The sequence below is a fragment of the Microbacterium sp. Z6_144 genome (assembly GCF_057197625.1).
This window is the reverse complement of the sequence record NZ_JBXVPT010000001.1, coordinates 55,982-112,010: the sequence shown is the minus strand read 5'-3', so window position 1 is coordinate 112,010 and position 56,029 is coordinate 55,982. Positions and strand designations below refer to the sequence as shown.

Sequence of the window (56,029 nt, the reverse complement as noted above, 5' to 3'; positions counted from 1 at the left end):
CATCCCGACGCGGAACGCGGGATACATGAGGTCGCGCGCGCTCTGGCTGGTGGCCCCGACGAACCCGTGCGCCCCGATGCCGACGCGCAGCGAATCCGGGTCGTGACCGGCATCGGCGGCCGCTCGCCGGTAGATGTCGGCCATCGGAGCCAGGCTGTTGAGCGGTCCGAGGAGGAGGCCGAGCGCCATCGGAAGCCCCAACTGGCCGGCGCGCACCGCGGACGCGGCCGTGCCGCCCACACCCACCCAGATGGGCAGATCCCCGACCGGACGCGGAGCGATGTCGATGCCGCGGAGGTCGCGCGTGTGGAAGCTACCGGGCCATTCGGCCGGGTTCCCGGCGCGGATGGCGAGGAGGGCGTCGAGCTTCTCGCGGAACAGGTCGGCGTAGTCGGCGAGGTCGTAGCCGAAGAGCGGGAACGACTCGAGGAACGAGCCGCGACCGGCGATGATCTCGGCCCGCCCACCGGACAGCAGGTCGACGGTGGCGAAGTTCTGGAAGACCCGCACGGGGTCCTCCGAACTGAGCACGGTGACGCCGCTGGTCAGGCGGATGCGCTTCGTGCGCTGCGCGATAGCGGCCAGCACGACGGGGGGCGAGGCGATCACGAAGTCGGAGCGGTGGTGCTCCCCCACGCCGAACACATCGAGCCCGACCTGATCGGCCAGTTCGGCCTGCTCGAGCACCTCCTGCATGCGGGTGAGGGGTGACGGCGTCACTCCCGTGCGGGGATCGGGTGAGATCTCTCCGAACGTGAGGACACCGATCTCAAACGGATGGGTCATTTCACAGCCTTCCAAATAGGTGAAGTTTCATCTTCATCCAGTGTAGGTGAAGTTTCACCTAGGTGGGCCGCGGGCCTACAATCGTGGAGTGGCGAACGCGACGGGCCTGACGGAAGACGATTGGGCGCTGTGGCGCGCCTTCCTTGCGGCCAACGCCCGCCTGACCCTTCGGATCGACCGTCAGCTCCAGCAGGGAGCGGGCCTGGCGCAGGGCGAGTACGGCACCCTCGTCGCCATCCTGGACTCGCCCGATCGGGCACTGCGCATCGGCGAACTCGCCGCCCAGCTGGGGTGGGAGAAGAGCCGGGTGTCGCACCTGGTGACCCGGATGCAGCGGCGCGGGCTCATCGAACGAACACCCACGGCCGAGGACGGACGCGGAACCCGTATCACCGTCACGCCGGAGGGCAGGCGCGCCATGCTCGCTGCGGTCCGCGGTCATGCCGACGAGGTGCGGCGCGCCTTCCTGGAGAACATCGATCCCGACGAACGCGCCGTCCTCCAGCGTGTGCTGCAGCGCATCGGCGATGCCTGAGGCCTACCCGAAGTAGGAGTCGGCCTCCGCCTCGGTGATCGGGTAGATCGCCGTCTGGTCGCGCACGATGTGCCACCCCGATGCGTCCGTCCGGCGCCACACCTGCGAGTTGTAGCAGCGCACGCGGGTCACCGCACCCTCGGGAGAGACCAGCACGGCGATGAAGACCATGCGCGCTGCGGCGAGGTCACCGGAGACGAGCACCTCCGGTTCTTCAGCGATCGCGTGCCGGGCAGAGCGCAACGCCGAGAAGGTCGGCCAGAACGCGTCGGCGTAGTCCGCCACCCGGCGGTGCGTCCGAAGCTCGGGATCGGCGTCGTCGAAGAGGAGCACGTCCGCGTCGAAGTCGTAATACCGCCCGAAGACCTCCTCGAACCGGCGGGCGGGCGCGCCCTCGACGCGGTCCCATCCGAAAATCCACTCGCGCTGCAGGGCGCCGACATCCTGTGCGGCGCGCCGGTCGATCTCACTCGTGTCGTTGACCATGCGTCCTTTGTAGCGGCTGACGAGGCGCGCATCCAGGGTCCGGTGAGCCCAGGATGTGCGCGACGGGCCTCAGCCCTCCATCGTGCCGGTGGTCACGTCGCCCCCGGGGGCGTACCGCAGGAGCAGGGCGCCTCGTTCTCCGGCGCGCGGCGGCTCGAGCAGCGAAAGTCCGAACGCCGGGCCACTGTCGGGGAAGAGGCGCTTTCCACGACCCAGCACGATCGGATAGACCCACAGGTTCAGCACGTCGAAGAGCCGCTCGCGCACCAGCGTGCGGGCGAAGTCGACGCTGCCGATCACGTGGATCTCCCGGTGCCGCTGCCGCAGCTCGCCGACGGCGGCCACCGTGTCGCGCCCCAGCAGCTGCGACCCCTGCCAGTCGAGTTCCGGCGTGCCGCGAGAGGCCACGTACTTCGGGAGCGCGTCGAAGGTGCGCGCGATCTCGGCGGCCGGGCCCTCACCGTAGACCGGCCAGTAGGCCGCGAAGATGTCGTAGGTCTTTCGCCCGAGGAGGAGCGCATCCATGCTCCGGATGCCCGTCATCACGCGCTCGCCGACGGCGTCATCCTCGATCGGCGCCTGCCACCCGCCATAGGCGAATCCGCCTTCCGGATCCTCGTGGGGACTGCCGGGGGCCTGGGCGACGCCGTCGAGCGTGGTGAACAGATCGATGTGAATGAGACCGGTCACGGTGCTCTCCGCAGTAGTGCCCGTAGCTACATGACCCCACGGGGTCAGGCCCGGCCCTGCTCCGCGAGGTGGGCCTCGGGCCCGTTCTCGGCGGCCACGGGGTCCATGTAGAAGAAATCGAGCAGGTTGCCGTCGGGATCCTCGAGGCTGCGGCTGTACATGAACCCGTAGTCCTGCGGGGGGCGCGGTTCGCTCCCTCCGGCAGCCAGACCCGCGTCGAGGCTCTCGTCGACGGCGGCGCGGGACTCCCTGCTGAGTCCGATCAGCGCCTGCGCCGTCGTGGCCGTGTCGGCGATCTGCTTGTCGGTGAAGGTCGAGAAGAACTCCCGCATCAGCACCATGAAGTGGATGTTGTCGTCCCACACGATGCACGCGGCGTTCTCGTCGGTGAAGAGGGGATTGATCCCGGCGCCGAGCGACGTGTAGAACGCCTTCGCGCGCTCGAGGTCGTTGATGGGGATGTTGACGAAGATCCTGGTCATCGTGCTCTCCGATTCGTCGGGCGTCGCGTCGGTGCGCCGCGCGCCCATGCTTGCAAAACGCCAGCCGCGCCGCTACCGACTTCCGATCACCTGCGGGTGGGGGTGCCGACGACGTCACTCTCGCCCCATACGGCGGAGCGGCCGCGGCGTCGGGTGCACGTCCTGAGAACCGCACGTGCGCCGACGACGAGGAGCGTGGCAACGCTCACCGCCAGGATCACGATGGCGAATGCGGCGATCGCAGTGCTCAGGCCCGCAGCCTGGGCGAGCAGCCCTACCCCGAGTACTGGTAACGCATTCCCCGCGTAGCTGACGATGTAGAGCCGCCTCAACGAGAGGGAGCCGCGACCGCCACCCGCTGCAGAGCTGACACGCAGCGCGCCGGCGAAGGTGAGACCCTGACCCGCGCCCGCGAGCACTCCCGCGGCGACGAGCAACGTGGCTGATTCGAACTGCACTCCCGCAAGCGCGGATGCCATCGCCGCTCCGATCGCAGTCAGCCCGACAGAGCGCGCGGCCGTCGCGGTCATCCTGCCGCTGGACAGGTGAGCGACGGCGCAGATCACGAAGACGAGGGCGATGCAGGCTCCGACGAGCCCGCTGGCTCCCCCTCCGCTCAGCTCGGCGATGTACGACGGCGCGAGCGCTAGGACCAGACCGATGCAGGCCCAGCCGACGAACGCCGCGACGACGGTGACGAACAGCTGCACACGATCGAGTGCGCCGCCTTCAGGCGGAAGCGCCGGGGACGCAGGACTCGCCGAGGTGACCGGAAGCCTTCGGGCGGCCCAGATGGTGACCGCGACCAGTACCAGGCCGACGACGATGAAGCTCGTGATCGTGGGCGCGGGCAGGTACTGCGCCAAGATGCCGGCGATCAGCGGTCCGGCACCGATGCCGGCGACGTTGGCAATGCCGGCTGCTCTCACTGCTCGTCCCTTGTCGCCCCGTGGAGCGAGCTCGCTGATCGTCCCGGTCAGGATGCCCGATGCACTCCCGACGGCGAACCCCTGAACGATGCGGCCGAGCACCAGCGTCGCCGTTCCTGAGGCGGTGGTGATGATCGCCAGGCCCAGGATGGCCATGAGCATCGACGCGATCACCAGCGAGTGGCGCCCGATTCGCCGCTCGAGACTCGGCGCGACGATTAAAGCGGGCACCACCGCGAAGACATAGGTCGCGTAGACCACCGTGACCATCGCGTCCCCGAGACCCAGCTCGCGTTCGTAGATCGGGTAGAGAGGAGTGAGCAGGTTCGAACTCGCGAGCACCGTGAACAGTGAAGCGAGCGTCGCCCGGAATGCGCGCCTCGTGGCCCGCGGCGATCCCCCCGCGGTGTGGCGATCCGATTCCGCGACGATCAGGGGCGAGGCGTCACCATAATCATCGCCAGGCATCGAGTTCGGCCGCGCGTGGGGCGTCCTCCATTTCGGCTGACCCTCCGTAGATCCGGGTCGACTCGCGCGAGGCGCTGAATCCTGCCCACCCCGGCTCGCCGGTCGTGGCGAACCGTACCCATGCCGCGTGCATCTCGGCGGCCAGCTCAGCGGGCACCGGTCCGTCGCCCAGAAGGCCGGACCCTCCTGAGAGCTCGGGCAGGTGCACGGAATCGAACACGAACGGCAGCTCGACCACGTGCGCCGCCCCGAGAGTTCCACGGACGGCGGTCGACCGCCAGTCGAATCGGTACGCGAAAGTCGAGGCTCGAGCGTCCGCAGCGTGAACGAGCGCCAGCTCCCTGCTCCCGGTGACGAACAGGGCATCGCCGAGGATGAGTGCTCGAAGGTCGCCCGGACTGGCGGAGGGGTGCGCCATCCTGTACGTGCGCACGAGTGCCTCCGGTTTCGGATGCACTCGTGCCGCCAGGCGCAGGAGGTCGCCGGGCTGGGTGGCCTCGATGTCACCGCCCGGAGCCAGATACAGCCGACCCTCCTCGGCGTTCGTGCCGACCAGGAGGTCGACCGGACCCGCTGCCCCCCGGCGGATCGCTTCGATCGGCTGCTCGTCCATCACGATCGCGAACGGATTCAGGCCGACCATCGGGTCGCGCACGTCCCCGACGCCGAGGTCCGGGGCCGTCAGCGCCGGCAGCAGTTCCAGGAATCTCTCGTCGGGGATCTCGCCGAAGGATGTCGCGGCAGCGGGAATACCCAAATGGTCTGCCGCCGCTGTGGTGACCAGGCGCGCCTGCGCGGGGGTGAAGGCGCCCCGCGCGGTTCCGCTCTGGATGATGGCTCGGGTGATGAGCGTGCTGCCTTTCGGGTCGGCCGCGATTGCCGCCGTGAGGATCGCGCCGGCTGACTCGCCGAATAGCGTGACATTCGAGGGGTCGCCGCCGAAAGCGCGGATGTTGCGCCGCACCCATCCGAGCGCTTCGATCACGTCGAGCATCCCTCGGTTCTCTGGAGCGTCCGGTAGGTGGAGGAACCCCGGCACGCCAAGCCGGTGCTGCACGATCACCAGCACCACCCCGTCCCGTGCGAAGGAGCTGCCGTTGTATACGGAGGCTGCGGCCGAGCCGCCGATCAGGCCGCCACCAGGGACGAAGACCATGACAGGGGCATTGCTTGATTCGCTCGGAGACCAGATGCTCACCGTGAGGTAGTCGTCGCCCCTCGTCCATCCCGTGCCGAAGTAGGGGGTGAGGTTGAGCGGATCGGTCGGGCTCGCCATTGTCGGCTGAGGCGCGGTTGGCCCGAAGCGGGTCGCATCGAACACCTCCTCCGATCCGGTCGGCGCGGTCGGCGCCTCGAACCGGGCCCGACCGCGGGGGGCGGCGGCGTAGGGGATTCCGAAGTAGGTCCGGTGGGTGTCGTGGTCGACTCCCCGCACGCGCCCGTACTCGGTGTCGATCAGGGTGGGCGCGCTCGTCCGTTCGGTGGTCATGTCGTCTCGTCTCGATAGTCCGCCGATGAGCGGCGGCCGGATGCAGGGGAGATCGCGGAACTCCGCGATCAGAACTTTCCGTTGTCGTTTGCCCAGGTCGCGCGTGGGGGGATCGGCTCTACGACATCCCAGTGCTCGACGACGTGACCGGCCTCGAGCCGGAACAGGTCGTAGAACGCGGTGTGGTCGCCGTTCAGGAAGCCCTCGCTCATGGCCAGGCAGAAGTCGCCCTCCCCGAGCACCCTGTGGAGTCCTTCGTAGCGGATCGACTCAGGACGGGTGAGCGCAGCGCGCAGCTCACCGATGCCGTCTCCCCGGTTCGGGTTGTGTTCGATCAAGTGCTCGGCAACGAGGTCCGTGAGCAGGTCGTGATCGCCGGCGATGTAGACGTCTCTCACGAGTCGCTCGATCACCCGCTTGTTGTCGTCGGCGCTTCCGGGGTCGGATGCCTCGACACGCCCGTCGGTCATCGACCGTGAGCTCGGGTTCAGTCGGGGAGCGACCGGCTGCAGATTGTCCCAATGCTCGACGATGCGGCCGTTCTCCCAGCGATGCACCTCGAAACCGACCAGCTCACCCATCGGCTCGAGGGCGTATTCGAGGTGGGCGAAGCTGATGTCGTCGTCTTCGAATGCGCGCAGGGGCCGCACCCGGCTGGTGCCAGGCGGTAATGAGTCGAGGAACGCGAGCAGAGCAGCGAAGCCGTCGGGAAGAGCCAGGTTGTGCTGGATGTAGGTGCGGGTGTCGAAGTGCGCGAGCGGCCCGCGGGCGCCGGTCTCGATGCTCTTCTGGATCTCGACGGTCTTCTGCTTGATGGACATAGGGGTGCGCTCACTTCTGATAGGAGTCCGGGACCGACGAACTCCGCGGCAGTTCGTGATTCCCATTGAAACAGCGCACTCTCGTCCGGCGACCATTTTCGATAGAAAGTGGTACCCGGGCCCGTCACTCCGCTCGAAACACATGAGGGGAGGCACTCAGGCGCCAGAATATGTATGTGGACACCCTGAGTGAAGCAGACCTCGCCCTCATCGACGCCGTCCAGGTCGAACCCCGGGCCTCGTGGGCGACCATCGGCGCGACACTTGATCTGGCCGCGTCCACGGTGGCTCGCCGATGGAACGCGCTCGAGGAGTCGGGCATCGCATGGACGGGCGCGACGCTCGGCTCAGAAGTGTTCCGCGGAGCGATCATCGAGGCGAAATGCGCACCCGGCACACTCGACGACACAGTCGAACTCCTGAGCGGGCTTCCGGACGTCTACACGGTCGGGCGCACCACGGGCCCGACCGACCTCTACGCGCTGACGATCGGTATCACGATGAGGCAACTGCGGCGCACCTTCGACAGCGTCTCTCGGCTCCCGTTGCAGAGCCTCGGATTCCATGTCTACACGCGGGTATTCGCCGGCCCGCGGTGGAAACTCAGCGTGCTCAACCGGCAGCAGGCCCAAACAGTGCGGGAGCGCTTCGAGACCCCCGTGGGGGCCGCACGCGTCGACCTCCATGAGCCCCGCCTGTTCGATGCGCTTGCTCGCGATGCCCGCCGCTCGTTGACCGACCTCGGCGAGGAGCTCGCGCTTAGTCCGGCCGCGGCGGGTCGCCGCCTCGCGCAGGTGCGGCGACGAGGCACCCTCGACCTGCGAGCCGACGTCGCTCGTCCGCTCGCCGGCTGGCCGTGGGCCGCGGTGCTCTGGCTCTCGGTTCCGGATGCGGCGCTCGACCAGGTGGGTCGGGACATCGGCCAATGGCCGGAGGTGCGCTTTTGTGCCCCCGTCACGCGGTTGCCGAATCTGATGGTCATCGTCAACCTCCGTGCACCGGACGAACTCGATGCTCTCAGCGGCCGGGTGGCTGCACTTCATCCCGAGGCCCACATCGTCGACCGATGCCTCATCATCCAGATGCACAAGGTGCACGGCCATCTGCTGGACGAGGTAGGACGATCGATCGGGTTCATTCCGATGCGGCCATGGTCGTGAGCGCGAAGCCCGGAGGACCGAAACGGGTCCCCCGGGCTTCGCGGGCTTGTGGATGCCGGTCGTCAGGCGGCGAGGGCCTCGGCGCGCTCGGCCACGACATAGCGGGCGATCAGGTCGGTGAAGGCGTCGAGGTAGGCGCGCAGGAAGGTCGCCGTCGTGTCGTCGGTGATCTCCCCCTCCTCGGTGAACAGCCCGGGCTTGGACTGGATGAAGCCCTCGGGCTGGCCGAGGGTGGGCGCGTTGAAGTGGCTCAGGATGGTCTTGAGGTGCTGCTGTGCGGCGGCGGTGCTGATGGGGCTGCTGGACGTGCCGATGACGGCGACGGGCTTGCCGTTGAAGGACATGTCTCCGTACGGACGGGCTGCCCAGTCGAGGGCGTTCTTGAGGACGCCCGGGATCGAGCGGCTGTACTCCGGGGTGACGATGATGACGCCGTCGGCGTTCTCGATCCTGTTCTTGAACTCGCGCGCGGCCGCCGGGATGTCCGCGTCGTGGTCCGGCGAGTAGAAGGGGAGCTTCTCGATCGGGATCTCCGCGAGAGTCACGTTGTCGGGGGCCACCGACTCGAGCGCCTTGGCCAGGCGGCGGTTGATGGAGGTGCTCGAGATGCTGCCGACGATGTAACCGATCGTGTACGAGGTCACGACTGTCCTTCCGTTGATGCGAGCGGGGGCGTCCCCGCAGGTCTATTCACGTGCAAGTAGTTTCCCCTCGGATCCATTCCCTGCGGGCGGACGTCTCCCCCCGCAGACGGAGGTCTCGAGCCGCGTCCGCCCGTACCGTGGAGGGATGCCGCCGCCCACCGCCGCTCAGCAGCGCAACGACGTGATCCTCGCCGCCGTGTTGTTCGTCGGCGCCCTCCTCAGCGCGGTGCTGTCCTCGATCGCCGGCATCTACGGTCCGGACCAGGCCGAGATGTCCCTCGCCGTGGCCTATGCGTTCGTGCTGGCCGTGCCGCTGGCGGTGCGTCGCCGGTGGCCGGCCAGCGTGGCGGTCGTGGTCTCGGTCGCGTACTTCGCGGCGGTCACCCTGCGTGTGCCCGAGCTGTACGCCGGCAACATCGCGATGTTCATCGCCCTCTACACGGTCGGGGCGTGGTCGAGCGACCGGCGGCGGGCCACCGTCGTCCGCATCGCGATCATCGTCGGCATGTTCCTGTGGCTGACCGTCGTGACGTTCCAGGATGTGACGGCGCCCGCGAGCGACGAGGGCTTCTCCCGTGCCGGGGCGTTCTCCCCCTACATCGCGTACACGCTTCTCACCGTTCTGCTCAACGCGCTGTACTTCGGCGGCGCGTACTACTTCGGCGAGCGCGCGTACGCGCAGATGCGCGAACGGCACGCGTTGGAAGAGCGCACCCGCGAGCTTGAACGAGAGCGTGAAGTGACCGCCGCGCAGGCGGTGGCGCTGGACCGCGTGCGCATCGCACGGGAGCTGCACGACGTCGTGGCACACCACGTCTCCCTCATGGGGGTCCAAGCCGGCGTGGCGCGCACGGTGATGGAACGCGACCTGCCGCAGGCGCGCAGCATCCTCGAAGGGGTCGAGGGGTCGGCGCGCGAAGCCCTTCACGAGCTGCGACAGCTGCTGGAGACCCTGCGCACCCCCGGTGCCGGCTCCGAACCCGACGCCGGTGCGGTAACGCGCGGACTCGCCGGGCTGCCGGGGCTGGTCGAGGAGACCACCACCGCCGGGGTTCCGGCGACCTTCACCGTGATCGGACAGCCCGAGCCGGTGCCCGACCTGGTGCAGGTGAACCTGTACCGGATCGCGCAGGAGGCGCTCACCAACGCGCGGCGTCACGCCGGGCCGGATGCGACGGCCGACGTGCGCCTGCGCTATTCCCCGGACGCGATCGAGCTGGAGGTGGCCAACACCGGCCGGGTGGGCGCCTTCCGACCCGGGCTCGGGCAGGTCGGGATGCGCGAGCGCGCCGCGGCGTCGGGGGGCACCGTCGAGATGGGACCTCGGGCACGAGGCGGGTATCTCGTCCGTGTCGCCGTGCCGCTGTCGGAGCGGGCGGGCGCCGATGCCTGACATCCGCGTGCTCCTGGTCGATGACCACGCCATGATGCGGGCGGGCTTCCGCACCATCCTCTCGATCGAGGACGACATCGTCGTCGTAGGGGAAGCGGCCACCGGCGCCGAAGCGGTGACGGCCGCCTCCGCCCTCGACCCCGATGTGATCTGCATGGACGTGCAGATGCCCGACATGGACGGCCTGGAAGCGACCCGCGCCCTCACCGATGCAGGCGTTGATGCCGCGGTACTCATCGTCACGACCTTCGACCGCGACGACTACCTGTTCTCCGCACTCGCTGCCGGTGCCAGCGGATTCCTGCTCAAGAACGCCGGGCCCGAAGAGCTCGTCTCGGCGGTGCGGGTCGTCGCGGCCGGAGATGCGCTGCTGGCCCCCGAGGTCACGCGCCGCGTGATCGAACGCTTCGCACGGCCCCCCGAACCGTCCGATGACGCCGGTCACCTGCGCCTGGTGCTGGCCGAACCGCTCACCGAACGCGAAGGCGAAGTGCTCCGTCTCATGGCGGATGCGCTCAGCAACGCCGAGATCGCCGCGCGCCTGTTCATCGGCGAGGCGACGGTGAAGACGCATGTGTCCAACGTGCTGCAGAAGCTCGGCGCACGCGACCGCGTGCAGGCCGTCGTGCTCGCCCACCGCTCCGGCATCGCCTGACTCCCGCGCTTCCCGACGGTGCGGCAGCCGCGAGCGGAATGTCAAGGGTCCAGACACGTCCGAACGCGCGCATAACCTCGCAGTCATGAACTCCGACGACCGACACGAGTACACGACGGACACCGAGCTCTCCGAGAGCGATGCGGTGCGCAAGGACATGTCCTACAGCCCGTCGAGCGACACCGACACCCAGCACAAGCAGGAAGACCCGCTTCCCGACACGATCGACGACGACATCGACCCGGACGACGTGCGAGCCGTTCCCGGCACCGGCGGGCCGGACGACTTCGGCGACGTCGACGTCGACCCCGATGACCTGAACATGCCCTGGCGGGAGTAAACGCCGACCGCCGGCATCACGGCGGATCGTCCTCCCCCCTGCGGGGGAGGACGACGACCCTCCCCGGGGTGGATGCCCCGTCCCCGCCTCCTCCGTAGCGTGAGAGTCATGGTGCCGAACGGCGCCGGAGGAGGAGGAGACGTGCTCCAGCTCGAAGGCATCACCAAGAGCTACGGGGGACGCCGCGTGCTCGATGATGTGAGCTTCGCGATCACGCCGGGACGGCTGACGGGTTTCGTCGGCGGCAACGGCGCCGGCAAGACCACGACGATGCGCATCGCGCTCGGCGTGCTCGCCAAGGACGCGGGCGTCGTCCGGCTCGACGGGCGCGACGCCACGACGGCCGACCGGCGTCGCTTCGGGTACATGCCCGAAGAACGCGGCCTGTACCCGAAGATGAAAGTCGGCGAGCACATCGCCTACCTCGCCCGGCTGCACGGCTACAGCAAGACCGCGGCCACAGCCAACGCCGAGGCGCTCCTTGACCGCCTGGGGCTCAGCGAGCGGCTGGGCGACCTCGTCGAGACGCTGTCGCTGGGCAACCAGCAGCGTGCTCAGATCGCCGCTGCGCTCGTGCACGAACCGGAGGTGCTGATCCTCGACGAGCCGTTCTCGGGTCTTGACCCCCTCGCAGTGGACGTGGTCGCCGGGGTGCTGCAGGAGCGGGCCGCCGCGGGGGCGGCAGTGCTGTTCTCCTCGCATCAACTCGACGTCGTCGAACGCCTCTGCGACGACCTCGTCATCATCGCCGGCGGCACGATCCGCGCGGCCGGCTCCCGCGAGTCGCTGCGCGCACAGCACTCCGGCCGCCGGTTCGAGCTCGTCTCCGGCGGAGACGCCGGGTGGGTGCGCGAGCAGCCCGGAGTCTCGGTGCTCGACTTCGACGGCGGCTACGCCCTGTTCGAAGCCGACGACGAGGCGTCCGCGCAGAACATCCTGCGTCAGGCCGTCGCCCGCGGCGACGTCGCGAGTTTCGCGCCGCAGCGTCCCTCTCTCGCCGAGATCTTCAAGGAGGTCATCCAGTGAGCACCTCGCCCACCGCCCCGAACGAACTGCAGAGCATGTGGCTCGTCGCCGAACGGGAGATCGGCTCGAAGCTGCGCAGCAAGGCGTTCGTGATCTCCACCGCCATCCTGCTCCTGGTCGCCCTCGCCTCCGTGCTGTGGGGCGGCTTCGCCGCCAACAGCAGCGGCGACGACGGCATCCCCGTCGCCGTCACCAGCCAGACCGAAGCCGACGTGCAGGACATCGACGGCATCGATCCCACGGTGGCCGACGACGCGGATGCGGCAACCGCACTCGTGAAGGACGGCACGGTCGACGCCGCCCTCATCCCCGACACCTCGGGTGGCACGTTCGACTACAAGATCGTCGCCGACGACAGTGTGCCCAGCAGTCTCATGGCCCTCCTCAGCCAGTCGCCGACGGTCGAGCTGCTCGACCCCCAGGGGGCGACCGACGAGATTCTGCGGTACTTCGTCGCCCTCGGATTCGGCATCGTGTTCCTCATGGCCGCGTCGATCTTCGGCGGAACGATCGCCCAGAGCGTCGTGGAGGAGAAGCAGACCCGGGTCGTGGAGATCCTCATTTCCGCCATCCCCGTGCGGACGCTCCTGGCCGGCAAGGTCGTGGGGAACACCATCCTCGCGATGGCCCAGATCATCGCGCTCGCTGCGATCGCCGTGGTCGGCCTGTCGGTCACGGGACAATCCGAGGTGCTCGCCGGGCTCGGGGCGCCGCTGCTGTGGTTCGCGGTGTTCTTCTTCTTCGGCTTCGTGCTGCTGGCGTCGTTGTTCGCCGCCGCCGGTGCGATGGTGTCGCGCCAGGAGGACATCGGAGCGACCACCACCCCGCTGACCATGCTCATCATGGCGCCGTACTTCCTGGTGATCTTCTTCAACGACAACCCGGTGGTCCTGGCGGTCATGTCGTACGTTCCGTTCTCGGCGCCGGTCGGCATGCCGCTGCGGCTGTACCTGGGAACCGCCCAGTGGTGGGAGCCGGTGCTCTCCCTCGTGATCCTCGTCGCCACGTGCGCCGCGGCGATCTGGGTGGGGGCGCGTATCTACGAGAACTCGTTGCTGCGGATGGGCGCCCGGGTCAAGCTCGCCGAGGCACTGCGCGGCTGAGGGGACCCGATCGACGGGGAGGCGCAAGGGGTTCCGGCGCCTCCCCGTCGCGTGGTTAGGGTGAGCCGCATGGCGGACACGACGACCCTTCTCATCCTCGGAGCATCCGGCGACCTCACCTCGCGCCTGCTGCTGCCGGCTCTCGGACAGTTGCTCGCCCGGGAGCCGCACCGCTCCATCCGCCTGCGCGGTGCGGGGATGGAGGAGCTGGATGACGAGGCCTGGCGCGACATCGTCCGCTCGTCGTTCGCGGCCACCGACTCCTCCGCGGCGTTCGATGCCGTGGCGTCGACGACGTACACGAAGGCCGACATCACGGATGCCGGCGACCTGACGGCGCTGCTCGCCGGCAACGAGGGCCGGGTGGCGCTGTACTTCGCCGTTCCCCCGGCGGTGGCCGAGCGGGCGTGCGAGACCCTCACGGGCATCGAGGTGCCCGAGGGTCTCATCCTCGCCCTCGAGAAACCGTTCGGCAGCGACGAGGCCAGCGCCCACCGCCTCAACGAGACCCTGCAACGCATCGTGCCGGAGTCACAGGTGTTCCGCATCGACCACTTCCTCGGGCGATCCACGACCCTCAACCTCGTCGGGGTGCGCGTGGCGAACCGGCTCATCGAGCCGGTGTGGTCGGCCGAGCACATCGAGTCGGTGCACATCCGCTACGACGAGACGCTCGGTCTCGAAGGCCGGGCGGGTTACTACGACCGTGCCGGCGCGCTGGTCGACATGATCCAGAGCCATCTGCTCCAGGTCCTCGCGATCCTGGCGATGGAGCCGCCCGCCACCCTTGCCGAGGTGGATTTCCGCGACGCGACGGCGGCGGTGCTCCGCGCGACGCACGTGTGGAACGACGACCCCGCCGGGTCATCGCGCCGCGCCCGGTACGCCGCCGGTTCGGTCAAGGGCCGCGAGCTGCCCGCGTACGTCGACGAGCCGGGGGTCGATGCGCGGAACGAGACCGAGACGCTCGCCGAACTGGTGTGCGAGGTGCGCACCGAGCGCTGGCGGGGCGTGCCCATCACCCTGCGATCGGGCAAGGCCCTCGACGATGCCGACCGCGAGGTCATCGTGCGGTTCCGGCCGGTGCGCCACCTTCCCGACGGGCTGACCGGAAGCACCGCCCCCTCCGTCCTGCGCTTCTCGCTCGGTCCCGACCGGGTCGCGCTCGAGCTCAACCTCAACGGCGGCGACGATCCGTTCGAGCTCGAGCGGGCGTCGCTGCGCGCCGACCTCGGTCCGGGTGCCCTGAAGGCCTACGCCGAGGTGCTGTCGGGCATCCTGGACGGCGACGCCACCCTCGCCGTTCGCGGGGATGCAGCGGAGCAGTGCTGGCGGATCGTCCAGCCGGTGCTGGACGCGTGGCGGCGGGGGGACGTGCCGCTGGACGAGTACCCCGCCGGCACCGACCGCCCGGCGTCCTGGCCGAAGCATCCCGAGGGCGTCCTCGACGCCTCGTAGATCGGCATCCGTCCCGGGCTGGCCCCTGCGCGCGCTCAGACCGGCGCGGCCGGGGCGCTCTCGCGGACGAGGAGGCGGTGCGGGACGATGACCGTCCGGCCGTCGCCGACGGCGCCCGACATCTGCGCGATCAGCAGATCCAACGTGGCCGAGACGAGGGCGGGCGTGTCGGCGGCGACGCTGGTGAGGGACGGGATGGTGCTCGCGGAGACCTCGATCGCGTCCCATCCACACACCGCCACGTCCGTCGGCACGGCGTGACCGCGGCGCTGAAGGGCACGCAGCGCACCGATCGCGGCCAGGTCGTCGCGGCACAGCACAGCGTCCAGGTGGAGCCCGGCGTCCAGGGCGGCACCGAGCGCGAGCTCGCCGCCGAGCGCATCGCCCTGCGCGCTGGCCACCAGAAGGGCGTCGTCGAACCCGAGGCCCGCGGCCTCGAGCCCCCGCCGGTAGCCCTCGATGCGGAGGGCGGAGGTGCGCGAGACCGCCCCCGGCTCGTGCCCGAGGAAGCCGATCCGCGTCCGCCCCAGGGCGACCAGGTGCGCGACCGCCTCCTCTGCGGCGGTGACGTTGTCGATCACGACGTGGTCGGTGCCGCCGGACCCGGGCGTCTCGCCGAGGAAGACCAGCGGAGAATCCCGGCGCGACTGCTCCAGCTCGCTGACGGAGAGTGCGTACGGATAGATCACGACACCGTCGACCAGACCCGCCTCGCGGTCGCGGAGGACCGACCTCTCCCCCTCGGCGGTGCCGCCGGTCTCCTCCAGCAGAAGGCGGTATCCGCGGTCGGCGCTGATGCGCGCGAAGGCGTGGGCGAGTTCGGCGAAGTACGGCCGGCGAAGGTCGGGGATCGCCAGCGCGAGCATGCTCGACCTCCCGGTCGCAAGGCTCCGGCCGGTCAGGTTGGGACGGTAGCCGAGGTCGTCGATCGCGCGCTGGACGCGCTCGCGCATCGCGGGACTGACGTGCCGGTACCCGCGCACGACGTTGGACACCGTCTTCATCGACACGCCCGCGGATGCGGCCACATCCTGCAGCGTCGCCCTGCGGCTCTCCACCGGGCCAGGATAGTGCGTGGTCGGCACCTCTTGACCCTGGTTTACAGCGCTGTAAAATTGCGGGATGACCGCGCCTGAGCCGATCTCGAGCCTGTCCACCGCCGACGCGGGGCTGCCGCTGGCCTCGCAGCAGGACGGCTCCTACCCCCGCCCGCAACTTCTGCGCGCGCAGTGGCGCGATCTCGACGGGATGTGGGACTTCCGTCACGACGACGCCGATGCCGGGCGCCGGGACGGATGGCACGAGGGATTCGACGGCGCTCGGCAGATCCGCGTGCCGTTCCCGCCGGAGTCGGCGGCATCCGGCATCGCGGAGCCCGGCTTCCACCCCGTGGTCTGGTACTCGCGAGCGCTGACGGCCGACGACCTCGCCGCGGCGGGTCGGTCACCGCAGGCGCCACGGGTCCTGCTGCACTTCGGTGCGGTCGACTACCGCGCCGACGTGTGGATCGACGGACGGTACGCGGGCGGGCACGAGGGCGGGCACACGCCGTTCACCCTGGACGTGACCGAACTCGTGGCCGCCGGAGACGAGCACCGCCTCGTCGTGCGGGTCGAGGACGACCCGTTCGACCTGACCCAGCCCCGCGGCAAGCAGGACTGGCACGAAGACGCGCACGCCATCTGGTATCGCCGCACCACCGGCATCTGGCAGACGGTATGGCTCGAGGCCGTTCCCGACGCGAGCATCGACCACGTGACGTGGTCCCCCTCGGCTCCGGCGGCCGTCGACGTCGTCACCCGATTCCGCGGCACCGTCCCCCACGGATTGCGCCTGCGCATCGCTCTGCAGTTCTCCGAGCGCGGCGAAGACCTCGGATGGATCGAGGCGGATGTCCCCGCCGGCGTGCACGAGCTGCGGCTCACGGTGCCCGTGCACCGCCAGCGCAACGGGCAGGCCGAAGACGAGCTGACCTGGTCTCCGGAGCATCCTCGTCTCATCGACGCCGTCCTCTCCCTGTCGGATGCGGGCGGGGCGGTCGTGGACGCGATCAGCTCCTATCTCGGGATGCGCACGGTCGGGCTGGCCGGCGGGGCATTCCTGCTGAACGGGCACCCCTATGACGTCCGTTCGGTGCTCAACCAGGGCTACTGGCCCGACAGCCACCTCGCTGCGCCCTCGCGCGACGCCCTCCGCCGGGAGGTCGAGCTGATCAAGGAACTCGGCTTCACGGCCTGCCGCATCCACCAGAAGGTCGAAGACCCGCGGTTCCTGTTCTGGGCCGACCGCCTGGGCCTGCTCGTGTGGGGCGAGATCGCCGGCGCGTACGAGTTCTCGCCCGTCGCGGTGCAGCGCCTGACGCGCGAGTGGATGGAAGCGGTCGACCGCGACGCGGGGCATCCGTCGATCGTGACGTGGGTGCCGTTCAACGAGTCGTGGGGCATCCAGCACGTCGCCGATGACCCCGCCCAGCAGGCGTACTCCCGCGCCCTCGCCGACCTCACCCGCGCACTGGACCCGACGCGGCCGGTGGTCTCCAACGACGGGTGGGAGCAGGAGAACACCGACATCATCACCGTGCACGACTACGAGGGCGACGGGGATGCTCTGGCCGCGACGTACGCCGATGACGCAGCCCGCGAGCGGCTCGTGTCGCGCCTGGCTCCCTCAGGACGCCGGCAGTTCGTGGGCGGGGCGGCGGATGCGGGGCAGCCGGTGATGCTGACCGAGTTCGGCGGCGTGAACTACCAGCCCGGTGAGGAGCGGCCCGACGGCTGGGGATACACCAGCGCCGCCGACGCGGCGGATTGGATCGCGCGCATCACCGCGCTGTACGACGCGACCCGGGCGAGTCGCTTCCTCGCAGGCACCTGCTACACCCAGCTGACCGACACCATGCAGGAGACCAACGGCCTCCTGACCGCCGACCGGGTGCCCAAGGCACCGATCGAGGACATCCGGCGGGCCATCACCGGCGAAGGCTGAGCCCGGGGAGGGACGCCGCTACTGCTCGTCGGCCTGCAGCACGGATAGGACGTTGCCGGCGGGGTCGTGGAACCAGGCGATGGCGGGCCCGTCCCCCTCCCGCAGGATCCCTTTCGCGTCGGTGGGGAACTCGGCATCGTCGTAGATCTTCGTCACCACGCCGCGGGCGTTGAGATCGTCGACCGCCGACTCCACGTCGGAGACGGGGAAGTTCAGGATCGTGAAGCTCGCCGGCTCATGATTCGGCTTGGCGTAGACGAGGACGTGCGCGCCGGAGCCGAGGAGGAGCTCGAGGAAGCCCATGTCGTTGGCGACGACGTCGAGCCCGAGCGTGTCGCGGTAGAACGTGCGCGCGGCGTCGATGTCATCCACGGAGAATCCGCTGTAGGCGGAGGTCGGGTCGAACATGCTTCCTCCTTCGCGGCGCACTCGGCCGCCCCCTCGATGGTGCGCCCGTTCGGCGGTGCTGTCCAGCGTCGCCGCGACCGAGTCCGGGCGGCCCATGCCGAAGGCCCGCCCTCCGTTCAAAATTCAGGAGAAACCGTCGCTTTCGCGCCCGTGGGACGCTCCCCGGGTCGATTCCTCCTGAGTTTTGAACGCGCCGGGGGCGGGGGGAGCCTGGTGCGTCGCGCACGGCGGCGGGTAGCACGGGGTGGCGCGTCGCCACCAGCCCCGCCGCGCCCACAGCTACGGGTGCCTAGAGTGAATCATGACCGCCAGCATCTCCGGCCTCGGAACTGCTCTGCCTCCGACGCGTCTCGCACAGGATCAGGTGCGCGCGATCATGGCCGCGCAACCGGATCTCGACCGGCGGACGCGCCGCTGGATCGACGCCGCCTTCGCCGCATCGGCGATCCAGACGCGCCACACCGTCCTCGCCGAACTCGGCGGCACCGCCTCCGGTCTGCACATCCTGCACGAGGGCCGTCTGCTCTTCCCCTCGACCAAGGAGCGCAACGACGAGTTCCGCCGCGTGGCCCCTCCGCTGTTCGCCGAAGCCGCACGCGCTGCGCTGGAAGCCGCCGACACCGACCCGTCGGAGGTGACCCACGTCATCACGGTCTCGTGCACGGGCCTGTTCAGTCCCGGGCCGGACGCGCTGCTCGTCCACGATCTCGGCCTCAACCCCTCCGTCGAGCGCGACCACCTCGGCTTCATCGGCTGCGCCGCCGCGATCCCCGCGCTCCGCCTGGCGTCGCGGATCGTGGCCACCGACCCGGATGCGGTCGTCCTCATCTCCGCGGTCGAACTGTGCTCGCTGCACATCCGCAGTTCGAACGACCCCGAGCAGATCGTCTCGGCATCGTTGTTCGCCGACGGCGCGGCAGCCGCCGTGGTCTCCGGCGACCCGTCGCGCGGACGAGGGAGACGGCTCGACCTCCACGGTTTCGCCACCCGCCTCACCGGCGAAGGCGAGAAGGACATGACCTGGATCGTGGGTGACAACGGCTTCGAGATGACCCTCACCGCGCAGGTGCCGCGCATCATCGGCCGTGAGATCGGCGCCATCGTGGACGACGTCTTCGGCGGCTCGGACACCGTCGACACATGGGCGGTGCACCCCGGCGGGCGGAGCATCCTGGATCGGGTCGAAAGCGGGCTGGGGCTTGCCCCCGATGCGCTCAGCGCGTCGCGCGCGGTGCTGCGCGACTACGGCAACATGTCGAGCACGACGCTGCTGTTCATCCTGCGCGCGATGCTCGAAGACGATGCCCGGCCCGACGGCGAGCGCATCGGTGCACTCGCGTTCGGCCCGGGGCTCACGGTGGAATCGGCACGCCTGGTGGTCCGCGACAGCGCCGCCGCGGAGCATCCCCCGGCCGGCCTGCAGCCGGCGCTCGCCCGGCGATGACCATCCGCCACCGCGACCACGCGCTGACCGAACTCATGGACGACCCGGCGTGCGACCCCGGGCGCCTCGCCGCGACCTACCGGCGCTTCGGCGTGGTGAACCGGCTGGTCACGGGCTGGGGAGCGGTGTGGCGGAGCACCCTGCGGCCGTTCCTGTCCGACCTCGGCCGCCCCGCCCGCGTGCTCGACCTGGGTTCCGGCGGCGGGGACCTGGCCGAGCGGCTCGCGGGCCTGGCGCGGCGCGACGGCGTGCCGATCACCGTGACCGGCGCCGACCCCGACCCGCGCGCGCACGCGGCCGCCACGGCGCGCAAGGCGCCGGGAGTGCGATTCGTCTGCGCGGGCTCGGGGGAACTCTTAGCCGCCGGCGAGGAGTTCGACGCCGTCGTGTCCAACCACGTGCTGCACCACCTCGACGCGGCATCCCTCGACACGTTCGCCGCCGACTCGCGCGCCCTGTCTCGCGGCATCGTGCTGCACAGCGACATCGCGCGCGGGCGGCTCGCGTACGGGCTGTACGCCGTGGGGATCACCCCGCTCGCACCGGGGACGTTCCTGCGCACCGACGGGCTGCGCTCGATCCGCCGCAGCTACCGCGCGGAGGAACTGGCCCGCGCCCTGGGCGGCGGCTGGACGGTGACGCAGCCGGCGCCGTTCCGCGTGATGGCGGAGGCGCGGAGCGGTGCCTGACGTCATCGTCATCGGGGCGGGGCCCGTGGGCACGCTGCTCTCGGCGGAACTGGCCCGCCGCGGCGTGGACGTCACCGTCATCGAGCGCCGTTCGGACCCCTCCGCGGGCTCCCGCGCGATCGGCGTGCACGCGCCCGTGCTCGCTGCCCTCGAGGCGTCGGGTGCGACCGAACGCCTCCTGGCCGATGCCCGCCGGGTGTCGGCGGGCGAGGCTCGATCGGGAGGCCGGGTGATCGGAGTCGTGCGGTTCGACCGCCTGTCTCGGCGCTTCCCCTTCGTCGCGACCCTCCCGCAGCCGGCGACGCATCGGGCGCTGGCGGTGGATGCTCCGGCCCCGGTGGTGGGCGAGGTCACTGCCGTGCGGGACCGCGGCGGTCCGGCCGTGACCTACCGCTCGGGTGAGGACGAGGTGGTGCTGAGCGCGCGGCTCGTGGTGGTCGCGGGAGGGCCGCGGGCCCGGTGGCTGCTGTACCGGCGGGAGGCCGTGCGCGTGCAGGCCTACCCCGACCGCTTCGTGATGGCCGACCTGGCCGTCGACGGCCCCGAGCACGGCGTGGTGCACCTCGACCGCGTGGGCGTGCTGGAGTCCCTGCCGCTGCCTGGGGGCCTCCGCCGGTTCGTGGCGCCGGCGACGGGCGCGGATGATCCGGCGACCCGGGTGGCCGAGTTGCGTGCGGCGCTGCAGGCGCGGGGTGAGGACGAGGCGGCCGCGACCATCGAGAGCGCTGATGGGTTCGCCATCCGCCGCACCCTCGCACGACGGATGCGCCGCGGACCGCTCTTCGCGATCGGCGACGCCGCCCACGAGGTGAGCCCCATGGGCGGGCAGGGCATGAATCTGGGGCTGCTGGATGCTGCGACCCTCGCGCCTCTCCTGGCCGCGTGGGTGCGTTCGGGCGTGGCGCCCGAGGCAGAGTTGCGGCGGTGGGAGGCGAGGCGGCGCGCCTCGGCCCGGACGTCGGGGCTCATCGCGAGCATGAACACGGTCCTCGGCCGCCCGGCATCGGCCGGGGTGGACGCCGTGCGTCGCACCGCGATGCGCGCAGCCCTGGCCACTCCCGCGGGCGCGCTCCTGGCCCACGCCTACACGATGGGCTTCGACCGCGACGCCTGACGGGCGCGGAGCCGGTGCTAGGCGGTGGGCGCGGAGCCGGTGCTAGGCGGTGAGCGCGGAGCCGGTGGCCACGAGCTGGGCGGCCAGGAGGAGGGCGGCGAGCATCACGAGACGGAAGACGGTGCGGTCCGGCGGCCGGACGACCACGCGCACGAGTGTCGCCACCGCGACCCCCACGGCCGCGGCGAAGAACCCCCACCCGATCGCCGGCACGTCGGCCGGGTCGCCCCCGGATGACCCGAGGAGCACCGCCACGGCGCCGCCCACCACGCCGGCGGCGGCCAGGACGGCGCTCCACCGCGCACCCAGGCGGTGCGGCAGCCCCCGGATGCCGGTGGCGCGGTCATCGTCGAGGTCGGGCAGCACGTTCGTCAGATGCACCGCCCCTCCCAGCACCGCGCCGGCGATGGTGGCCCACACGGGCGCGACACCGCCCTCGGGGAGCGAGAGCGTCGCGAGCGAGGGGAACAGCCCGAAGCTCACGAGGAAGGGCAGGAGGGAGAACGCGGTCGCCTTCGCCCCCGCGTTGTACGCCCAGCCCGAGGCCAGGAGGACGGCGTGGGCGGCCAGCATCCCGGCGCCCAGCGGCACGGCCAGTGCCAGCGCGACGACGACCGCGCCGACCGCGACCGCGAGCGCACCCGTCGCCGAGACGACGCCGGCCGCGACCGGTTTGTCGGTGCGGCCCACGGCCTGGTCGCGGCCGGCGTCGATCGCGTCGTTGGAGAGTCCGATCGACACCTGCCCGCTGAACACCGAGACGGCCAGCAGCAGCAGCCGCCAGGGCTCCAGCCCGGCAGCGATGCCGAGGGCGAGCGACAGCGCCGTGACGACGAGCGTGGGGCCCGGATGCGTCGACCCCCACAGAGCCCGGATCACTCTCATGCGCCGCATCCCCCGACGCTACCCTGCGCGAGAAACGACGTTCCGGACGAGAAGTGACGCGGCGCGTGCTTTCTCGTCCGGAACGTTGTTTCTCGGCGCGTTGGGTCAGTCGTCCAGGACGGCCTCGATCACCTCGTCGTCGTCGGACATCTCCGGGGTGGGCGCGGCAGGACCGTCGCTGGTGAGCACGAGGCTCGAGCCGTCGGCGGCGACATCCACGCGCACCACGTCGCCGTCGTGCACACGGCCGCCGAGGATCGCCATCGCGAGGCGGTCCTGGATCTCCGACTGGATGAGGCGACGCAGGGGCCGCGCCCCGAACGCCGGGTCGTACCCCCGCTCGGCGAGCCACGCGCGGGCATCCGGGGTCACCGCGAGGGTGAGCCGGCGCTCGCGCAGGCGGCGCTGCAGGGCGTCCACGGCCAGCTCGACGATCTGCGCGAGGTCGTCTTCGCTGAGCACCTGGAAGATCACGATGTCGTCGAGCCGGTTGATGAACTCCGGCTTGAACGCCTGCCGCACCAGCGCCTGCACCTGCTCGCGCTTCTGCTCGATCGACAGGGTCGGATCGATGAGGATCGGCGAGCCCAGGTTCGAGGTGAGGATGAGAATGACGTTCGTGAAGTCGACCGTGCGACCCTGACCGTCGGTGAGGCGGCCGTCATCCATGACCTGCAGGAGGACGTCGAACACCTCCGGATGCGCCTTCTCGACCTCGTCCAGCAGCACGACGCTGTACGGACGCCGGCGCACGGCCTCGGTGAGCTGTCCGCCCTGCTCGTACCCGATGTACCCCGGAGGGGCACCGACCAGGCGCGACACCGAGTGCTTCTCGCCGTACTCCGACATGTCGATGCGCACCATCGCGTGCTCGTCGTCGAAGAGGAAGTCGGCGAGGGACTTCGCCAGCTCGGTCTTGCCGACACCGGTGGGGCCGAGGAAGAGGAACGAGCCCACGGGCCGGCCCGGATCGCTGATGCCCGCGCGTGAGCGGCGGATGGCGTCGGAGACCGACTTCACGGCCTCCTTCTGGCCGATCAGCCGCTTGCCGAGCTCGGACTCGAGGTGCAGCAGCTTCTCGGTCTCGCCCTGCAGGAGCTTGCCGACCGGGATGCCGGTCCAGGCCGCGATCACCGCGGCGATGTCTTCGTCGGTCACCTGGTCGTTGACCATCCGGTCGCCGCTGGTCTCTTCGCGTTCGGCGGTCATGAGTTCGCGTTCGAGGGCCGGGATCTCGGCGTACAGCAGGCGCGACGCCTTCTCGAGGTTGCCCTCGCGCTGTGCGCGCTCAGCCTCCACGCGTGCGGCGTCGAGCCGGGTCTTCAGGTCGCCGACGCGGTTCAGCGACGCCCGCTCCCGCTCCCACCGCGCCTGCAGCTCGTTCAGCCGCGTCTGCTCGGTGACCAGGGTCTCGCGCAGGGTGGCGAGGCGCTCCTTGGATGCGTCGTCCTTCTCCTTCTTCAGAGCGAGCTCCTCGAGCTTCAGGCGGTCGACGTGGCGGCGCAGCTCATCGATCTCCAGCGGGGCGGAGTCGATCTCCATCCGCAGGCGCGATGCGGCCTCGTCGATGAGGTCGATGGCCTTGTCGGGCAGTTGGCGCGACGGGATGTAGCGGTTGGACAGGGCCGCGGCGGCCACCAGCGCCGCGTCGGCGATGGCGACCTTGTGGTGTGCCTCGTAGCGCTCCTTCAGGCCGCGGAGGATCGCGACGGTGTCCTCCACCGTGGGCTCGCCGACGTACACCTGCTGGAATCGGCGCTCCAGCGCGGCATCCTTCTCGATGAACTCGCGGTACTCGTTGAGGGTGGTCGCACCGATCATGCGGAGCTCGCCGCGGGCGAGCATGGGCTTGAGCATGTTGGATGCGGCGACCGAGCCCTCGCCACCGCCGGCGCCCATGAGGACGTGCAGCTCGTCGATGAACGTGATGACGCGCCCGTCGGATTCGGTGATCTCCTTCAGCACGCTCTTGAGCCGCTCCTCGAACTGGCCGCGGTACATCGCGCCGGCCACGAGCGCGGAGATGTCGAGGGAGACCAGCTCCTTGTCCTTGAGGCTCTCGGCGACGTCGCCGGCGACGATGCGCTGCGCGAGGCCCTCCACGACCGCGGTCTTGCCGACGCCGGGTTCGCCGATGAGGACGGGGTTGTTCTTGGTGCGGCGGGTCAGCACCTGGCTGACGCGCCGGATCTCGGAGTCCCGTCCGATGACCGGGTCGAGCTTGCCCTGGCGGGCGCGGTCGGTGAGGTTGATCCCGAACTGCTCGAGGGCGCTCTGCGCCTCCTCCTGTCCGGGCTGCTGCGTGGCGTTCATGTGTCTCCTGAAACTTGTGGTGCTCATAAACTTGAGCGTTATTGACTCAAGTTTATCACCCGGGTCGGACCTCCGCCAGCCCGGCCGCACCGCGCCGCGTTCGGGGCGGCCCCGCCCGGCCCCGCCCGGAGAGACGAGACGAGCGGTCAAGCGACCGTCACGAGCTCGGCGTCGCGGGCATCGGCGGCGGATGCGGCGGGCCCCGCCGCCGGGAGGCAGCTGAACCGCCCACGGTAGGCGGTCGGCGTTACGCCCAGGGTGCGGGAGAAGTTCTGCCGCAGGACGGCGGCGGAACCGAAGCCGCTCTCATCCGCGACCCGATCGAGGCCGAGATCGGTGGTCTCGAGAAGCCGCTGGGCCTGGATGATGCGCTGGCGCGCGAGCCACGCGGCCGGGGTCGCACCGAACTCGGCCTTGAAGCGGCGCGCGAAGGTGCGCGGAGACATGTGCGCCTGGGCCGCGAGCTGCTCGACGGAGAGGTCGGCGCGCAGGTGCTCCAGCATCCAATCCGTCACCGGAGCCAACGACAGCGAGGCGGCGACCGGCATCGGCCGGTCGATGAACTGCGCCTGACCGCCGTCGCGCTGCGGGGGGACGACCATGCGACGGGCGATCTTGTTGGTCAGCTCGGCGCCGATCTCCAGGCGCAGGAGGTGCAGGCACGCGTCGAGCCCGGCGGCCGTTCCCGCGCTGGTGATGATGCGCCCGTCCTGCACGTACAGCACGTCGGGGTCGACCTCGATGTCGGGATACATCGCCGCCATGGTCTCCGCGTACATCCAGTGCGTGGTCGCCCGGCGACCGGCCAGCACCCCGGCGGCAGCGAGGATGAACGAGCCGCTGCAGACGCTCAGCAGCCACGCGCCGCGATCAGCCGCCTGGCGGACCACGTCGAGCACCCGCTCGTCGCTGTGCGCCCAGTATTCGCGAGGGATCGGGGAGACCACCACGAGGTCGGCCTCGTACGCGAACGACAGGTCGTTCTCGACGTTGATCGAGAAGCCGAGCTTGGACTTCACCGGGCCGACCACCGGCGTCACGACGCGGAAGTCGAAGGCGGGCACCCCGTCGTCCGAGCGGTCGAGCCCGAACGCTTCGCACGCGACACCGAACTCGAAGGGGGCGAATCCGTCCTGGACGATCACCGCGACGGTCTTCATGGCGCTCCCGAGTGCTTGGCAGAAATCCTCTGAGGTATGGCCATCCTGCCCGTGGTGGCAGGATAAGCGCAACCATAGCCTTTCTGCCATATTTCTCCTCATCGTTGTCACCGCTCTCGCCACCACAGCGATCGTCGCAACGATCGTCACCGTCTCCCACGACGGATACCGGGCTGCCCCCACCGATCCATCGCGAGCGTGACACCGCCGGTCGGGGCTTCGTAGAATCGGGGCTCCCGAGGAACGAGGAACCGTGACCACTCCCCCCGCTTCACCGCCGCCCCCCGGTCCGGTACCCCAGCACCCCGCCCCCGGATATGCCGGTCCTCCCGCGCCGCCTCCCGGCGCCCGCTCCCCGACCCCCGGGCAGCACCCCGCCGGCGCCCCCTACGCCTCCGCCGGACCCCCGCTGCCCGCACCGGATCGGCCGGGCAACCCGTTCGGCCTCGTCTCGATCCTCGCGGGCGGCTTCCTGATCCTCTCCACCATCGTGCAGGTGGCCGTGCAGGCGGCGGCGATCGGCCGCGAGGACTACCAGGCGCTCGAGATCGCGAGCGGCGTGAGCACGCTGATCGACGGCCTGATCGCCCTGGTCGCGATCGTCTTCGGCATCCTCGGGCTGGCCCAGCGGGGCCGCCCCCACGCTCTCGCCGGTATCGGCGCCGGCATCGGCGTCGCCACCCTCGTGTCGGCGATCGTGTGGGGCGTCATCTACCCCGCGGTGCTCAGCCTGATGTGACCGCCGCCGACCGCCGCCTCGCGACCCGCTCGTAGATCTCCACCATCGCCGCCGTCCGCGACGACTGGCGGAACAGCTCCGCGATACGCGGATCGGGCACCTCCGGCCTTCCCTCGACGATGTCACGGGACGCGCGGCGCAGCACGGCGGCGAGCGCCGCGGTCGATGCATCCGGCACCGACCAGATGCCCGATCCCAGCTCGCCCGCGATGTCGGGGTCGCACACGATGGCGGGAGTTCCCAGCGATGCAGCTTCGAACACGGTCATGCCCTGCGTCTCGAATCCGACGGAGGACTGCACCACCGCATCCGCTGCGGCGATCCGCTTCAGGGTGTCGGGGTACGACAGGCGCCCGGGAAAGGCGACGGATGCTGCCGGGCGGCGTCGGCGCACGAGCCGGCGGGCCGCGCGGGCCTGGCCGCCGCCACCGATGACCTCCACGTCGGCGACGATTCCCGACACGGCGAGCGCGTCGAGGAACGGCAGGAGGCGCTTCTCGGCGCTCATCCGCCCGACCCACACCAGCCGCGGGGGTCCTGGGATCCGTTCGGCGGGAGGGGTGGCGAGAGCGGCGTCGAGCACGTCATCGTCGATGCCGTTCCACACCACGTCGACGGACGGGTACACGTCGTGCGCCTCGAGCCTGCGGGCGAAATGCGCCGAGGGAGCCGTCACCGCATCCGAGGACGCTGCGAGGAGCCGCAGGTACGCCCACCCGTCCCGTCCGAAGCCGGTCGCGTGGGAGTTCACGCGCAGCATCCGCCGTGCCCAGCCGTTGAGCACCCGCAGCACCAGGGCGGGGGCCGGCGCGACCGCCGCGACGCCGACGTCGACGCGGTTGTGCATGGTGTGCACCACGGGGAGGGCGTGCCGGCGGGCGAAGCGGTGCCCGATCAGCGCGCCCCAGAAATCCGCCTGGACGTGCACCACATCCACGGGCGGCCGGGCCGCCAGCGCCGCATCCACGACCTGATCCGTCCGCGGGCCGGGCAGGCTCATCGAGTACTCCCTGTCCACCGTGACGGGCACCGAGGGGAGGTCGACGTAGGCGGGGTCGTGGTCGGAACCCGGCCGGCGCGCGTGCATCCGCGGGGCGACGATGGTCACGGTGTGGCCGGCGCGCTCCAGGTACCGGCGCTGCAGCCGCATCGACACCTGCGCGCCGCCGGATGACTCGACGTGCTGGTCGCCGAACATCACGACGTGCACGGGCTACTCCGGCAGTGGAGTGCCGCGGTACAGCGCCTCGAAGGTGTCGAGGGTGCGCTCGATGTCGTGCACGATGACGCCGTCGAGAGACGCCTGCTGCATCCGCAGGTGCTCCTCCGGCGTCGCGGTGAGCACGTCGGTGAGCCGCGCCGCCATCTCCTCGACGTTTCCCGGCTCGAAGAGATAGCCGTTCTCGCCGTCGTGCACGAGGTGCGGGAGCGCCACGGCGTTGGCCGCCACCACCGGCAGCCCCGACGCCATCGCCTCCATCGTCGCGATGGACTGCAGTTCGGCGATCGACGCGATCGCGAAGACCGTGGCCCGCGTGTAAAGGGCGCGGAGATCTTCGTCGGAGGCGTGTCCGTGGAAGGTGACGCGATCGGCGATCCCGAGCTGCTCGGCGAGCTGCTCGAGGTTCTTGCGCTGGTCGCCGCCGCCGACGATGTCGAGCGTGGCGGCCAGCGACGAATCGAGGCGCGCGAACGCCTTCAGCAGGACGTCGATGCCCTTCTCCGTCGTGAGCCGGCCCACGAACAGGACCCGATTCTCCTCGCGCGGCGTGAGGTCGGCGGTGTAGTTGCGCCGGTCGATGCCGCAGCTGACCGGGATGACGCCGGTGATGTCGATCGTCTTCTCGAGGAAGTCGGCGGCGTTGCGCGTGGGCGTGGTCACCGCCCGCGTGAGGTCGAACGTGCGCTTGGCGTCGGCCCACGCCAGCTTCACCACGACGTTGTTGAGCGCGTCGGGGAGCGTCGTGAAGTCGATGATGTTCTCGGCCATCACGTGGTTGGTGGCGACGATGGGGATGCCGCGCTTGCGGGCTTCGCGCGCGAGGCCCCGTCCGATGACGATGTGCGACTGGATGTGGACGACGTCGGGTTTGACGGTGTCCAGGACCTTTCGCGCATAGTGCTTGGTGCGCCACGGCCACACGAACCGCAGCCAGTCGTGGGGAGGCCATCGCACCGACGGCAGCCGGTGCAGCGTCATCGGCTGACCCTCGATCACCTCGGTCTGCGGCCGCGCCCTGCGGTAGGCGAGGTTCGGGGCCATGACGTGCACGTCGTGGCCGCGTTCGACGAGGCCGGCCGAGAGGCGCTCGGCGAAGCGGGCGGCGCCGTTGATGTCGGGCGAGAAGGTATCGCAGCCCACCACGATGGTGAGGGGGCGCGCGGCGTCGGAAATGTCAGGCGTCGCAGGGGTGGTCACGGCCGGTGGCTGCCAATCTGTGCGGCGGGGCGGGTCGCACTGTGCGGTGCATGCGCACAGCCACTGTACCCGAGGCCGTTTCTCCAGCCCGGAAAGCCCTCGGCGGCGTTGCGCCGCGGCATCCCCGGCCGTGCCGGCGGACACTCACGCCGAAATGCCCGGCGCGGCATAGCCTGGGGGCATGCCGCGATTGCAGGCCGACGCCGATCCCGCCCTGTGGGTGCCCGTGACCGGATCCCTCGGGTTTCGGGGGCGCCGGCATCGCAAGGCGGCCATCCGGATGCTCCTGAGCCAGGCCGGACGGGCGATCGGGGCGGGCGACCGGCCGGGGAGCGGATTCCTGGCGTGGGCCATGAGCCAGGCGGCGCCTCTCCTCCTCCGCCGCGCCGACGGGCGGGTGCTCGTGTGGGTGTGGAAGGAAGACCCTGAGCTGCTCGTGGCCATGGCGCAGGTGCAGGAGGCGACCCCGCAGCTGCGGGCAGCGCGCGCCTCGATGCCCATGGAGTACGACGACACGGAAGACTTCCGCAACCCGCACCTGGGCGTGGGCGAGAAGCTGGTGATGGACCTCCCCAGCGACCCCCGCACGCCGCCCTTCGCGAGCTACACGTGGGACACCGGCACGTCCTTCGTGTCGCTCACGGCCGTGTGCTCCGATCGCGAGCGCGTCGGCACGGTGCTCGGCGCGGTCGACGCGATCGCGCGATCACTCCGGGTCGTCGAAGACCTGTCGCTCGACGAATCCGCAACCATCCTCCGCCTCGACCCCTGACTCCCCCCTCCCCCCGGGGCGCGAATGCACGGCCTCGCGCCCAGTGCACGACCTTCCAGCGCGGTTTACCCGTCCGTTCGGCGGGAAGCCGTTCACTCGTAGGGATGACCGCGGAGGGCCGCATCCGCGGGACGGCGGTGCGTCGGGCTAGCGCCCGGGATCGGCGTACGCCGGGATGACCCCCTTGCTCAGGATGGCGTTGGCGAAGGTCCGGGTCTCGGCGCAGCGCACGACGAGTTGCGCGGATGCCGCGATCTCGTAGAACTCGAAGCGGTCCACGGCGCGCGCCGCGCCCTCCGCAACGTCGGCCGCCGCGATGATCTCCTCCTGGGCGGCGTTCCACGTCTCTCCCGAGCGCATGAGCGTGACCGGATCCAGGTCGTCCAGCGTGAGGACCGTGCGGATGGCCCGCGTCACGCGGGGCACGTCGGCGGCGACCTCCACGACCGCACGGCCGAGCCGGAATGCGGGGAAGTGGGCATCCGTGATGACCACGAGGTCGGAATGGCCCATGTGGTCGAGGTGGCGAAGGAGGTCGCCGCTGAGAAGCGGATCTATGCCGAAGAGCATGCCGGCCTCAGATTCCGGCCACTCGACCGACGAGGTTCACGACGATGCCCATCCGGTCGAACATGGCGGCCTTGGCCAGAAGCGCCTTATCGGCGGTCTCCGCATCCGGTGCGTAGACGACCTGGGCGTGGTTCGCCTTGTGCCGCGCCATGAACTGGTCGCGGGAGACGTCGTGGAGGACGACGTGAGCGATCGGCCACTCGGGGTTGGTGGCGCGCTTGCGTCTCTCGGTCTCCGCGGCCGGAAGCTCGATGGCGGTACCCCGGAAGATGTCGGCCTGCAGCACCCCTTCGGCGATGAACACGCGCGAGAGGACCAGCTCCCCCGGCTTGGACACGCCGTTCACGGTCGAGCCTCCGGCAGGAAAGAACACGGGGTCCTGGCGCCAGCCCTCGGCCCGGTCCCATCCCCCGAGGTGGGAGCCCGGCACCGAGCCGGAGATCTCGTACACCCACACGAAGCGGCCGTCGTAATCCTCACCCCAGCGGACGTCGTGGAGGGTGTTATCGGGCACGAGACCCATCGCGGTCCACACCCGGTCGGTCACGAGCGCGTCGACGGCGACGCCCTCATCGGCCTCGTTGAAGTGAGGCAGAGCGCGGGCGGCGAACAGTTCCCGCTCGCCGTCACGGGAGAATACCGGCGGCCGCTCCGTGGAGTTGAGGAGGCCCTCGGCGAGGTCGGACGCCGGAACCAGGTCTTTCAGGCCCTGCTGGTACTGGATGCCCACCGCATCCAAACCGAAGTCATCCGCCATCCGCAGCGCGGCGATGTACATCTTGAGCTGCCACTGCACCTGCTCGCGGGTCAGCTCGGTGGCTTGGTCCGTTCCCAACCGGAACGTCATCCCCCGCGAGAGCAGCCAGTCGAATGCGTCGTCGGCCTCGCTGTCGGGAACGCGCAGCATCTCCGCGTACAGCGCCGACTGGGACAGCCTCTCCTTGTAGATCCCGGTGGGGTTCAGCAGCTCGTCGTCGAAGATGGCGTTGTACATGCCCATGCAGCCCTCGTCGAACACGCCGATGATCGCTTTCTCGGCGAGCAGCTGGTCGCCCAGTGCCCGCCCGAGCTCGGTCTCGGGCGAGTCCGGGAGCGGCGGAAGCGACCGCACGTGGGAGGCATCGTGGGTGATGCGACCGGTCTGCGTCCACTCTTGGATGCCTCGAACGAACCACTCGTCGGTGAAATCCACCGACCAGATGGTCGCGTAGTCCTTCCCCATCTTGGTGAGGCCGGCGTTGAGTCCCAGCAGCCCGACGAGTCCCGGCCAGTCGCCGGCGAAGTTCGCGACGGTGAGAATCGGGCCTCGGTGTGTGCGCAGTCCGGCCAGAACGTGGTGCGAGTACTGCCACACCGCCTCGGCGACGATGAGGGGGGCGTCCACGGGTATCCGCGTGAACACGTCGAGCCCCATCCGCTGACTCGAGATGAACCCGTGCCCCGTGGCCGGGTCGACCTCGTTCGCGCGCACGACAGCCCAACCGAGATCGTTGAGGACGCCGGTGACGCCGGCCTCCAGTTCGACCTGGGTCGCCCAGCCGGCGACGTTGGCGGATTCACGCAGATCGCCGCTCGCGATCAGGTACGCCGTCTGCGGCGCAGCCTGGGGGCGGATGAGGGGAGCGGGCAACGTGTAGGTGCTCACGAGGGGGATCCTTCCGTTCGCTGTCGGGCAGCGAGAGTGTGGACGACGGGTGTCGTCGCTGAGTAGAGGTCGAGGTAGTCGGCGAAGAGGCCGTCGTACAGGCCCTCCACCGCGGGGTCTGGGTGGACCGTGGACACGACGGGGTTCCACAGGTCGATGTCGGGGGGCGAGTCGGAGACCGCGGTCGCGGCGAGGAAGGCCGCCCCGAAGCTCGCGCCGACCGTCGTACGCGGAACCTCTTGGACGAGGCCGGTCACGTCGGAGACGATCTGCAGCCACAAGGCGCCTTGCGTCCCTCCGCCTACGGCGACGACCCGGCGAACGTCCGCACCGGCCGCCCGCATCGTCTCCACGTTGTGGCGCACGCCGAACGCGGTCGCCTCCAACGCCGACCGGTACAGGTCACCGCGGCCGTGGCCCAGGGTGAGACCGGCGATCACGCCGCGCGCATCCGGGTCGAGGATCGGCGTGCGCTCACCCGCGAAATACGGCAACGTGAGCAGGCCCCGCGCGCCCGGGCCGGACTCCTCTGCCTCGGCAAGGAGGACCGGATAGTCGGCGCCGGTGAGGTCCGCCAACCACCCGGTGAGCGCGCCGGAGGTGGCGAGGCCGCCGGCGAGGTTGCGTGATCCGGGGAACGCGCCCGCCGTGGTCCACATCGACGGCGTCCGGAGCGTCTGCGTGCCCGTGGCGATGAGGAACATCGTCGTGCCGTACATCAGCATCAGATCGCCGTCCCCGTGCGCGCCGACACTGACGGCCTCCGTCCAGGCATCGATGCTCCCCGCGATCACCGGTACGCCGGCGGGGAGTCCGGTGGTCTCCGATGCCGCCGCGGTCACGCGCCCGACGATGTCGCCCGCCCACGCAAGATCGGGCATCTCGATTCCGGCGGCGTACCGCTCCCACCACGGCTCGTACCAGGCGGCGCTCTCTATGTCATAGAGCGGAGTCATCTGGCTCGCCGATTGGTGGTCGAGGACGTACGCCCCCGTCAGGTGATGACTGAGCCACGACGCCGGCATGAAGAGCCGGCGTGCGCGGGCGGAGATCGCGGGCTCCTCGTCGGCGACCCACACGATCTTGGGACCCCCGGCCTGCGTGGTCAACGCCGAGCCGCCCACCGCAGTGATCCGTTCCTCACCGAGCTCGCGCGTCATCCGTTCGATCTGCGCCGTTGCGCGCGTGTCGACGCCGTACAGGATGGCCGGCCGCACGGGGCGTCCGTCGTCGCCGGTGAGCAGAACGCAGGGGCCCATACCGCTAACCCCCACGGCCCGGATGGTCGCGTGCGGGACGGCCGCCGACAGTGATCGCGCGAGGGCGACGAATTCCTCCCACCACACCTCCCCGTCCATCTCCACCCAGCCGGGGCGCGGCCGTGAGACGGCGTGCGCGATCGACTGCGACGCGAGGACGTCTCCGGAGTGGATGTCCACGAGCACACCCTTGCTGCTGGATGTGCCGACATCCACCCCGAGGACGCAGGAGACAGCGGTCATTGCCGTGGATCCTTTCGATGGCGGGGCGAGTTCAGGCGCGGGCGTATCTTCGGGCGACGGTGGACAGCGCCACGGCGAGAACGAGGATTCCGCCCTTGAAGATGAACTGCCAGAACGTCGGAGTTCCCAGCAGGGCAAGCCCGTTGAAGCCGACGCTGACCACCAGGACCCCGATGAGGGTTCCGACGATGTGGAACTCGCCGTCGCGGAGCGTGGCGGAGCCGAGGAAGACGGCGGCGAAGGAGTCCATGAGGTAGCCGTCGGCGGCGCTGACGGTGCCGCTTCCGAGGATCGAGGCGAGGAGGATGCCGGTGATGGCGGCGCAGACGCCCGCGATCACGAACGCGGTGATCTTCGACCGGTCCGTGCGGATGCCTGCCAGGCGTGCCGCCTTGGTGTTGGCCCCCACCGCCTGAATGCGCTGACCCGACGCCGTGCGGTTGAGGATGATCCACAGGAGGGCCACGACCGCTGCCATGAACCAGATCGGGTTCTGAATGCCCAGGAAACGCGCCAGCGTGATCCAGGTGAACTCGACCGGAACCTGCGTGATCGGAGACCCCGCCGTGTATCCGAACGCGAGGCCGGTCAGGATCGTCCCGACACCGAGGGTCGCGACGACGGCGTTGACCCGGGCTTTGGTCACCAGCACACCGTTCACCGCGCCGATTCCGCCGCCCACCATGAGGGTGATGAGGATGGCGAGGATCAGTGGAAGGCCCTGATTGGCGATCAGTCCCGTCACCAGTACGCCGGCAAGGCTCGCGGCGTACCCGACGCTCAGGTCGAACTCCCCCACGACGAGCACCATCGTCAGGCCGCAGGCGATGATCGCGGTCAGGGCGGACTGGTTGACGATGCTGAGCAGGTTGTTGGGGCTCAGGAACGCCCCGTTGGGCACGAGGAGGGCGAAGATGATCACCATCAGCGCCATCGCGATGAGCGTGCCGTACTTGGAGACGATCAGGAGCGCCACGTTGCCCGCGCGGCGCTTCGCGCGAAGGGGTTTCGGCGCCGGCGCCACTGGGCTGGAGCCGGTCGGCTGCGCCGCCGGGTCGGCTGTGGTCGAGGTCATGCTGCGTCCTTTCCGTTCTCCCGCTCGAAGCTGAGCGAGAGGAGGCGATCGGTCGTGATCGCCGGTCCGACGAGTTCGCCCGTGATGCGGCCTTCTGCCATCACCAGGACCCGGTCGCACAGACCCACGAGTTCTTCGTTATCTGAGGAGATGGCCAGCACCGCGGTCCCGCGCGCCGCGAGCTCACGGACGACACGGTGCACCTCCGCGCGGGCGCCCACATCCACGCCGCGGGAGGGTTCGTCCAGGATCAGTAGGCGCGGCTGATCGAGCAGCCATCGTGCGATGGCCACCTTCTGCTGGTTGCCTCCGGACAGGGAGCCCACCGGGTCACTGACGTCACGCGCCTTGACGGTGACCTCCCGGGCGATGGCCTGGGCGCGCTTGCGCCCTGCCCTCAGCCGGAGCAGCGGCCACACCCGCGACCAGCGGAGGCCGGCGAGCTTGGCCACGTTGATGTTGAAGTCGATGGAACGGTCGAGGAAGAGGCTTTCCGAGCGACGCTCCTCCGGCACGAGGCCGATTCCCGCACGCACGGCGTCGGCCGGCTCCCGGAACCGCACCTCACGGCCGTCCAGACGGATCGAGCCGGCCGTGCGTGCGGCCTCGCCGTAGATGAGACGTGCGACCTCGGTTCGTCCTGCGCCGACGAGCCCGCCCAGCCCGACGACCTCTCCCGCATGCACCGTCAGAGACACGCCCCGCACGAGACGGGCGTCACTGACGCCCGTCACCTCCAGCACGGGCGATCCGGTGGGCGCGGGCTCGTGCCCGTGCTCCGCGATCTCGATGTCGCGGCCGACGATGGCGCGCACGAGGTCGGCCTTGGAGGAGCGTTCGGCGACGGTGCGCCGGGTGACGGCGCCGTCCTTGAAGACGGTGACGTCATCGCAGAGCTCGCTGACTTCGTCCAGTCGGTGCGACACGAAGACGACCGCCGTCCCCGACGCGGCCAGCTCGCGGATGATCGCGTGCAGGCGGGTGGCTTCCTCCGCCGAGAGGGACGCCGTCGGCTCATCCATGGCGATCAGACGCGCGTCCCGCATCAGCGCCCGCCCGATGAGGACGAGCCACTGGTCGGCGGTGCTCAGGTCGTCGACGTTCGCGGAGATGCTGAAGCGCATGCCGAGGCGCTCAGCGACCCGGCGGGCCCGTTCGCGAGCGGGGCGCCAGTCGATCAGCCCCACCGTGGTGGGCGGCTTCTGACCGAGCATCATGTTCCGCAGCACGCTCCAGCCGGGGATGAGACTCATCTCCTGATGGATGAATGCCAGCCCCCGCGCGGACGCGTCATCGGGCGTCACGATGCGCACCGGCTCGCCCTCGAGAAGGATCTCCCCGGAGTCGGGCGTCTCGATGCCGGCGAGGCACTTGATCAGCGTGGACTTGCCTGCACCGTTCGCGCCGATCAATCCGTGAACGACGCCCGGGCGGATGTCGAAGCTGACGCCGGCGAGCGCCTGCACGCCTCCGAAGCTCTTGCTGATCTCCCGCACCGACAGGAGCGGGGGGAACTCCCCGTGCCGCCCGTCGGCGACACGGGGAGGTAGTACGGATGCGCTCATCAATCGAGCGCTTCCGGGTGCTCTTCGAGGAACTCGTCGATGTTCTCCGACGTCACCAGCACGCCCGGGACGTCGATCCGCTGGGGGGTGAAGTCCTCCGACTCGATCGCAGCGAGGACGGTCTCGAACATCGTGCGGCCCTCGAGGAACGCGTCCTCGTAGACCGTCGCCGTCAGTTCGCCGTCCTGAACCGCCTTGATGGCGGTGCTGGAGCCGTTGATCCCATAGGTCAGGATGTCGGTGCGCCCCTGCTGCTTGATGGAGGAGATGGCGCCGAGGGTCGGGTCCTCCCAGCATCCCCAGACCGCCAGGTTCTTGCTGCCTGCCGGGTGGGCGGCCATCCAGGCGTTGGCGTAACGTGCGCCGTCCTGGAGGAAGCCGGGGATGTTCACCTCGTTCTTGGTCACGGTGATGTCCGGCGCCGACTCCGCGAGCATCTCATCGAAGAGCACCTCGCGGTCGCGGCAGACCTGGCCGGTGCGGTAGGTCAGGGCCAGGACCTCGCCCTCGCCCTCCATCGACTCGATGAGGGCCCGGGTCGCCGGCTCGGCGAAGGGCGCTCCATCTCCCGCGGTGAGGACGACTCCGGTGCCGTCGCCGCCGCCCCACGTCGCCACCGGGACGCCGGCCTGCTCCGCTGCCGTCAGACCCGCACCCAGGGACGTCGTGGGGAACACGAGGTCGAAGATCATGCCGGCGTCTTTGTTCACGAAGTTCTGGATCGCCGTGTTGGCCTGATCGGCGTTTCCTGCCGCATCCACGACCTCGACGGTCCAGCCAGCCTCCTCCGCCGCCTCGGTGGCGCCTGCGATCACGCGGGCGTTGTTGGCATCGGTCGCACTGATGGTGACGATGCCCAGCAGGGTGCTGTCGCTTCCGTTGCCGCCGGCTTCGGGCTCGCTGCCCGATTCGCTCGGGACACTGCAGGCCGACAGGGCCATCAGGGCCGTGACGCCCAGCGCTGTAGCGAGAACCGCTCTGTTCTTGCGCATTTCTCTCCTTCTTGGTGGTGGGGATGATCTGGGCTCGGGTGCCCAGTCGTCTATGAGGGGTCCGGGTCCGTGATGCGCGAGGAGACCCCCGACGCGAGCAGAAGCTCGGCGACGCTCAGGCCGTCCTCGTACGTCCGCGACGGGTGTCGCCGGAACGTGTCGTATTCGTGCACGATCACCAGTCGGTCGGTGTCGCGGGCCGTGCGGGCCATCTCGTCGATGATCTGGAGGCCTCGCCATCCGCTGCCCCCGCCGAAGCCGATGTTCACCGGCACACCGGAACCGCCGATCCCTTCGGCGTTCTCGTAGGAGTACAGGGCGTCACCGGTGATGACCCAGCTGTCCTCGCCGTCGTCCACGACGACGTACTGCCCGCCCATGGTGTGGGTGTCCAGCGCGGTGCGGATGTGCAGGCCCGGAAAGAGGTTCTCCACGGGTCCGTCCAGGAGACGCAGCCGCCCGTCCGCGGCCATCTCCTCGAGCATCGAGACATCCTCCGGGTCGAGGGCACCGATGATCGAGGCGTAGAGGTGGGCGTTCTCCAGTGCCCATCGCGAACTCTCCAGCTCGACGCGCTGCAGGTAGAAGGTCGCGTTGGGGAAGTACCGTGCCGCGCCGGCATGGTCGTAGTGCGCGTGCGTGAGGATGACGGTGTCGATGTCCTCGGGCTTGACGCCCACCTTCGCGAGCACCGCATCGGGGGCCTGGAAGTCGACGATGTCGTTCACGTCGTTGTAGGCCTTGTTCGAGCCGCGGTTGTCGTGGCCGACGTCGACGAGGATCTTGTGACCGGCGCCTTCGACGTAGACGTACGAGTACGCGAACATGCGCGTCGAGCCGTCCCACACGCCGTAGAAGATGCACCCCATCGGCTGCTCCAGACAGTGCGAATACTCCAGCATCCACAGGGAGTACGACGTCATCGAGGCCCTCGCTCACCCGGCCGCCAGTGGCCGACCTGGCGACTCTAGGAAGCAGCGGGAGGGGGAGTCAAAGTGGAAACCGGCCGTTTTCGTCACTACCGACCACAACGCCCGGCATGAGGTCGATACCCGGCGGAGCCGATCGCAACGGCCGCCTTATTATCGGATGTGGAGGTATTCAGAACAGTAGTGTGGAGTCATGACGGGGAGCACTATGACGTGGCCAGCCGTCTCGTACGAGGAACGCACGTGGGAGCCGGCCGCGGATGTCCGCGACTCCTTCAGCCCGCATCGCGCCGTGTCCGGTCCCTACCGAGCGTCCGTGCCGCCGTCGGTCTCCTCGCTCGCGCTGCCGATCGCACCCGATACGCTCTCGCGGGCGTTCGACGCGACCGGCGACCTGATCCGGCTCGACGCCGAACTCGGCGGACGCGATGCCGCGCTCCCGGCGCTTCTGCTGCGCGCCGAGTGCACGGCCAGCTCGGCGATCGAACGCGTCACGGCGTCCGCCGGCGCTCTCATGCTCGCGGGTATCGACGAGTCCCTCGAACCGGCCGCGCGGCAGATCGCCTCCCATGTCCGGGCGGATGAGGTGGCCCTCAGCCTCGCGGGATCTCTCACCGAGGACGCGATCGTTCAGATCCAGCGGACCCTCATGGCCTCCACGCGGCCCGACCGTCGCGGGCGGTGGCGGGACCAGCAGGTATGGATCGGCGGCGGTTCGCTGGGACCTCAGCGTGCCTCCTTCGTCCCGCCCCATCAGTCCCGGGTCGCCGAGCTCATGACCGACCTCGTGGGCTTCATCCGCCGCACGGACGTACCGGCGCTCGCGCAGATCGCCATCGCCCACGCGCAGTACGAGACCATCCACCCCTTCCTGGAGGTGAACGGCCGGACGGGCCGGGCGCTGATGCAGGCGATGCTCCGCCGCGCAGACGTCACGCGCGCCGTGGTCGTCCCGCTCTCTGCCGGGCTGCTGCAGGACACCGCGGAGTACTTCGACGCCCTCACCAAGTACCGCGCGGGCCACGTCGATCCCATCGTGGACGTGTTCGCCAGCGCGGCCCATACGGCGGTCGCCTCCAGTCGCGTGCTCATGGACGACCTCGACGCGGTACGCGCATCGTGGCGGAACCGCGCGACATCACGTCAAGGCTCGGCTGCCCGCCGGTTGATGGAGTTGCTGGAACGCCAGCCCGTCATCAACTCGCGTCTGGCGGTGTCGCACCTCGGCGTCACGGCTCCGAACGCCCTCCTCGCGATCGACCGCCTGGTGGACGACGGCATCCTCACGCAGGTCGGGTCGGGGCGGCGGAACCGGACGTGGGCGGCTCGCGACGTCCTGCAGGCCATGGACGCGCTCGCCGAACGGGCACGCCGCCGACGCTGACGTAGGTGTCGCCCGCGCCCTCCCTGCCCCCCTCCCGCGGGGCGTGAATGCACGGGTTCGCGCCGAGCGCACGACCTTCCGACGCGGTTTACCCGTCCGTTCGGCGCGAAGCCGTTCACTCGCGGGTGCAGGAGACGCCGCGCGACGCTACCCTCTGGCCGGGCGCACATCCTCGAGGCGTCGAGAGAGTGTGGGCTCGCGAGGCCATGTTCACGCGGGGGGCGGTGGCTCCGAGGGCAGCTCCCGTCTCGGCTGATCGCCACCGCGCCAGTCGGCGACGGCGAGATACCGTCCCGCGACGGATACGGCGTCGGGCCGCGGGTGCGTACGGGTGAGAAGGCCGGGACTCCACGCATCCCGCACCTCTCCCACGTCCCGGCCCTCGAGCACCGCAGCTGCCTGCACCGCAGCTCCGGCAGCGACCGCCTCGGGCGCGTCCTTGGTGATCACGTCCCGGCCGGTGAGATCCGCGAGGACGCGACGGTACGCCTCTCCCCGGGCACCGCCGCCCATCAACACGATGTCACCGTCGGTGGGGACTCCCAGATCTTCGAGCAGCCTCTGGCCACGGACCAGCCCCAGCAAGACACCTTCGAAGGCGCTCAGCGCGACCTGTTCGCGGCTGGTGCTCGTCGTCAGGCCATGCAGCGTCCCCGATGCGAACGGCCGGTCGGGTGAACGCTCACCGTCGAGGTACGCCGCCAGCACCGGACGGTCGGGCGTGGGACGGGCGGCCAGGGCCAGCCGGCCGAGCCCGTCGAGATCGACTCCGAGGATCGTCGCGAAGGTGTCGGTGACCTTCGTCGCATTCAGCGTGCAGATCACGGGAAGGTAAGCGCCCGTCGCATCCGCGACACCGTTCACCCAGCCGCTGCGGTCATGGATGGGCGCGTCCGACATGGCGAACACCACGCCCGACGTCCCGAGGCTGTATCCCACGTCACCCAGGCGCATCCCCATGCCCAATGCACCGGCGTGGGTGTCACCCGCTCCCGGCCCGATGACGACGTCGGGGCGCAGGCCCAGAGCGCGGGCCGCCGCAGAGGAGGCCGTGCCGGCGGCTTCATCGGGACCGAGCACACGGGGAAGCAGCGCCTCCCATGCGATCTCTGAGGACACGAAGCGGCGGAGAAGGTCGATGTTCCAGCGGCCGGTGGTCGCGGAGTAATAACCGGTGCCCGAGGCCTCGGAACGGTCCGTCACGGCAGAACCGGTGAGCTGGAAGGTGAGGTAGTCGTGCGGCAGAAGCACGTGCGCCACGCGCGGGAGGAGATGCGGCTCATGCTCCGCGACCCACGCCAGCTTGGTGATGGTGAACGCCGCCGTCGGCACAGAGCCGACGGCACGCGCCCATTCCGCCATGCCGAGGTCTGCCACCATGGCGTCGGCCTGGGCGCTCGACTCGGTGTCATTCCATAGTTTTGCGTCGCGCAGCGGGGCGCCGGTCTCGTCGACGAGCACCAGGCCATGACATTGGCCCGCAATGCTCATGGCGTCGATCTCATCGGCCCGCACGCCTGCGGAGTCCGTCGCCGCGCGGAGCGCCTCGCCGAGCGCACTCCACCACCGCCTGGGGTCCTGTTCACTGCGGGGAGGGGTGCTCGAGGGGTGCGCAGCGCGCCCGCTACCGAGGCGTCGCCCCGTCCCGGAGTCCCTGAGCTCCACCGTGCACGACTGCGTCGAACTGTCGACGCCGGCGACGACTGCCATGGTTGTCTCCCCTGTCCTGAGGTCGGCTCACGCCAGCTTGCGCACCGTTTCGGGCTCCGTCGCGATTCGGCCGACGGCCCCGGCAGGGTGCGCCTCGAGCACCTCTTTCCAGCTGTACCCGTTGTAATGCATCAGCACGTAGGCGAACGCATCGCCCCAGGCCGCTGAGACGAGGGTGCTGCCCATGGCCACGATGCCGCCCGGGTCCGCCTCCGCCGGCGACTGCAGCAGCACGGTGACGTCGGAGAGCGCCGCGATCGGCGAGGCGGCCTGTGAGGTCAGGGCGATGATCTTGCAGCCACGCGCTCGGGCCAGGACGAGCAGATCGTTGATCTCAGCGGACTGCCCGCCCTTCGAGATCGCGATCACGAGGTCGCCCTCGCTCAGCGCGCCCGAGCTGCCGTGAAGTGCATCCATCGGGTGGAGGAACACTGCGGGGCTGCCGCACACCGACAGCAGATGGGCGAGGCGTCGCGCGACCATCCCCGACGTGCCCGAACCGACGGCGAAGATCTTGCCCTTGGTGGCCAGAGCAAGATCCACCGACGCGGCAAAACTGGCGTCCGCCTGATCCGCCACCGAACGGACGGCGTCGGCCTCGGCGTGGATCAGAGCGCGGGCGATGTCGAGCGCGTCAGCGCTGATGCTGGGCATCGGAGGAAACCTCGTTCGTTCGGTGCGGATCGGCGGGGGGATGGTCCACCCCGTCCGGAGGCGGAAGCGGGCGGCGCCTGGTCCACCGCGCGAGAGGGACTTTCCTCAGCTGGAGCGAGTTCAGGTACACGGCTCCCACCAGCAGGACGCCGAGGGCGAGCAGCTGCGCACGGGGCCCTGACGATCCGGGGAACGTGATGAGCAGTGCGGCGTTGAGCCACGTGACCAGCAGCGCCGCCACGACGGTCCCGCTGATGCGCCCGCGGCCGCCTTGGATCGCGACTCCTCCGAGCACGGCGATCGTGATCGCCGGGAGCGCGAGCCCGTTGCCGGCCGTTCCCGCATCGGGGCGGGCCGACGCGAACTGGGCGACGTTCACGATCGCCGCCAGACCGCACAGCATGCCCGACGCGAGATAGGCGGAGGCGCGGATGCGCCGGACGGGCAGAGTCGCGTAGAGCGCGGCGGTGTCGTTGGTGCCCACCGCGTACAGCGAGCGCCCCCAGGGCGAACGCGAGAGCGCGAACCAGGTCACGATGACGGCCGGGAGCAGGATGGTGAGCACGTGCATCGGCAGGTACAGCCGCGCGCCGAGATCGATGCTCGACGTGAGCGCGTTCGTTGCGGCGACGCGCTCGCCGGAGATCGGCGCCCCGCCGGTCATAAGCAGAGCGGCGGCGCCGAAGACATAGGCGGTGGCGAGCGTCGCGATCAGTGGCGGAAAGCCCAGGTAGCCCACGAGCCAGCCGTTCAGGGCGCCGAACACCGCGCCCGCGGCGACCGTCACAGCCGCAGCCGGGAGCACGTCCCACCCGAGCGGACCCACCAGACCCGCGAAGATCATGCCGGCGAGGGAGACCATCCCTCCGACCGACAGGTCGATGCCCGACCTGCCGGAGATGATCACGAATGTCTGCGCCAGTGCGAGCAGCGCGAGCGGAACCAGTGAGATCAACGAACTCAGCAGGTAGCTCACGGTGAAGGGACCCAGCAGCATGCCGTTCGCACCGAGCAGGGAGAAGGTCACCAGCATCGCGACGGTGAGGAGAACCAGCAGCATGGTGCGATCACGCGCCACCTCGGCGATCCGCTGTGGTGCGGGCACGCGCATCCGCGTGTCTGATGAACGAGCGGTTCTCGCGTTCACAGGCGGGCCCTTCTCTTCTGGCGGGCGAGGTCGACACCCACGGCGATGACGATGGAGGCGCCCACGAAGAGGTTGGACAGCTCGCTCGGCCACCCGAGGTGGGTGACGGCGCTGCCGACGCTGCCGACGAGCAGTGCACCGAGGAGGGTTCCCAGCACCGTGCCCCGTCCGCCCAGCACCGACGTGCCGCCGATGACGACAGCGGCGATCACCTGCAGCTCGAGTCCTGCTCCGATGTTCTGCTGCACCAGGCCGCCCGAGCCGAGCATGATGGCACCGGCGATCCCCACGCAGGCGCCGGTGAGGACGTAGACGCCCGCCGTGGCCCGCCGCACTTTCACTCCCGCCAGCCGTGCGGCCAGCGCGTCGCCGCCGATCGCGTAGAGGTGACGCCCGCCCGCCCAGTACCGCAGGTACACCCAGACGATCGCGACGGCGACGATCATGATCCAGAACGCGTTCGGCACGCCGAACAGCCGGGCGGTGTTGGATCCGCCGATCACCGCAAGCGTGCCTGGGACACCATCGACCTGCTGATCGCCGAAGATCTGCAGCGCCACGAAGCGGAAGATGTTGAGCGTTCCGAAGGTGACGATGATCGGATGGATCCGAGTCACCGTCACCAGGAAGGCATTGACGCTCCCCAGCGCGACGCCGACGAGCACACCTGCCACGATGGCGAGGGGAAGCGGTACGTCGAAGTCGCGCAGCATCTTGGCCAGTACGACCATGACGACCGCGATCTGGCTCCCCACCGACACGTCGATGCCGGCGGTGACCATGACAGCCGTCATGCCCACGCCGATGAGCGCGATCGGCGCGACCTGGTACAGAATCGCGCCGATGTTGTTGGCGGTCAAGAACGTGTCTGTCGCAACGGCCAGCACCGCCCACAGCAGCACGAGAACCCCGATGAGTACGAGTTCTTGTCCCTGCAGCAGAGGCAGCGCGCGGCGGCGGCGCACAGTGGCGACGGCGGTCATCCCCGAACCTCCTCGGAGTGGTGGGCGATCAGGGGCGCCTCGGCGGTGTCGTCGCCGGATGCCGCTGCCAGGATGCGCGCGGTCGACGCGCCTCGCGCGAACTCGGCCACCACGCCACCGCGACGCATGATCAGGACGCGATCGGCGAGGGTTCGCACCTCGTCCAGATCGGAGGAGATGAGGAGCACGGCAGCACCCGCCCGGGCAAGCTCGAGCACCAGGCGATGGATCTCCCCCTTCGCACCGATGTCGACCCCCTGCGAGGGCTCTTCCAGCAGCAGCACGTGGGGATCTCCGATGAGCTGGCGTGCGAGCACGACCTTCTGCTGGTTTCCGCCGGACAGCGCACCGATCGGCGTCTCCGGATGCGGCGCCTTGACCCGGAGCGAGCGCATGGCGTCGATGGCGCTCGCACGCTCCCGCGCCGTTCTCATGAACAGCCCGTGAAAGGAGAACCGGCGCAGGTGAGAGGCCGTGAGATTGAAGGTGAGCGACTTATCGAGGAAGGCGCCCTGCACCTTGCGATTTCCCGGCAGCATCGCAATGCCTGCCCTGGCCGCGTCTCGAGGCGAGGCGATACGGCGGCGGGACCCGCGCACGCGGATTTCGCCCGATCGCGCCGGCGTGACGCCGTTGAGGGCGCGCGCGAGCTCGGTGGTACCCGACCCGATCAGGCCGTACACGCCGACGATCTCGCCCTGACGCACGGACAGGTCGGCCGAGTGCAATGCCCGGCCGGCCGACAACCCCCTCACCTCCAGCCCGGGCTCTCCCCCGGTACTGCGGACACCCGCGTCGACGTCCTCGAGTTCGCGGCCCACCATCAGCTCGGCGATCATGCGCGTGGTGAGTGCCGCCATCGGACGGCTTTCGACCACAGCGCCGTCCCGCATGATCGTCACGCGATCAGCGATCTGGCCCAGTTCGTCGAGGCGGTGCGAGATGTAGATGACCCCGACGCCGGCGTCCCGCATCCGTCGCACCACACCGAAGAGGGTCTCGATGTCGTGGTCCGCGAGAATCGCCGAGGGCTCGTCCAGGATGAGGACCCGCACGCGGGTCGCGAACGCCTTGGCGATGGAGATGAGCTGCTGTTCGCCGATGCTCAGGTCGCCCACCTGACGCGGCGCCAGGGCGGTGTCGAGTCCGATCTGGTCGAGGAGAGTCGCTGCCTCATCGAACTGCTCGCCCCACCGGACGGGACCCCCCGGGCGGTGCAGTTCGCGACCGAGGAACAGGTTCTCCGCGACCGTGAGTTCGGAGAACAGGTGCGGCTCCTGGTAGACGGTCGATATGCCCGCAGCCAGCGAAGCGCTCGGACTTCCCGGGGTGAGCTGCTGGCCCCGCACGGTGATGATGCCGGTGTCGGGCTTCTCGACTCCCGAGAGCATCTTTATGAGCGTGGACTTCCCGGCACCGTTCTCGCCCACCAACGCGTGCACCTCACCGAGATCCACCGTGAAGTCGACGCCGCGGAGCGCGCGCACTCCCCCATACGCTTTGGTGAGGCCCTCCGCGCGCAGCAGGGTCGCGTCGCCCTCGGCGACGGTCGCGTCCGCATCGATTGTCATCGTGTATCCCTCCGGATGCGGGGCGGCCGAGGCCGCCCCGCAGGCGGCTCAGTAGTCGAAGTCGCCGACGTTCGCGGTGGTGAGGATGAGGGGGTCGCCGAGCAGGAGCTCGCCGGTGTCCTCATTGAAGACGACGGTGCCGATGCGGCCGACCTCGTTCTCGGCGGCGATCTCGCCGCCCGTTGCCAGCGTGTACCCGGCCCAGGCTGCGAGGTAGCCGAGGTTCTCCACGTCCCACAGCACCGACGCGCTCGAGGAGCCGTCCTCCAGGTACGGCGCCATGGAGTTCGGCGTACCGACGCCCGTGGTGAAGATCTTGCCGATGTTGCCGGTCTCCTGGACGGCGCGGGCGACCCCGGGGGCCGTCGGCGTGCACATTCCGACCAGCCCGGTGAGGTCGGGGTGCGCGTTGATCAGATCCTTCGCCATGGACACGGCCTTGGTCTCATCCTCGTCCGCGTAGACCACGTCGACGATGGTCGCGTCGGGGTATTCCGCCGCGACGTACTCCTCGAGCTCAGCGATCCAGGAATTGAGGTTCGCCGCCGTCTTTCCGCACGAGACGATGGCCAGCTCGCCGGTTCCGCCCATGGGAGTCAACACCTGCTCAGCCAGCGCGTGACCGATCGCCTCGGAGGACGCCTGGTTGACGAACACCGACCGCACCGAGTCGGGCGCGTCGGTGTCGACCGTGCCGACTGCCACATCCCGCTCGCTGGCCTCCTTGAGGACCGGACCCATGGAGTCGGGGTCGTTCGGCGCGACCACGATGGCGTTCGCGCCCTGCTGCACGAGCGAGCGGACGACATCGGCCTGCGCGGCCGGGTCGGCGGCAGTGGGACCGGTGAAGTTGGAGGTGAATCCGAACTCACTCGCGGCATCCTCCGCGCCGCGCTTGAGTGCGTCGGCGAAGGGGACGCCCTGGATCTTGGGGACGATCGCGACGGTGACGTTATCGGAGGCATCGGACGAGTCGGAGGCGGTCGTGCCCGCACCACCGGCGCAGCCGGTGAGGGCGAGCGCCGAGACGACGGCGAGACCGCAGAGCGTCTTTGCACTAAAGCGAGTCATTGTGGGTTTCCTTTCGAGGCGCGGTTGCGCTGCGGGCGCAGCGAAACCTGCGGGGCATTGCCCCGCGGATCGGGTGGTGAGAGGGATAGCGCGGACGGGGCGGCAGGTCTACTCGAGATTGGTGTGCCGTAACCGCGCCGCTTCCGGCGCTTGGTTCAGCAGCGCGCTCAACCGGGCGGCGACCACGTCGTAGAAGAAGAGCTGCACGACTTCGAACACGCTGCCCATGAGGAGGGCACTCGACGGCACCTCGAGGTCTTCGTTCATCGTCGGCCCGGGGAGCGCGATCACGGTGTCGGCGAGCGCCGCGCTGGCGCCGTCGGGGTTGGCGGTGACCAGGAGGTTGCGGGCGCCCGCGTCACGAGCGATGTTCTGCAGGGCCTGGATCGTCCCGAAGTGTCCGGGGCCGGCACTCACCACGAGGAGGTCGCCCTCCCGCACGGGAGGAGCCGTCATGTCACCGAGCACATGCGCATCGAAGCCCAGATGCATGAGGCGCATGGTGAGTGCGCGCATCATCAGGCCCTCGCGACCGACGCCGTGCAGCACGATCGTGCGCGCGCCTCGAAGCTCATCGATGAGGGCGTCATAGGTCGACTCCGGCACCTGGGCGAGGAGATCGCCGACCTCCGAAACGGCGCGGGCCGCGGTGTCTTGCGATGCAGTGCTCATGGAGTGGTCCCTCTCAGGCGTCGTCGCCTCTGATCGTCATCGATTTGCACATATGAGCATGCAGCACGCTCATATGAGTACATTAGGGGAGAGCGCAATCGAACGCAAAACGCGCGCACTAACCTGATGCAGGAGCGAGGGGGTCGGCACGTGAAGGAGCATTCACCGGAGAACACCGACCGCGCGCTGGTTGCTGCGGTCGCTCGGCGGTTCTTCCTCGAGGACGCGAGCAAGGTGGAAATCGCCCAGGAGTTCAACCTCAGCCGATTCAAGGTCGCGCGGCTTCTCGAGCTTGCCCGCGAACTCGGGGTAGTCCGAATCGAGATCGATGACGCCGGCGTGGTGATTCCCGACCTTTCGCGCCGACTGGCCGACCATCTCGGCCTCCATCACGCGACGGTGGTGGAAGCGCACGGCACACCGGACGATGTGCGGAAACAGATCGGCGGGGCGGCGGCCGATCACCTGCAGCGGACGCTGCGCACCGGTGACACGCTCGGGGTCAGCTGGGGCCGCACGATCCGCGCCATGGCCGACAGCCTCCCGGCCCTCCCCAAGGTGTCCGTGGTCCAGCTCACCGGGACCGTCGGGGCAGAACTCTCCGATTCCCCCATCGAGATGGTTCGGATGGTTGCGCTGAACTCCGGGGGGTCCGCCCACTCGATCTTCACCCCGATGGTGGTCGACGATGCGAGGACCGCAGCCGCCCTTCGGGCCCAGCGCGACGTCGCGCTCGTGCTCGAACGGATGAACACGCTCGACGCGGCCGTACTCGCCCTGGGGTCCTGGTCTCCTCCCGAGTCGCAACTGCGCGAGACCGTGCCGGAGGAGATCCGCGTGGACCTCGAGCGTCGCGGTGTGGTGGCCGAGGTCGGCGGGCTTCTCATCGACGACGACGGCCGAGTGATCGCCAAGGAGTTCACTGAGCGCTGCATCGCCATCACGGAGGAACAGTTGCGGGCCACCACGCGCGTCATCCTCGTCGGCGGCGGGGCCAAGAAGGCACGCGCTGCGCGAGCGGTCACCCGGTCGGGCCTGCTGACCGAGATCGTGACGGACCGAGCCCTCGCGGAGGCGATCCTCGGCGGCGACCGTCCCTGATCCCCCCCTCCCGCGGGCCGCGAATGCACGGGTTCCTGTCGAGCGCACGACCTTCCGACGCGGTTTACCCGTCCGTTCGGCGGGAAGCCGTTCACTCGCGGGCTGTGAGCGACCCGCGGTCGCCGCATCGCCGCGGCGGCCTCAGTCGGCGGCGGGCGGCTGGGCGTCGGAAGAGGGATGCCTCGGGCGCCACAGCACCACGTCGGTGGCCCGCCGCACCCGCACACCGTGACGCAGCGGCACGACCGCGCCCGTCGAACCGGCGGCGAACACGCGCGCGCCGGGGCGCGTCTGCCGCTCGAGCAGCAGCTGCCGCTCGAGGTCGGAGACGCGGCGGTGCAGATCGTGCACCTGCTGCTCGAGGGTGAGCAGGCGCGCGATGGCGGGGAGGCTCATGCCCTCGCCCGAGAGGCGGGCGACCTCGCGCAGCTGCTGCACGTGCCGCGTCGAGTACCGCCGCGACCCGCCCTGCGTGCGGGCGGGAACGACGAGACCGATGCGGTCGTACTGCCTCAGCGTCTGCGGGTGCATGTTCGACAGTTCGGCCGCCACGGCGATCGCGAAGATCGGCGTGTCCTCGTCGATCTCTTTCTCAGCCATTCGTCGTCACCGCTCCGCGCGTCAGCCGCGAGCTTTGGCCATGAGGTCGGCCCGCGGGTTCTCCCGGGGCTCGAGTTCGGAGAATCGCTCCAGCGCCTCACGGGCAGCGTCGTCGAGGTGCGACGGCACCACCACCTGAACCTCGGCGAGGAGGTCACCGGTGCCCTTGGTCGTGTGGACCCCGCGACCCTTGACGCGGAGCACCCGCCCCGACGGCGTGCCGGGGGCCACGCGCAGCTTCACCGGGTCTCCGCCCAGCGTGGGCACCTCGATGGTCGCGCCCAGCGCGGCCTCGGTGAAGGTCACCGGAACCGTCACCCTCAGGTTCAGCCCCTCGCGGGTGAACACCGGATGCGGCCGCACAGCGACCTGCACGACGATGTCGCCGGCCTCGCCGCCGTCGGGAGACGGACGGCCGCGACCGCGGAGCCGGATCTTCTGCCCGTCGGAGACGCCCGCAGGGATCTTCACCTTGAACGGCTTGCCGTCCTCGCCCTGCAGCGAGATGGTCTCGCCCTTGGTCGCGGTGACGAAGTCGATCGTGGTGCGCGCGGTCACGTCGGCGCCGCGCTGCGGGCCGCCGAAGCCACGGAAGCCTCCACTGGTCTGCCCGAACCGCCCGGAGCCGAAACTCCCGCCGCCCTGGTCGAACATCGTGAAGAAGTCGTCGAATCCGGCGTCGCTCGCGCGGGAGCGGGTTCCGCGCCCCTGCCCGAACGCGCTGAAGACGTCCTCGAAGCCGCCGGTGTTGCCACCCGCCGCTGTGAAGCGGGCACCTGACCCCATCGCCCGGATCTGGTCGTACTCGGCGCGCTGTTCGGGATCGTTCAGCACGGCGTACGCCTCGCTGATGTCCTTGAACGTCGCCTCTGCCTTCGCATCCCCCGGGTTGGAATCCGGGTGATACTTCCGGGCGAGCTTGCGATAGGTCTTCTTCAGGTCGGCTGCGCTGACGTCCTTATCGACGCCGAGGACCTTGTAGAAGTCCTTGTCGAACCAATCCTGACTCGCCATACCTTCTCCTACTCGGCCGGGACGGCGACGACGACCTTCGCGGGTCGCAACTCCACAGAGCCCAGGCGGTAGCCGAGTTCGACCACCTCGAGGATCGTCGGCACGGTCGTACCCGGTGTGGGCGCTTGGAAGATGGCCTCGTGCTGCTGCGGGTCGAACGGCTCGCCCGCCTCCCCGTAAGACACGACGCCCAGGCGCTCGGCCACCGCGCGGACCTTCTCGCCGATCGCCCCGAACGGCGTCCCGGCTTCGATGTCGCCGTGCTTCGCGGCGCGGTCGAGGTCATCCAGCACGGGGACCAGGCCCTTGGCGGCCTCGCCCTTGGCGCGCTCGATTTCCCGTTCGCGCTGGTCCTCCGTGCGACGGCGGTAGTTCGCGTACTCCGCCTGCAGACGCTTGAGGTCGCTGAGAAGAGTCGACTCGCGCTCGTCGATGGACGTTCCCTGACCACCCTCGAGCGGCTGGTCCTCCGCGGCGGCTTCAGCGGTCTGCTGAGCACCGAGGATGTCGTCGATGGTGAAGTCTTCTTGCCCTTCCGCCTCGCCCGACGGCGCGGGGCCGGATGCCGCGTCGGGCTGTGCACCCGAGGCATCCGACCCCGTCGTCTCGTCAGGAGCGGCGCCTGAGCCCTGAGCCTCGTTCGGTTCAGGGAACGTTGCGTCGTCCTTGTCTGCCATAACTCCTACCTATTTCTTCTCGTCTTCGTCGTCGACGACTTCGGCGTCGATCACGTCTTCCTCGGGGTTGGGCGTGGTGCCGTCTCCCGGGGTGCCGGCCGGCGCCTCCTCCGAGGCGGTCGGCTGCTGCGACGAGGCGTAGATGGCCTCGCCGATCGCGCTCTGACTCTGGCTCAGCTTGTCGAACGCCGTCTTCACGGCGTCGTCATCCTCGCCGGCGAGCGCCGACTTGAGAGCGTCGACATCGGCCTGCACCGACGTCTTGACCTCGGCGGGCAGCTTGTCGTCGTTGTCCTTGAGGAGCTTGTCCACCGAGTACGACAGGGTCTCGGCCTGGTTGCGGGTCTCGGCCGACTCGCGACGCTTCTTGTCCTCGGCAGCGTGCTCCTCGGCCTCGCGCACCATCCGCTCGATGTCGTCCTTGGCCAGCGACGAGCCGCCGGTGATCGTCATCGACTGCTCCTTGCCGGTGCCCTTGTCCTTCGCCGACACGTGGACGATGCCGTTCGCGTCGATGTCGAAGGTGACCTCGACCTGCGGGATGCCGCGGGGGGCCGGGGCGATGCCGGTCAGCTCGAACGTGCCGAGCGGCTTGTTGTCGCGGGTGAACTCGCGCTCGCCCTGGAAGACCTGGATCGCGACCGACGGCTGGTTGTCGTCGGCGGTCGTGAAGGTCTCGCTCCGCTTGGTCGGGATGGCGGTGTTGCGCTCGATGAGCTTCGTCATGATGCCGCCCTTGGTCTCGATACCGAGGCTCAGGGGGGTGACATCGATGAGGAGGACGTCCTTGCGCTCGCCCTTCAGCACGCCGGCCTGAAGCGCGGCGCCGACAGCGACGACCTCATCCGGGTTGACGCCCTTGTTGGCCTCCTTGCCGGCCTCGCGCTTGACGAGTTCGGCGACGGCGGGCATACGCGTCGAGCCGCCCACGAGGACGACGTGCGCGATGTCTTCGACCTTGACGCCGGCCTCGCGGATGACGTCTTCGAACGGCTTCTTCGTGCGGTCGAGCAGGTCCTTCGTGAGGTCCTCGAACTTCGCGCGCGTGATGGTCTCGCTCAGCGACACCGGACCGGATTCGGTCAGCGACAGGTACGGCAGGTTGACGCTGGTGGACGTGGAGCTGGACAGCTCCTTCTTCGCCTGCTCAGCAGCCTCCTTGAGGCGCTGCAGCGCGATCTTGTCGCCGGAGACGTCGACACCGGTGGTGTCCTTGAACTGCTTGATGAAGTACTCGACGAGACGCTGGTCCCAGTCGTCACCACCGAGGCGGTTGTCACCGGCGGTGGAGCGCACCTGGATCGTGGAGAAGTCGTCGTCCTTGCCCACCTCGAGGAGCGACACGTCGAACGTTCCGCCACCGAGGTCGAAGACGAGGATAAGCTCGTCCTCCTTGCCCTTGTCCAGGCCGTACGCGAGTGCGGCGGCGGTGGGCTCGTTGATGATGCGGAGGACGTTCAGGCCGGCGATCTCGCCGGCTTCCTTGGTGGCCTGGCGCTCGGCGTCGTTGAAGTACGCCGGCACCGTGATGACGGCGTCGGTGACCGCGTCACCCAGGTACTCCTCGGCGTCGCGCTTGAGCTTCTGGAGGATGCGCGCGGAGATCTCCTGCGGCGTCCACTTCTTGCCGTCGACGTCGAACGTCCACGTGGTGCCCATGTGGCGCTTGACGCTGGAGACGGTGCGGTCGACGTTGGTGACGGCCTGGCGCTTGGCCGTCTCACCGACGAGGACCTCGCCGTCCTTCGTGAATGCGACGACCGAGGGGGTCGTGCGGAAACCCTCGGCGTTCGCGATGACCTTCGGCTCGCCGCCTTCGAGGACGCTCACGACCGAGTTGGTCGTACCGAGGTCGATTCCCACTGCACGGGGCATATGTGTTCTCTCCTTCTTATGAACCGCCGGATGCGGCGGCTCGTGGTGGTGAAATCTTGGTGCGGCTCCTCGACGGTACGGGGTGACCCCGGGGGGCGTCGATGGGTTGAGCCGCGATGACTCAAGGTTACCGGGCACCGCCGAGGCATGTCAAATGAACTTGATATGAACCGGCTCAACTTCGTCGCACGCGTCAGCGACATTCGACCTGAGGCAACGCTGAGGAACGACTGACCGGAGGGTATCGGCGACCTGAGGTGCTGCCGTCATGGTGGGAAGAGCGGGAGACCGACCTCTCGCACCCGGAATCTCGCCCCAGCATCGGAGAACCCCCAATGAAGAATTACCTGGACGCCCTCAAGCGTCGCAAAGAGGAGACCGGCGAGTCCGGCTTCTCGCTCATCGAGCTCATCGTCGTCGTCGTGATCCTCGGCATCCTCGCCGCGATCGCGGTGCCCGTGTTCATGGGCCTGCAGGCCCAGGCTGAGCAGAGCAGCGTGGACACCGCAGCTGCCAACGGTGCCTCGCAGGTGGCAGCGCAGCTGGCCCAGGGCGAGCCCGCCTCCGTCGCCAACCTAACGGTCGAGAACGGCATCGAAGTAGAGGTCACGGGTTCCACCCTCGAGAACTACTGCGTCACCGCGACGAAGGGTGACGTCGAGGGACAGTCGGGCCCCTGCCCCGACGCTCCCGGCGGGACAGACGGCTAACGCCCAATCGCCCCCCGGCCGGGCCGACGCCCCAGACGTCGGCCCGGCCGTTCCTCATCCCCCTCCCCGAAGGACGCAGCGCATGCGCGGCGAACACCGTGTTCCCGACCTCGACGACGGCATCGGCCTCGTCGAGGTCGTGATCGCGATGCTGCTGTTCGCCGTGATCGCCATGGCAATCCTGCCGCTGGCCCTCCAGGCGACGAAGCTGAGCGCGGGCAACCGCGACGCCGTCGCCGCCGATGCCTTCGCCTCCGGCCAACTCGCCGGCGTCCGGGCGCTTTTCCCCGATGAGTCCGCCAACTCGTGCGCCGAGGTGCGGAGCGCTGCCCGCACCGCTGTCCCCGACCCCGCCGCCTCCGGCCTGGTCGCCGACCTCTCCCCGGCCGCGTGCCCGTCGGCCTACCCCGCGGCCCTCACCGTCACGGCCGTCGTGCGCGACCCCGACGCATCCGACCCGACCGCCGCCGTGGTCACGATGGCGACCAAGATCGTGGTGACCGCGCCGTGACCGCCCCCTCCGAGCCGCTCGACGCCGACGCCGGCCTCACCCTCGTCGAGCTGCTCATCACCGTCTTCGTGAGCGCCGTGCTGCTCGGGGTCGTGGCGACGATCTTCGTGACCACTCTGCAGGCCAACGCCGCCACGCGCGATCGCGACCTCGCCACGGGCCGGGTCCAGGCGATCAGCACCTCGCTCACCACGAGCGTGCGCAACGCCTCCGCGGTCTCGGTGACGGCGACCGCGGGCGGGGGCACCGTCGTCCGGGCGCGCGTGGCCACCGGCGCCTCGGGCTGGGAATGCCGAGCCTGGGCTGTCGTCGATCTCCAGACCTGGGATGCGGCCGGCCGCCGCGCCGGTGCGGACGGGCGGTTCGAGGTGCGCACGCGCACCTACCCGGGCCTCGCCGCCACGGCGGCCGTCCCCGCCCCTGCCGCGACATGGGGCGTGTTGGCCGAAAATGCCCGGCCCGCCACCAACGCCGCGGGGTCGCCTCAGCCGTACTTCACCGTCGACGGGAGCCGCCTGTCGTGGAATCTCACGATCGCCGCCGCCGAGCAGCCCCAGCTGAACGAGCGGAGCCTCGCCTCGGTGGCCGGCTCCGCCGTCGCGCGGGCGCACCAGAACGGAGCGCCGATCCGATGCTGGTGAGCCGCCCCGCCCGTCAGGCTCCGGTGGACGATGACCGCGGCGCCGCCCTCATCTCGGTGATCGTGATCGCCCTGGTGCTGGGACTTCTCACCGTCACCCTCTCGGCCGCCGTCGTCAACACCACCCGCAGCGCGGCCGGCGTCCGCGGAAGTCTCCAGGCCCAGGCCGCCGCCGACGCGGGGATGGCCGCGGCCGTCGCCGCCGCCAAGACCGGCGACGTGTGCGCCACCGCCGTTCCCGCCGGGTCCCTTCCCGGGAACGGCGGTGGGGCGAACTACACCGCGACCGTCGTGTGCAACGGCGCCCGCACGACGGCGACCCTGACCGCGACGGGCACGGCGGCCGGAGCATCCGCCACCGTCCGCACCGTGTACTCCCTCGTCGCCGAGACAGCCGAGGTGGTCGACCCGTCCCTCACGCCGGTGGGGCTGGTGCTGTACGAGGGCTCGACCATGGGGCAGGTTACGCTCCTCGCTCACGGCAGCAACGAACCCCAGCTCGTGTCGGTGAAGGGCCCCTTCGGCTGCCGCCTCGGCATCCCCGGCAACCTCATCGTCGGCGGCGATGTGACCTCCTCCGACGGCTGCAACGTCACCGGCGACATCTACGCCGGAGGAACAGTCACCTTCAACGGCGGCGCCACCACGGTCGCCGGCGACATCACCGCCGCCGGTACGGGGACCTCCCGCATCAACAGCAGCATCGGAGGCGCGGCCGGCTCTCCCCTGTCGACCGTGCGCGTCGGCGGTGCGCTCGACCTGCTGTGGAGCGGGGCACGCATGCACGCCGACGTGATCGCCCGCGGAGCCGTCACGGTCAACAACCGTGTCGTGGAGGGGAAGCTGACCCTCCCGACCGGTCAGACACCCTCCATCAACGGCGGACGCGTCGAGGGCGGCGTCATCCAGAGCGGCGCGATACCCGCCGTTCCGCCGCCGACGCTGCCCGGCTGGTTCGATTACGCGTACAAATCCTCGGACTGGCCGGGCGCCGCCGTCATCACCCTGCGGAACGTCTCCGACATGAGCACCACGTCGTGCCGGTACTTCAACGAGAACAACGGCACGTTCGCCAACCAGGGCTGGAAAGACCTCGCCAACTACACCGGCACCGTCGTCGTCGACGCGCGCGCGTGCGCCCAGCTGACCTCCAACGCCGGCGGCAACCCGTCACCGGTGCTCAAGGCCTCGCACGTCGTGCTCCTGGCGAAGAAGTACAACACCACCGGTCTGACGATGAAGTCGGCCGCCGGGGCCCAGCCTCGGGTCTGGTTCATCACCGAAGACACCGTCGACGACGATAAACCCAGCTGCCCGGCCGGCGCGACGGCGACGAACTTCGACACGAACGGCGCCAACCTCGACGGCGTGCGCTCGCTCATCTACACGCCCTGCCGGCTGTCGGTGTCGGGCGGCGGCGTGCTGCTCGGCTCGCTCTACACGAACGGCTTCAACTCCGGCGGCCAGATCACGATCAAGGGGGAGCTCATGAGCCTTCCGGGCATGCCGGCACCGGACGGCGGCTACGGCGGCACCCCGGTCGTCGTGGAGACGGGCGACTACACCCTCGGCGCCGTCGTGTCGCGCCGGGATGTGGGGACACCGTGACCTCCGCGCCCCTCCTCGTCTTCGTCGCCGTGGTCGCGGGCGTCTTCGGTCTCGTGATCGGGTCGTTCCTCAACGTCGTGGCGTACCGCGTGCCCGCCGGCGTCTCGCTGCTGCGCGAGAGCCGCTGCCCGGCCTGCGACGCTCCGGTGCGGTGGTGGCAGAACGTGCCGCTGCTGTCGTGGCTCGCGCTGCGCGGGCGCTGCGCCTCGTGCGCCACCGCCATCCCCGTGCGCTACCCGCTGGTCGAGCTCGCGACCGGCGTCGTCTTCGCCGGGGTGGCCGCGTGGTGGGCCGCATCGACCGGTCTGCTCGGCGGGACGCCGCCGACGCCGAACGCCGGTGCGGATGTGCTGGGCGTGCTGGCCGGGGCGCAGCCCTTCGCCGGGCCGGTCACCGCCCAGCTGGGCGTGCTCGCGGCGTACCTCTGGTT

54 protein-coding genes (2 of these 54 cut by a window edge) are annotated in these 56,029 nt (G+C 69.8%); 21 read left to right on the top strand and 33 right to left on the bottom strand.

Going from position 1 to position 56,029, the window contains the following annotated elements; genetic code table 11:
* Window positions 1–786, bottom strand: partial view of an LLM class flavin-dependent oxidoreductase gene (locus AC2DGY_RS00555; protein ID WP_484507750.1) — the 5' portion only. It extends 288 nt beyond the left edge of the window; the window shows 786 of its 1,074 coding nt (coding positions 1–786); its start codon is at window positions 784–786; its stop codon lies beyond the left edge, outside the window.
* A gap of 88 nt (window positions 787–874) precedes the next feature.
* Here AC2DGY_RS00555 and AC2DGY_RS00550 point away from each other — a divergent pair, with 88 nt between their 5' ends.
* A complete protein-coding gene (locus tag AC2DGY_RS00550) occupies window positions 875–1,321 on the top strand; it encodes a MarR family winged helix-turn-helix transcriptional regulator (RefSeq protein ID WP_484507749.1) in 447 nt (148 codons plus the stop codon).
* Between the two features lie 3 nt (window positions 1,322–1,324).
* Here the strand turns inward: AC2DGY_RS00550 and AC2DGY_RS00545 are convergent, their stop codons facing one another.
* The 6 genes from AC2DGY_RS00545 to AC2DGY_RS00520 all read right to left on the bottom strand — a co-directional run bounded on the left by AC2DGY_RS00545 (window position 1,325) and on the right by AC2DGY_RS00520 (window position 6,686).
* Window positions 1,325–1,807 (bottom strand): Cif family virulence factor, encoded by a 483-nt coding sequence (locus AC2DGY_RS00545; protein ID WP_484507748.1) that lies wholly within the window; start codon window positions 1,805–1,807, stop codon window positions 1,325–1,327.
* 69 nt (window positions 1,808–1,876) lie between these two features.
* Window positions 1,877–2,497: a dihydrofolate reductase family protein gene (locus AC2DGY_RS00540; protein WP_484507747.1), complete on the bottom strand. Its 621-nt coding sequence runs from the start codon at window positions 2,495–2,497 to the stop codon at window positions 1,877–1,879.
* A gap of 44 nt (window positions 2,498–2,541) precedes the next feature.
* Entirely contained in the window at window positions 2,542–2,979 is a 438-nt protein-coding gene (locus AC2DGY_RS00535; protein ID WP_484507746.1) for a VOC family protein, read from the bottom strand.
* Window positions 2,980–3,065: 86 nt separating this feature from the next.
* Window positions 3,066–4,376: an MFS transporter gene (locus AC2DGY_RS00530; RefSeq protein ID WP_484507745.1), complete on the bottom strand. Its 1,311-nt coding sequence runs from the start codon at window positions 4,374–4,376 to the stop codon at window positions 3,066–3,068.
* Window positions 4,363–5,865: a carboxylesterase/lipase family protein gene (locus AC2DGY_RS00525; RefSeq protein WP_484507744.1), complete on the bottom strand. Its 1,503-nt coding sequence runs from the start codon at window positions 5,863–5,865 to the stop codon at window positions 4,363–4,365. Before AC2DGY_RS00525 ends, AC2DGY_RS00530 begins: the two co-directional genes overlap by 14 nt.
* Window positions 5,866–5,933: 68 nt before the next feature.
* Entirely contained in the window at window positions 5,934–6,686 is a 753-nt protein-coding gene (locus tag AC2DGY_RS00520; protein ID WP_484507743.1) for a nuclear transport factor 2 family protein, read from the bottom strand.
* 176 nt (window positions 6,687–6,862) lie between these two features.
* Between AC2DGY_RS00520 and AC2DGY_RS00515 the strand changes: the two genes are divergently transcribed.
* A complete protein-coding gene (locus AC2DGY_RS00515) occupies window positions 6,863–7,846 on the top strand; it encodes an Lrp/AsnC family transcriptional regulator (protein WP_484507742.1) in 984 nt (327 codons plus the stop codon).
* 62 nt (window positions 7,847–7,908) lie between these two features.
* On the opposite strand, the gene AC2DGY_RS00510 is transcribed toward AC2DGY_RS00515, so the two are convergent.
* Window positions 7,909–8,490 carry an NADPH-dependent FMN reductase gene (locus AC2DGY_RS00510; RefSeq protein WP_484507741.1) on the bottom strand — a complete coding sequence of 194 codons (582 nt, stop codon included), beginning with the start codon at window positions 8,488–8,490 and terminating at the stop codon, window positions 7,909–7,911.
* Window positions 8,491–8,635: 145 nt separating this feature from the next.
* On the opposite strand from AC2DGY_RS00510, the gene AC2DGY_RS00505 reads away from it, so the two are divergent.
* The 6 genes from AC2DGY_RS00505 (at window position 8,636) to AC2DGY_RS00480 (ending at window position 14,465) form a co-directional block, all read left to right on the top strand.
* Entirely contained in the window at window positions 8,636–9,883 is a 1,248-nt protein-coding gene (locus tag AC2DGY_RS00505) for a sensor histidine kinase (protein WP_484507740.1), read from the top strand.
* Window positions 9,876–10,538 carry a response regulator gene (locus tag AC2DGY_RS00500; RefSeq protein WP_484507739.1) on the top strand — a complete coding sequence of 221 codons (663 nt, stop codon included), beginning with the start codon at window positions 9,876–9,878 and terminating at the stop codon, window positions 10,536–10,538. Before AC2DGY_RS00505 ends, AC2DGY_RS00500 begins: the two co-directional genes overlap by 8 nt.
* Window positions 10,539–10,623: 85 nt before the next feature.
* Window positions 10,624–10,878: a hypothetical protein gene (locus AC2DGY_RS00495; RefSeq protein ID WP_484507738.1), complete on the top strand. Its 255-nt coding sequence runs from the start codon at window positions 10,624–10,626 to the stop codon at window positions 10,876–10,878.
* Between the two features lie 141 nt (window positions 10,879–11,019).
* A complete protein-coding gene (locus tag AC2DGY_RS00490) occupies window positions 11,020–11,904 on the top strand; it encodes an ABC transporter ATP-binding protein (RefSeq protein ID WP_484507737.1) in 885 nt (294 codons plus the stop codon).
* A gap of 35 nt (window positions 11,905–11,939) precedes the next feature.
* The gene (locus AC2DGY_RS00485) at window positions 11,940–13,007 is read left to right on the top strand and encodes an ABC transporter permease (protein ID WP_484509954.1); all 1,068 of its coding nucleotides are present in this window, start codon (window positions 11,940–11,942) and stop codon (window positions 13,005–13,007) included.
* 69 nt (window positions 13,008–13,076) lie between these two features.
* Window positions 13,077–14,465, top strand: coding sequence for a glucose-6-phosphate dehydrogenase (locus AC2DGY_RS00480; protein ID WP_484507736.1), 1,389 nt, complete (start codon window positions 13,077–13,079; stop codon window positions 14,463–14,465).
* Between the two features lie 35 nt (window positions 14,466–14,500).
* Here AC2DGY_RS00480 and AC2DGY_RS00475 read toward each other — a convergent pair whose 3' ends face one another.
* The gene (locus tag AC2DGY_RS00475; RefSeq protein WP_484507735.1) at window positions 14,501–15,523 is read right to left on the bottom strand and encodes a LacI family DNA-binding transcriptional regulator; all 1,023 of its coding nucleotides are present in this window, start codon (window positions 15,521–15,523) and stop codon (window positions 14,501–14,503) included.
* Window positions 15,524–15,587: 64 nt separating this feature from the next.
* On the opposite strand from AC2DGY_RS00475, the gene AC2DGY_RS00470 reads away from it, so the two are divergent.
* The gene (locus AC2DGY_RS00470; protein WP_484507734.1) at window positions 15,588–17,450 is read left to right on the top strand and encodes a glycoside hydrolase family 2 protein; all 1,863 of its coding nucleotides are present in this window, start codon (window positions 15,588–15,590) and stop codon (window positions 17,448–17,450) included.
* Window positions 17,451–17,468: 18 nt separating this feature from the next.
* Here the strand turns inward: AC2DGY_RS00470 and AC2DGY_RS00465 are convergent, their stop codons facing one another.
* Window positions 17,469–17,858 (bottom strand): VOC family protein, encoded by a 390-nt coding sequence (locus AC2DGY_RS00465; protein ID WP_484507733.1) that lies wholly within the window; start codon window positions 17,856–17,858, stop codon window positions 17,469–17,471.
* 301 nt (window positions 17,859–18,159) lie between these two features.
* Between AC2DGY_RS00465 and AC2DGY_RS00460 the strand changes: the two genes are divergently transcribed.
* From AC2DGY_RS00460 to AC2DGY_RS00450, 3 genes are read left to right on the top strand one after another with little or no spacing between them, the layout of a single operon-like run.
* A complete protein-coding gene (locus AC2DGY_RS00460; RefSeq protein ID WP_484507732.1) occupies window positions 18,160–19,302 on the top strand; it encodes a type III polyketide synthase in 1,143 nt (380 codons plus the stop codon).
* Window positions 19,299–19,991 carry a methyltransferase domain-containing protein gene (locus AC2DGY_RS00455; RefSeq protein ID WP_484507731.1) on the top strand — a complete coding sequence of 231 codons (693 nt, stop codon included), beginning with the start codon at window positions 19,299–19,301 and terminating at the stop codon, window positions 19,989–19,991. Before AC2DGY_RS00460 ends, AC2DGY_RS00455 begins: the two co-directional genes overlap by 4 nt.
* Window positions 19,984–21,105 carry an FAD-dependent oxidoreductase gene (locus AC2DGY_RS00450; protein ID WP_484507730.1) on the top strand — a complete coding sequence of 374 codons (1,122 nt, stop codon included), beginning with the start codon at window positions 19,984–19,986 and terminating at the stop codon, window positions 21,103–21,105. Before AC2DGY_RS00455 ends, AC2DGY_RS00450 begins: the two co-directional genes overlap by 8 nt.
* 42 nt (window positions 21,106–21,147) lie before the next feature.
* Here AC2DGY_RS00450 and AC2DGY_RS00445 read toward each other — a convergent pair whose 3' ends face one another.
* The 3 genes from AC2DGY_RS00445 to AC2DGY_RS00435 all read right to left on the bottom strand — a co-directional run bounded on the left by AC2DGY_RS00445 (window position 21,148) and on the right by AC2DGY_RS00435 (window position 25,463).
* Complete coding sequence (locus tag AC2DGY_RS00445; RefSeq protein ID WP_484507729.1) at window positions 21,148–21,999, bottom strand: UbiA family prenyltransferase; 852 nt, start codon at window positions 21,997–21,999, stop codon at window positions 21,148–21,150.
* A gap of 96 nt (window positions 22,000–22,095) precedes the next feature.
* The gene (locus AC2DGY_RS00440; RefSeq protein WP_484507728.1) at window positions 22,096–24,303 is read right to left on the bottom strand and encodes an ATP-dependent Clp protease ATP-binding subunit; all 2,208 of its coding nucleotides are present in this window, start codon (window positions 24,301–24,303) and stop codon (window positions 22,096–22,098) included.
* Between the two features lie 146 nt (window positions 24,304–24,449).
* Complete coding sequence (locus tag AC2DGY_RS00435; protein WP_484507727.1) at window positions 24,450–25,463, bottom strand: GlxA family transcriptional regulator; 1,014 nt, start codon at window positions 25,461–25,463, stop codon at window positions 24,450–24,452.
* Between the two features lie 253 nt (window positions 25,464–25,716).
* Between AC2DGY_RS00435 and AC2DGY_RS00430 the strand changes: the two genes are divergently transcribed.
* Window positions 25,717–26,202, top strand: coding sequence for a hypothetical protein (locus AC2DGY_RS00430; protein ID WP_484507726.1), 486 nt, complete (start codon window positions 25,717–25,719; stop codon window positions 26,200–26,202).
* On the opposite strand, the gene AC2DGY_RS00425 is transcribed toward AC2DGY_RS00430, so the two are convergent.
* Entirely contained in the window at window positions 26,189–27,412 is a 1,224-nt protein-coding gene (locus tag AC2DGY_RS00425; protein WP_484507725.1) for a glycosyltransferase, read from the bottom strand. The genes AC2DGY_RS00430 and AC2DGY_RS00425 overlap by 14 nt on opposite strands.
* A 3-nt stretch (window positions 27,413–27,415) precedes the next feature.
* Complete coding sequence (locus tag AC2DGY_RS00420) at window positions 27,416–28,621, bottom strand: glycosyltransferase (protein WP_484507724.1); 1,206 nt, start codon at window positions 28,619–28,621, stop codon at window positions 27,416–27,418.
* A 181-nt stretch (window positions 28,622–28,802) separates the two neighbouring features.
* On the opposite strand from AC2DGY_RS00420, the gene AC2DGY_RS00415 reads away from it, so the two are divergent.
* A complete protein-coding gene (locus tag AC2DGY_RS00415) occupies window positions 28,803–29,393 on the top strand; it encodes a hypothetical protein (protein ID WP_484507723.1) in 591 nt (196 codons plus the stop codon).
* 147 nt (window positions 29,394–29,540) lie between these two features.
* On the opposite strand, the gene AC2DGY_RS00410 is transcribed toward AC2DGY_RS00415, so the two are convergent.
* The 7 genes from AC2DGY_RS00410 to AC2DGY_RS00380 are packed head-to-tail and all read right to left on the bottom strand — an operon-like array spanning window position 29,541 to window position 37,665.
* On the bottom strand, window positions 29,541–29,963 hold the full coding sequence (locus tag AC2DGY_RS00410; RefSeq protein WP_484507722.1) for an RbsD/FucU domain-containing protein: 423 nt from the start codon (window positions 29,961–29,963) through the stop codon (window positions 29,541–29,543).
* 7 nt (window positions 29,964–29,970) lie between these two features.
* Window positions 29,971–31,608 carry a fucose isomerase gene (locus AC2DGY_RS00405; protein ID WP_484507721.1) on the bottom strand — a complete coding sequence of 546 codons (1,638 nt, stop codon included), beginning with the start codon at window positions 31,606–31,608 and terminating at the stop codon, window positions 29,971–29,973.
* A complete protein-coding gene (locus tag AC2DGY_RS00400) occupies window positions 31,605–33,110 on the bottom strand; it encodes an FGGY-family carbohydrate kinase (RefSeq protein WP_484507720.1) in 1,506 nt (501 codons plus the stop codon). Before AC2DGY_RS00400 ends, AC2DGY_RS00405 begins: the two co-directional genes overlap by 4 nt.
* 31 nt (window positions 33,111–33,141) lie before the next feature.
* Window positions 33,142–34,185, bottom strand: coding sequence for an ABC transporter permease (locus AC2DGY_RS00395; RefSeq protein WP_484507719.1), 1,044 nt, complete (start codon window positions 34,183–34,185; stop codon window positions 33,142–33,144).
* A complete protein-coding gene (locus AC2DGY_RS00390) occupies window positions 34,182–35,750 on the bottom strand; it encodes a sugar ABC transporter ATP-binding protein (protein ID WP_484507718.1) in 1,569 nt (522 codons plus the stop codon). The genes AC2DGY_RS00395 and AC2DGY_RS00390 overlap by 4 nt, the downstream gene beginning before the upstream one ends.
* Entirely contained in the window at window positions 35,750–36,742 is a 993-nt protein-coding gene (locus AC2DGY_RS00385; protein WP_484507717.1) for a sugar ABC transporter substrate-binding protein, read from the bottom strand. The genes AC2DGY_RS00390 and AC2DGY_RS00385 overlap by 1 nt, the downstream gene beginning before the upstream one ends.
* Window positions 36,743–36,792: 50 nt before the next feature.
* Entirely contained in the window at window positions 36,793–37,665 is an 873-nt protein-coding gene (locus tag AC2DGY_RS00380; RefSeq protein WP_484507716.1) for an N-acyl homoserine lactonase family protein, read from the bottom strand.
* 199 nt (window positions 37,666–37,864) lie between these two features.
* Between AC2DGY_RS00380 and AC2DGY_RS00375 the strand changes: the two genes are divergently transcribed.
* Entirely contained in the window at window positions 37,865–39,055 is a 1,191-nt protein-coding gene (locus AC2DGY_RS00375; RefSeq protein ID WP_484507715.1) for a Fic family protein, read from the top strand.
* Between the two features lie 210 nt (window positions 39,056–39,265).
* Here AC2DGY_RS00375 and xylB read toward each other — a convergent pair whose 3' ends face one another.
* The 7 genes from xylB to AC2DGY_RS00340 all read right to left on the bottom strand — a co-directional run bounded on the left by xylB (window position 39,266) and on the right by AC2DGY_RS00340 (window position 46,863).
* Window positions 39,266–40,765 (bottom strand): xylulokinase, encoded by a 1,500-nt coding sequence (xylB, locus tag AC2DGY_RS00370; protein ID WP_484507714.1) that lies wholly within the window; start codon window positions 40,763–40,765, stop codon window positions 39,266–39,268.
* A 27-nt stretch (window positions 40,766–40,792) separates the two neighbouring features.
* On the bottom strand, window positions 40,793–41,419 hold the full coding sequence (locus tag AC2DGY_RS00365) for an SIS domain-containing protein (RefSeq protein ID WP_484507713.1): 627 nt from the start codon (window positions 41,417–41,419) through the stop codon (window positions 40,793–40,795).
* On the bottom strand, window positions 41,400–42,524 hold the full coding sequence (locus AC2DGY_RS00360) for an ABC transporter permease (RefSeq protein WP_484507712.1): 1,125 nt from the start codon (window positions 42,522–42,524) through the stop codon (window positions 41,400–41,402). The genes AC2DGY_RS00365 and AC2DGY_RS00360 overlap by 20 nt, the downstream gene beginning before the upstream one ends.
* Before the next feature lie 38 nt (window positions 42,525–42,562).
* Window positions 42,563–43,549 carry an ABC transporter permease gene (locus AC2DGY_RS00355; RefSeq protein WP_484507711.1) on the bottom strand — a complete coding sequence of 329 codons (987 nt, stop codon included), beginning with the start codon at window positions 43,547–43,549 and terminating at the stop codon, window positions 42,563–42,565.
* Window positions 43,546–45,120, bottom strand: a complete 1,575-nt coding sequence (locus AC2DGY_RS00350; protein WP_484507710.1) for a sugar ABC transporter ATP-binding protein — start codon at window positions 45,118–45,120, stop codon at window positions 43,546–43,548. Before AC2DGY_RS00350 ends, AC2DGY_RS00355 begins: the two co-directional genes overlap by 4 nt.
* A gap of 48 nt (window positions 45,121–45,168) precedes the next feature.
* Window positions 45,169–46,191 (bottom strand): autoinducer 2 ABC transporter substrate-binding protein, encoded by a 1,023-nt coding sequence (locus tag AC2DGY_RS00345; RefSeq protein ID WP_484507709.1) that lies wholly within the window; start codon window positions 46,189–46,191, stop codon window positions 45,169–45,171.
* A 108-nt stretch (window positions 46,192–46,299) separates the two neighbouring features.
* The gene (locus tag AC2DGY_RS00340) at window positions 46,300–46,863 is read right to left on the bottom strand and encodes a phosphoheptose isomerase family protein (protein WP_484507708.1); all 564 of its coding nucleotides are present in this window, start codon (window positions 46,861–46,863) and stop codon (window positions 46,300–46,302) included.
* Between the two features lie 150 nt (window positions 46,864–47,013).
* On the opposite strand from AC2DGY_RS00340, the gene AC2DGY_RS00335 reads away from it, so the two are divergent.
* Complete coding sequence (locus AC2DGY_RS00335; protein WP_484507707.1) at window positions 47,014–47,964, top strand: sugar-binding transcriptional regulator; 951 nt, start codon at window positions 47,014–47,016, stop codon at window positions 47,962–47,964.
* Between the two features lie 141 nt (window positions 47,965–48,105).
* Here the strand turns inward: AC2DGY_RS00335 and AC2DGY_RS00330 are convergent, their stop codons facing one another.
* From AC2DGY_RS00330 to dnaK, 4 genes are read right to left on the bottom strand one after another with little or no spacing between them, the layout of a single operon-like run.
* A complete protein-coding gene (locus tag AC2DGY_RS00330; RefSeq protein WP_484507706.1) occupies window positions 48,106–48,564 on the bottom strand; it encodes a heat shock protein transcriptional repressor HspR in 459 nt (152 codons plus the stop codon).
* A gap of 21 nt (window positions 48,565–48,585) precedes the next feature.
* On the bottom strand, window positions 48,586–49,578 hold the full coding sequence (locus tag AC2DGY_RS00325; RefSeq protein ID WP_484507705.1) for a DnaJ C-terminal domain-containing protein: 993 nt from the start codon (window positions 49,576–49,578) through the stop codon (window positions 48,586–48,588).
* Window positions 49,579–49,586: 8 nt separating this feature from the next.
* Window positions 49,587–50,255: a nucleotide exchange factor GrpE gene (locus AC2DGY_RS00320; RefSeq protein ID WP_484507704.1), complete on the bottom strand. Its 669-nt coding sequence runs from the start codon at window positions 50,253–50,255 to the stop codon at window positions 49,587–49,589.
* Window positions 50,256–50,264: 9 nt separating this feature from the next.
* Window positions 50,265–52,130 carry a molecular chaperone DnaK gene (dnaK, locus tag AC2DGY_RS00315; RefSeq protein ID WP_484507703.1) on the bottom strand — a complete coding sequence of 622 codons (1,866 nt, stop codon included), beginning with the start codon at window positions 52,128–52,130 and terminating at the stop codon, window positions 50,265–50,267.
* Window positions 52,131–52,465: 335 nt separating this feature from the next.
* On the opposite strand from dnaK, the gene AC2DGY_RS00310 reads away from it, so the two are divergent.
* From AC2DGY_RS00310 to AC2DGY_RS00290, 5 genes are all read left to right on the top strand, one after another.
* Complete coding sequence (locus tag AC2DGY_RS00310; RefSeq protein WP_484507702.1) at window positions 52,466–52,840, top strand: type II secretion system protein; 375 nt, start codon at window positions 52,466–52,468, stop codon at window positions 52,838–52,840.
* Between the two features lie 82 nt (window positions 52,841–52,922).
* The gene (locus AC2DGY_RS00305; RefSeq protein ID WP_484507701.1) at window positions 52,923–53,351 is read left to right on the top strand and encodes a type IV pilus modification PilV family protein; all 429 of its coding nucleotides are present in this window, start codon (window positions 52,923–52,925) and stop codon (window positions 53,349–53,351) included.
* Window positions 53,348–53,992, top strand: a complete 645-nt coding sequence (locus AC2DGY_RS00300) for a PulJ/GspJ family protein (RefSeq protein WP_484507700.1) — start codon at window positions 53,348–53,350, stop codon at window positions 53,990–53,992. The genes AC2DGY_RS00305 and AC2DGY_RS00300 overlap by 4 nt, the downstream gene beginning before the upstream one ends.
* Complete coding sequence (locus AC2DGY_RS00295) at window positions 53,989–55,599, top strand: hypothetical protein (protein WP_484507699.1); 1,611 nt, start codon at window positions 53,989–53,991, stop codon at window positions 55,597–55,599. The genes AC2DGY_RS00300 and AC2DGY_RS00295 overlap by 4 nt, the downstream gene beginning before the upstream one ends.
* Window positions 55,596–56,029 carry the 5' end (the start) of a prepilin peptidase gene (locus AC2DGY_RS00290; RefSeq protein WP_484507698.1) on the top strand. It continues 469 nt past the right edge of the window, so only the first 434 of its 903 coding nucleotides appear in the window; it begins with the start codon at window positions 55,596–55,598; its stop codon lies off the right edge, out of view. Before AC2DGY_RS00295 ends, AC2DGY_RS00290 begins: the two co-directional genes overlap by 4 nt.

What these genes read in the sequence shown, in the direction of transcription:
- AC2DGY_RS00545 (WP_484507748.1), bottom strand. Translation starts at nt 1,807, where the DNA reads ATGGTCAACGACACGAGTGAGATCGACCGGCGCGCCGCACAGGATGTC.
- AC2DGY_RS00535 (WP_484507746.1), bottom strand. Translation starts at nt 2,979, where the DNA reads ATGACCAGGATCTTCGTCAACATCCCCATCAACGACCTCGAGCGCGCG.
- AC2DGY_RS00530 (WP_484507745.1), bottom strand. Translation starts at nt 4,376, where the DNA reads ATGCCTGGCGATGATTATGGTGACGCCTCGCCCCTGATCGTCGCGGAA.
- AC2DGY_RS00525 (WP_484507744.1), bottom strand. Translation starts at nt 5,865, where the DNA reads ATGACCACCGAACGGACGAGCGCGCCCACCCTGATCGACACCGAGTAC.
- AC2DGY_RS00520 (WP_484507743.1), bottom strand. Translation starts at nt 6,686, where the DNA reads ATGTCCATCAAGCAGAAGACCGTCGAGATCCAGAAGAGCATCGAGACC.
- AC2DGY_RS00505 (WP_484507740.1), top strand. Translation starts at nt 8,636, where the DNA reads ATGCCGCCGCCCACCGCCGCTCAGCAGCGCAACGACGTGATCCTCGCC.
- AC2DGY_RS00500 (WP_484507739.1), top strand. Translation starts at nt 9,876, where the DNA reads ATGCCTGACATCCGCGTGCTCCTGGTCGATGACCACGCCATGATGCGG.
- AC2DGY_RS00495 (WP_484507738.1), top strand. Translation starts at nt 10,624, where the DNA reads ATGAACTCCGACGACCGACACGAGTACACGACGGACACCGAGCTCTCC.
- AC2DGY_RS00485 (WP_484509954.1), top strand. Translation starts at nt 11,940, where the DNA reads ATGTGGCTCGTCGCCGAACGGGAGATCGGCTCGAAGCTGCGCAGCAAG.
- AC2DGY_RS00480 (WP_484507736.1), top strand. Translation starts at nt 13,077, where the DNA reads ATGGCGGACACGACGACCCTTCTCATCCTCGGAGCATCCGGCGACCTC.
- AC2DGY_RS00470 (WP_484507734.1), top strand. Translation starts at nt 15,588, where the DNA reads ATGACCGCGCCTGAGCCGATCTCGAGCCTGTCCACCGCCGACGCGGGG.
- AC2DGY_RS00465 (WP_484507733.1), bottom strand. Translation starts at nt 17,858, where the DNA reads ATGTTCGACCCGACCTCCGCCTACAGCGGATTCTCCGTGGATGACATC.
- AC2DGY_RS00460 (WP_484507732.1), top strand. Translation starts at nt 18,160, where the DNA reads ATGACCGCCAGCATCTCCGGCCTCGGAACTGCTCTGCCTCCGACGCGT.
- AC2DGY_RS00455 (WP_484507731.1), top strand. Translation starts at nt 19,299, where the DNA reads ATGACCATCCGCCACCGCGACCACGCGCTGACCGAACTCATGGACGAC.
- AC2DGY_RS00445 (WP_484507729.1), bottom strand. Translation starts at nt 21,999, where the DNA reads ATGCGGCGCATGAGAGTGATCCGGGCTCTGTGGGGGTCGACGCATCCG.
- AC2DGY_RS00440 (WP_484507728.1), bottom strand. Translation starts at nt 24,303, where the DNA reads ATGAACGCCACGCAGCAGCCCGGACAGGAGGAGGCGCAGAGCGCCCTC.
- AC2DGY_RS00435 (WP_484507727.1), bottom strand. Translation starts at nt 25,463, where the DNA reads ATGAAGACCGTCGCGGTGATCGTCCAGGACGGATTCGCCCCCTTCGAG.
- AC2DGY_RS00415 (WP_484507723.1), top strand. Translation starts at nt 28,803, where the DNA reads ATGCCGCGATTGCAGGCCGACGCCGATCCCGCCCTGTGGGTGCCCGTG.
- AC2DGY_RS00410 (WP_484507722.1), bottom strand. Translation starts at nt 29,963, where the DNA reads ATGCTCTTCGGCATAGATCCGCTTCTCAGCGGCGACCTCCTTCGCCAC.
- AC2DGY_RS00400 (WP_484507720.1), bottom strand. Translation starts at nt 33,110, where the DNA reads ATGACCGCTGTCTCCTGCGTCCTCGGGGTGGATGTCGGCACATCCAGC.
- AC2DGY_RS00395 (WP_484507719.1), bottom strand. Translation starts at nt 34,185, where the DNA reads ATGACCTCGACCACAGCCGACCCGGCGGCGCAGCCGACCGGCTCCAGC.
- AC2DGY_RS00390 (WP_484507718.1), bottom strand. Translation starts at nt 35,750, where the DNA reads ATGAGCGCATCCGTACTACCTCCCCGTGTCGCCGACGGGCGGCACGGG.
- AC2DGY_RS00385 (WP_484507717.1), bottom strand. Translation starts at nt 36,742, where the DNA reads ATGCGCAAGAACAGAGCGGTTCTCGCTACAGCGCTGGGCGTCACGGCC.
- AC2DGY_RS00380 (WP_484507716.1), bottom strand. Translation starts at nt 37,665, where the DNA reads ATGACGTCGTACTCCCTGTGGATGCTGGAGTATTCGCACTGTCTGGAG.
- AC2DGY_RS00375 (WP_484507715.1), top strand. Translation starts at nt 37,865, where the DNA reads ATGACGGGGAGCACTATGACGTGGCCAGCCGTCTCGTACGAGGAACGC.
- xylB (WP_484507714.1), bottom strand. Translation starts at nt 40,765, where the DNA reads ATGGCAGTCGTCGCCGGCGTCGACAGTTCGACGCAGTCGTGCACGGTG.
- AC2DGY_RS00365 (WP_484507713.1), bottom strand. Translation starts at nt 41,419, where the DNA reads ATGCCCAGCATCAGCGCTGACGCGCTCGACATCGCCCGCGCTCTGATC.
- AC2DGY_RS00355 (WP_484507711.1), bottom strand. Translation starts at nt 43,549, where the DNA reads ATGACCGCCGTCGCCACTGTGCGCCGCCGCCGCGCGCTGCCTCTGCTG.
- AC2DGY_RS00350 (WP_484507710.1), bottom strand. Translation starts at nt 45,120, where the DNA reads ATGACAATCGATGCGGACGCGACCGTCGCCGAGGGCGACGCGACCCTG.
- AC2DGY_RS00345 (WP_484507709.1), bottom strand. Translation starts at nt 46,191, where the DNA reads ATGACTCGCTTTAGTGCAAAGACGCTCTGCGGTCTCGCCGTCGTCTCG.
- AC2DGY_RS00340 (WP_484507708.1), bottom strand. Translation starts at nt 46,863, where the DNA reads ATGAGCACTGCATCGCAAGACACCGCGGCCCGCGCCGTTTCGGAGGTC.
- AC2DGY_RS00330 (WP_484507706.1), bottom strand. Translation starts at nt 48,564, where the DNA reads ATGGCTGAGAAAGAGATCGACGAGGACACGCCGATCTTCGCGATCGCC.
- AC2DGY_RS00325 (WP_484507705.1), bottom strand. Translation starts at nt 49,578, where the DNA reads ATGGCGAGTCAGGATTGGTTCGACAAGGACTTCTACAAGGTCCTCGGC.
- AC2DGY_RS00320 (WP_484507704.1), bottom strand. Translation starts at nt 50,255, where the DNA reads ATGGCAGACAAGGACGACGCAACGTTCCCTGAACCGAACGAGGCTCAG.
- dnaK (WP_484507703.1), bottom strand. Translation starts at nt 52,130, where the DNA reads ATGCCCCGTGCAGTGGGAATCGACCTCGGTACGACCAACTCGGTCGTG.
- AC2DGY_RS00310 (WP_484507702.1), top strand. Translation starts at nt 52,466, where the DNA reads ATGAAGAATTACCTGGACGCCCTCAAGCGTCGCAAAGAGGAGACCGGC.
- AC2DGY_RS00305 (WP_484507701.1), top strand. Translation starts at nt 52,923, where the DNA reads ATGCGCGGCGAACACCGTGTTCCCGACCTCGACGACGGCATCGGCCTC.